Genomic DNA, 43,880 nt, shown 5'->3' on the forward strand with positions numbered 1-43,880 from the left:
GACGCCGTCGACGCCGTCGCCGCACCCTTCGTCATCCATGTCGTGAACGGACCCGACGAGCACCCGGACACCGAAGCCCAACCGGCCGAGCCCGCCGAGTCCGCTGAGACCGCCGCCGAGTCGGCTGAGGCCGAGGCCGACGACGAATCCACCGACGAGCCAGAGCCGGCGGACGACCCTGCCGACGCCGACTCGGTGGCCACGCTCGTCCGCAACGACGGCATCCTGCCGCCCGAACAGATCGCCAACATCGCCGAGCACGCCAGCATCCGGCCGCTGATCCATCCCGGTGACGCCGGCCCCGAACCGCGCTACACCCCCTCGCGCAACCTGGCGGAGTTCGTGCGGTGCCGCGACCTGGGCTGCCGGTTCCCCGGCTGCGACGTGCCGGCGTTCAGCACCGACATCGACCACACCATCCCCTACCGCCAAGGCGGACCGACCCAGGCGTCGAACCTGAAATGCCTGTGCCGCCTGCACCATTTGATCAAGACGTTCTGGGGCTGGCACGACCGACAACACCGCGACGGCACCGTCATCTGGACCAGCCCGGCGGGCCAGACCTACACCACCAGACCGGGATCGGCGCTGCTGTTCCCCAACCTCTGCGCACCGACGGCCGCCGCAGTCATCACACCGCGACCCGACGACCCCAGCGGTGAACGCACCGCGATGATGCCCCAACGGCAACGCACCCGAGCCCAGAACAAAGCCGCCCGCATCGCCGCCGAACGCCAACAGAACCGCGAACACCGCGAAGCCCGCCGCCAAGCCCGCCGACAAGCACTCGACGCACTGTTCGCCCCCAAAACAACCCCACAACCCGGCGACGAACCACCACCCTTCTAGCGACTCCGCGGCCCAACACCGCCGACGCCATCACACGTCGGCGGTATCCGCTTGCGCGAGGCAGGATTCAGTGCACATCTGGGTGCACCGCACGTAACTGCGCGCTGTCCCAGTAGCCGCGCTGGTGTTCGATCAGCCCGTCGCGGACATGGAAGAACCCGCAGCCGCGAAAGCCGTCCGGGTCGACCCATTCCAACGCGGCCCAATCACCCTCGACCACGAGGTTGATCGGTGTGCACGTCAACGGGCCCGCCGCGAACGTCTCGCGGTGGAACTGCTCGATCGCCGCCCGGCCGGCGACGGGGTCCAGCGCGATCTGATGGTTCACCGCATCCTCGGCGTACAACGCCGAAGGGGCCTCCGCATCACTGGCGTTGAACAACTCCACCCAGCGCTCGATGGTCTCCCGCGTTGTCACCGGCCCTCCTACTCCGCGTTGACATCGAGCCCATGTGCCGCGGCGTACGACAGTGCCTGCTCGATGTCGATTTTCGCACCGCGCACCGAGGCGGTGGTCCAGAACGTCGGGTCCATTCGCGCGCCGCGCAGATCGGCCTCGCCGAACTTGGCCCCGTTGCAGCGGGCACCGATGAGATCGGCGCGGCGCAGCACCGTCTTGCGCAGGTCGGCGCCCACGAGGCCGGCCTCCCGCAGCCGGCAGTCCGACAGGTCGACCCCGCGCAGGTCGCAACCGCCCAGCACCGCCAGGGTCATGTCCACCTCGACCAGCACGAGCGGCCGCAACCTGCACTCGGTGAACTCCGAACCGAGCAGGCTGCAGTGCTTGAACGTACTGTGCCACAACGTCGTCCGCCGGAAACGGCAGTTCCGGAACGCCGTCCCGACATGCTCGGACTCACTCATGTCGACTCCGCTGAAGTCACATCCGTCGAACACCACCCGATCGGTGCGCAACCGGCTCAGGTCCTCGTCGCGGAAGTCCCGGCCGATGAACTCCTCTTCGGCCCAGACCGTGTCGCCGCTCACCCGTCAGCCGGGCAGCGCGCTGAGGCTGTCGAGGGCGTACTCGGTGACCGCGATCAAGGCGGCCTTCGCCGAATGCCGGTCGCGGGCATCCACACTGACCACCGGGATACGGTCCGGCAGTGCGAGCGCCTTGCGCACCGCGGCGGCGGGATGCTTCGGCGCGTTGTCGAATTCGTTGACCGCGATGAGGAACGGCAGCCGGCGCGCCTCGAAGAAGTCGACCGCGGCGAAGCTGTCCTGCAGCCGCCGGACGTCGACCAGGATGATCGCGCCGATCGCCCCGCGCACCAGGTCGTCCCACATGAACCAGAAGCGGCGCTGCCCCGGCGTCCCGAACAGATACAGCACCAGGTCGTCACCGAGGGTGATGCGGCCGAAGTCCATCGCCACCGTGGTGGTCCGCTTGTCGGGGGTGGCGTCCAGTCCGTCCAGCCCGGCCGACGCGTTGGTCACCAGGGCCTCGGTCCGCAACGGCATGATCTCCGACACCGCACCGACGAAGGTGGTCTTCCCGGCGCCGAATCCACCGGAGATGACGATCTTGGTCGAGGATGAGCGCTCGCGCGAAGACGCTGTCCCCGCGGCGTCGCGTCGATCAGAGTGCCCTGAGGCCACGCAGCGTCCTTCCTATCAATTCGCGACGTTCGTCGTAGGTCGCCGAGTCGTCGAGGGTGACGAGCACCCGTAGATAACCTTGCGTCACCAGGTCACCGATCAGCACGCGCGCCACGCCGAGCGGCACGGACAACCTGGCCGCGATCTCGGCGACCGAGGGCCTGTCCACACACAACGCCAGGATCTGACCGCGGATGTCGCTCGCCGGCCAGCGCGGCGCCTTGCCCGAGTTCAACGTCTCCACCGGCGCCTCCATCGGCAGGTGGACGCGAGACTCCGTGCGACCCGCGGTCAGAGTGTACGGCCGGACCAGGTTCGGCGTCGGCCCGGACTCCTCGGGGTCAGGTCCCGGATCCGGTTCCCAACCGCTCGATTCGCCTCTGCCGCTCGGATAGTCCATCGCGGATCACGAGTGCTGCGGAGTCCGTCGAGCCGACTGCACCACGGTGCCGACCCGCTCTACCAGTATCGCCATCTCGTAACCGATCTGGCCGATGTCACATGACCGCTTGGCCAGCGTCGCCAGATTCGACCCGTCGCCGACCCGCATCAGCAACAGGTAGCCGTTCTCCATCTCGACCACCGACTGCAGCACGTGCCCGCCGTCGAACAGCTGTGCCGCGCCGGTGGACAGGCTCGCCAGCCCGGACGCGACGGCTGCGAGCTGGTCGGCCCGCTCGCCGGGCATGTGCTCGCTGGCCGCCATCAGCAGTCCGTCGGCCGACACCAGCACCGCGTGCGACACACCGGACACCTCGCGAGCGAACTTCGAGACCAGCCAGTCGAGCGACTCGCGCGCGGACGGGCGTGCGAATGAGTCCCGGGGGTTCGCGGTGCTCCTGCTGTCCGGAAACGTCATTCGTATTCAGATCCTCTGGTCTCACGGGCGTGCATGCGGCCGGCGTGCACACCGCCGAAGTGGTTGCTGATGCTCGCGCGGACAGCGTCCGGATCGCGCAGCGGAAGCGACTCCGACCCATTGCCGGCGTCGACCGCCGATGCTACCTCGTCGTCCTGGTCGACGCTGCGATGCGCTCCGCCGTTGCGATGCCCGCCGTCGACGGCGTCGACCCCGCCCGGCACCAGCCGGGCGCCCGGCTGCCGCACCGGCAGCCCCTCCTCGGTGTGCGCGACGACGGGCGCCTCGTCGGCAGCTTCAGCCGCTGACCAGCCGTGATCCCATACCGACTCCCAGTTGAGGTCGCTGCTGTTGGCGATCTCATGGGGATCGATCAACCATTCCGACAGCATCTTCTGATAGATCGCGTCGTCGGACCCGGCGGTCTCGGACACGTCGCCGGACAGCTCCCCCGGCAGGTCGGCGGGACCGCGGACCGGCTCGACGGCGGACGCGGGCTCGGCCATTTCATGCGGCCGCTCGTCCTGCGGCGGCTCGACCGGCTCCGGCCGGTGCACGCCGTTGCTGGCCACCTGCGCCCGCGAGGCGAAGAACGCCGACGTGTTCGACGGACCCTGCGGTTCGGCCGGCGTCTGCGCCGGCATCGAGTCCTCCGGCCAGTCATCGACGGGCTGCAGGTCGGGCTGCACGTCGGGCTCATCGACGGGCGCCGGCGCGGGGACGCCGGAGATGCCACTGGCACCGGGGTTGCGCTGCGGCAACAGCGAGATCGGGATGTCGGCGTGACCGTTGAGGTGCCCGGCCGGCTCGTCCTGGGCCGCATGGCCGAACTCGTCGCCGTAGACGTCACCGTGCGCGGTCCCGTTCGTGCGCTCCCGGCCGGGCGACGGGATCGCCGCGAAGGCGGTCAGGCCGGCGGGTGCGTCGGCCGACTCGGCGTAGGGCTCGGGCGACGCGGCGTCACTGCGCGCGATCAGCTCGACCGGCACGTACACCCCCGCGGTGGTGCCCGAGTTCGGCTCCTCGGCGACCGTGGCGCGCAGCCGGACCACCAGGCCGTGCTGGGCGGCCAGCCGTCCGACCACGAACAGGCCCATGTGCCTGGCGGTGTACGGGTCGACCTCACCGCCGGACTGCAGGCGGGTGTTGGCCACCCGGAGGTCCGACTCGGTCATGCCCAGCCCGATGTCGCTGACCTCGATCACCAGTCCGCCGTTGCCGCTGTGCACCGCCGACACCCGGACCTGCGAGATCGGCGGTGAGTAGCGCAACGCATTGTCGAGCAGTTCGGCGAGCAGATGCACCAGGTCACCGGCCACCGGACCGGCGATTTCGCTGTCGGGCACCGTCGCGGTGATCACCCTGGCGTAGTCCTCGACCTCCGATGCGGCGGCGTTGATGATCGCCGCCACGGGCACCGGTGCGGCCTGGTCGCGCGGGATCCTCGCCCCGGAGAGCACCAGCAGATTGGCGCCGTTGCGGCGCATCCGGGCCGCGAGGTGGTCGAGCCGGAACAGGCTCTCCAGCCGCTCGGGGTCGTCCTCGTTGGCCTCGAGCCGGTCGATCAGCGACAACTGCTGGTCCACCAGCGACCGGCTGCGCCGCGACAGCGTCTCGAACATGTCGCCGACCTGCATCTGCAACCGCGCCTGCTCGCCGGCCAGGAAGACCGCCTGCTCGTGCAGTTCGTCGACGGCGTGGGCGACCTGCCCGACCTCCTCGGTGGTGTGCACCGGGATGGGGGCCACCGGGCCCGGCTCACCGCCGGCGCGCACCCGCTCGATCTCGCCGGCCAGGTCCTCGTGGGCGACCTTGAGGGCGCTGTCGCGCAGCCGGCGCAGCGGCTGCACCAGCGAGCTCGCCACGAGCAGCACCACCGCCAGCGCGATGACGATCGCGACGGCCACCAGCACGGCGTCCCGGATGGCTGCGCTGCGCTGTGCGGCGGCCTCTTCGTTCACGGCCGCGGGGATGCTGGCGGTCAGGTCGTCGATCATGGTGCCGGCGATGCCGTCGGTCACCTGCTGGGACTGGAGCAGTTCGGGGTTGCCCACCAGCACCACCCCCGGGGTGGCCATCATCGACATCCGCTTGAACATCTCGGTGCGCAGCGTGGCGGCATCCTGCGACGCCGGACCGAGCAGCTCGGCCATGCCGGTGACCGTGGACGGTTCGGTGCCCGCCAGCGTGGTCATCGACACCCGCAGCTCGGGTTCGGGTACGTCACCGCCACGGGTGACGAGCATGTGCTGCAACGCCATCTGGCCGCGGGCGCCGATGGCCCGCGACAGGGCCTGCGCCTGCACCTGCACGTCGGCGGTGTCGGCGCGCGCCGATCCGGTGACGGCCGTCTCAGAGGTGAGCAACAACGCCCCGTATGCGAGCACCCGGCCCCGTAGGTCGATGGTGTTGGCCATCACCTTGTTGATCAGTTCCTGACCGATGGTGAGCAGGTTGTTGACGGCCGACTCGACGTCGTCCACGACGTCGGTGTTCTCCAACCGCTCGCGGAGATCGGCCTTGCGGGAGTCGAAGTCGGCCAGCGGCTGCTGCGTCGGGGTGCCCTCCGTGGCGGCGATCATCGCGCCCTCGAAAGCCGCCATGTACTCGCTGATCGCCGGGATCATGTCCGCACGCTGGGCGGCCAGGCGCAGTTCTGACGCCTCGCTCGCACTGGCATTGATCCGCAACCCGCCGAACCCGCCGGCCAGCAGCAGCGGCACCAGCACGATCGCGAAGACCTTCCAGCGCACCGGCCAATTGGTCGGCGACCACCGCGACGGACGCCTCGTCGGCGCCGCGGGCGCGACGGAACCGCCGGCTGGTCCGCTCAGTATTGGATCGTGATTCATAGGTTTCCTGCTGTTTCGCCGTATGCGGGCGGCGCGGTTCTACGCCTATATGCGCCTGGCAATTGCACGAGTATGACAGCCACTCGCGGGCGATTCCACAATTCTTACTGAACAGACAGAGTTCACAACGGTCCTTCAGTGTCGCCTCGTGGTAGACGAGCAAACAGTTTCGGCCACCGGCGATTCAGCTGCGATCATCATCGGATGTTCCGGGTGATGTTCTACTCGCCGCGGATCGCGCCGAACACCGGCAACGCGATTCGCATGGTGGCGGCGACGGGTTGCGAGCTCCACCTCGTCGAACCGTTGGGGTTCGACCTGACCGAACCGAAGCTGCGCCGCGCCGGGCTCGACTACCACGACCTCGCGTCGGTCACCGTGCACCCGAATCTGCCTGCGGCGTGGGCAGCCCTGGCTCCGAAAGCCGTGTACGCGTTCACCGCGCACGCCCGGACGCCGTTCGGCGAGATCGGCTATCGCCCCGGCGACGTGCTGATGTTCGGTCCCGAACCGACCGGCCTGGACGACGAGACACTGGCCGACCCGCACATCACCGCGACGGTGCGTATCCCGATGCTCGACGGCCGGCGGTCACTCAATCTGTCCAACGCCGCCGCGGTGGCGGTGTACGAGGCATGGCGCCAGCAAGGTTTCACCGGCGCGGTGTGACGACCGGCCTACCAGGTGTCCCAGTGCGTCAGCTGCTCGGCGGGCAGCCGCTTGGCGGGCTTGAAGTCGGTGCCCTTGGTGTAGGCGATGGGGAACAGCCCGCCCTGGGCGTACCTGTCGAACGGAATGCCGAGCAGCTCGGCGGCCTGCTTCTCGCCGTCGCCCATCAGGTGCAGCGAGGTCCACGCCGACCCAAGGCCGCGGGACCGCAGCGCGAGCATGAAGCTCCACACCGCGGGCATCAGCGACCCCCAGAACCCGGCGCTCATCGACGCGGGAGCGCCGTCGGGCCTGCCCTCCAGGCACGGGATCAACATCACCGGCACCTCGTGCAGGTGTTCGTTGAGAAACTTCGCCGAATCCATCACCTTCGGCGTGCGTTCGTCGCGGCTGTCGCCGAAGGACGGCTTAGGGGCGTTCAGGTACGGCGTCGCGTTGGTGCGGTAGATGTCGGCGAGCGCCTTCTTCTTCTCCGCGTCCTCGACGAACACCCACTGCCAGCCCTGCGCATTGGAGCCCGTCGGCGCCTGCAGCGCGATCTCCAGACACTCCATCAGCACGTCCCGCGGCACCGGCTTCTCGAGGTCCAGGCGCTTACGCACCGAACGGGTGGTGGTCAGGACTTCGTCGGCAGACAGGTTCAAGTTCATCTCCGCGAGACTACATTCGCTCCCATGGCAGTCGACTTGACGCAAGAGGTTTCCGACAGGCTCGAAGCAGACCACTTCGGGTGGCTCACCACGGTGGCGAAGTCAGGGCAGCCGGTGCCGCGGCTGGTGTGGTTCTACTTCGACGGCACCGACATCGTCGTCTACACCATGGGGCAGGCGGCCAAGGTGCGGCACGTCGAGAACCACCCGCAGGTCAGCCTCAACCTCGACTCCGACGGCAGCGGCGGGGGCATCATCGTCATCGGCGGCGAGGCCACCGTCGACGCCACCGACGCCGACCCGCGCGAGGATGCGCCGTACTGGGCCAAGTACGCCGCTGACGCTGAGAAGATCGGCATCGCCGACGCGATGGCCTCCTACAGCACCCGGCTGCGGATCCGCATCGACAGGGTGTGGACCACGCCGACGGCGGGGTGACCATGCACAACGCATCTGATTTCGAGCGGCCCGTCAGCACCTGGCAGGACATCCCCGGCTGGTTCACATGGCGCGGCGGCCAGGAGGAGGCGGTGGCCCACTTCGGCGACGGCAGCCGCTTCGTCGAGGTGGGCTGCTACCTGGGCAAGAGCCTGTGCTCGCTGGCCGAGGTGGTGCGTGGGAGCGGTCGCGACATCGCGGTCACCGGTGTGGACACCGGTCGCGGCAGCGGCCCGGAGGGGGTCAGCGAGATCAACGCTCACGGGCCCGCGGTGGAATTCGGCGGCGGCACCTTCGCCGGACTGCTGCACCGCAACCTGATCTCCTGCGGCGCAGCCGATCTGGTACAGCTGCTGATCACCGACTCGCTCGCGGCCGCCGCGCTGTTCGCCGACGAGTCACTGGCCTGGGTGCACCTCGACGCCCGGCACGACTACGACAGCGTGCGGGCCGACATCGCGGCATGGCTGCCCAAGGTGCGTCCCGGCGGCTGGCTGTCCGGCGACGACTACAACCGGGATTGGTTCCCCGGCGTGGTCGACGCGGTCGGCGACACACTGCCCGGGGCCGAGGTCTGGTGGTCGACGCAGTGGCGGTGGCTCAAGCACTGACGGAGTCGGCGACCATGCCGCGGTGCATCACCCGGTCGCCGTCGACGCCGTCGTGGTCCGCGCGGTGCATCACGCACCGGTTGTCCCACATCACCACGTCGCCGGGGCGCCACTGGTGGCGCAGCACGTTGTCCTCGCGGGTGGAGTGTGCGACGAGCATCGAGACCACCCGGGCCGCCCGGTCCGCGGACAGTCCGCTCACCGCCGCACACCGCTTCGGTGTCGACAGGTACAGCGCGGTACGGCCCGACAACGGATGCGTCAGCGCCACCGGGTGAGCGGCCGAGGTCTCCTCGTCGTCACCGAGATCGAGGCCGGTGACGACGTGGGTGATGCTGCGCCCCTGCAGATCCCCGCGAACGTGTGTGGGCAGCGTCTCCCACGCCCGGTACTGGTTGGTGAACAGGGTGTGGCCCCCGTGCCGCGGGACGTCGACGGCGCGCAGCGCGGTGTAGGCGGGCGGGCGGCGCACGTAGCTGGTGTCGACATGGAAGTTCGACCGCGGCGGCGTTGTCCGCCCGACATTGCTGATCACGTTCAGGTCGGCGAATCCGGGCACCGGCGTCTCCCCGGCCGTGAACATCAATTCGCCGAAACCCCGTAGGAACGCCAGGAACCCGGAGTCGTCGACGCACTGGCCGGACATGATCACGACGCCATGGCGGGCGAGCACCTGCTGCAGGCGGCCGACGGTCTCGTCGTCCAGCGCCCCGACCCGCAGGCCCTCCACCAGCGCGCCGACCGGCGCCAATTGCCTCACCTCGAACACGACGCCGATCCGATCTCGGCCTGCCGCAGCATGTGTGCGAACAGATCGGCCACCTCGCAGCCGTCGGCCGCGGCCATCATGGCGATGACGCTCGACGCGGCGAACGAGCAGTACAGGCCGGCCTCGAGGAACCACGGTTCGCCGTCGGGGTCGATGCGGAAGTCGAAGAGGCCATAGTGCCGGCATCCCAACGCCCGATAGCAGGACCGGGCCGCAGCCCAGACCTGTTGCGTCACCGGGTCCTCGGGCGCGACGATCCACGCCCGGTTGACGTCCTTGGCCACCAGGAACAGTTCACCGTCGGCGCCGCGGGCCAGCTTGTCCCCCGCCGTGCGGATCGGCTTGCTCGACGGATCCACCGCGTACTCCTCGAGCGGCAGGCACCACAGTTCGCCGTCACGCTCCACCACACCGCAGCGCACCTCGCGACCCAGCTCGACGTAGGACTCGACGAGCACGCCGGAGCCATGCGCCGTCGCCGCGTCGACCGCGGGTCCGAACTCCGCATCGTCACGCACCAGGCTGACCCCCGCCGAATTGTCGGCGGCGGCAGGCTTCACCACCACCGGCAGCGGTATGCGCAGCGCGTCGCCGGGTTCCAGGGTCTGCGCGTCCGGCACCGGAACCCCGGCGGCCGCGACGACCGCCCTGGCCTTGGTCTTGTCGGCGGTCATCGCCATCACCTCGGGCCGGTTCCCCAGATACTGCAGCCCGAGCAGGTCGAGCAGCGCCCGGAAGGTGGTCATGCCTGGACGGCAGAACATCTGCGGCACCACCACGTCGATGGGCATGTCGCTCAGCCGGTCGACGGCCGCCGCGATGCTGTACGACTCTGCGGCGGCGATACTCTCGGTCTCCAGAGTGGCGGGAAAGCACCACTTGCCGCCCGGTGCGACGTAGGCGATCTGATGGCGGTATCGGTGCGGCGCGTCGAGTGCGGCGAGGCAGTCGCGGGCATACAGCCGGGAGAGGTCGGCGTGGAACTCGTCGACGGGCGAGCCGACGAGGTGCAGCACCGAGATCATCAGTCGCCTCCTGCCTCGACGAGCTTGCCGATGTTGAAGTCGATGCGGCTCCACCCTCGGCCGCTGCGCAGGTTGGCCAGCAGGAGCGAGGGGATCTGCAGGTGGTGAACCACTAGGTAGGGCAACGGATCCCAACGGGAGAAGATCGCGTCGCGGCCCCGCAGCATTGTCGTCAGTCCACCGCGGCCGGTCAGCAGGCGCCACAGCTCGTGATAGGTCCAGTAGGTCGCCCGCGCCTCGGCGGCCGGAGTGATCTCGACGTGCTGGGCGTCGAGGTACGCGCCGGCGACACGGGGATCGTCGCCGAACACGGTGATTGCAGAATGCGTCCGCGGATTGCACTCGATGGCGTACGGCGTGCCGTCCGCGGCCTCGATGAAGTCGAACGACACCTGGCCGGTCAACTCGAGGCTCTTGACGAGATGTTCGACCCAGTGCCGGATCCGCGGCTTGTCGACGTGCGCGTAGTTGACCTGGAACGCCGACGACTCGCAGCAGCAGTAGACGCGCATGGCGCCGTCGCGCACGGTGGCGTGGGTGCAGTACTCGCGGCCGGGGATGAATTCCTGCAGGATCCACGGGTCGTCCGCGGAGATGGCCAGTGAGCGCGCGTATGCCGCATTGCGCTCGGGTGTCTCGCGGGTCAGCGGGGTGAGGTCGGTCCGTCCGACCGGGTGATAGGCGATCCGCTTGAGGATGTACGTCCTGCCCTCGGGGAAGTCGAACTCCTCGACCTGCCGCGCATCGGTGATGCGGTGGGTGTCGGGCACGCTCAGACCGAGAGACGCCGCGAGCCGGGAGAATTCAGACTTGTCGTCGAGCGCGGCGACGGTGTCGGCGTGACCGTGCACCACGTCGCACACGTCGTCGAGCAGTGATCGTGCCCGCGCGTCGGGCACGCTGGCCGCGGGGCTCGACACCGGCACGACGACGTCGACCCGCTCCCGGCCGACGATGTCGAGCAGCGCCTGGGCGTAGCCGGGATCCGACGGCTCCGGAACGCAGTGGAACGCGTCGACGGCCTTGGAGAAGCGGTGACCGGTCCAGCGGTACTTCGCCGACTCCACCAGCACCACCCGGTGTCCGGCGAGGTGGAACGACCTCGCCAGCTGCAGTGCCTTGGTCATCTTGCCGCCCGTGAGCAGAACGGTCCGCACCACGACGGGTCCCGGCAGGCGGGCCGGCGGCGGACGGCGTCGCGCCAGCGCCAGTCCCACGACGGCGAGGTCGACCGGCAGGGTGGCGCACAGCGCGGCCAAGGCCGCCACCGTGCGTCCGGTGTGTGCCCGTGCCGTCGCCGTCACCAGTCGTCGGCCCGGCGGATGAGGGTGATGCCGTCGCGGACCGGGAGCAGCACCTGCTCGACGCGTGGATCGGCGGCCACGGCGGCGTTGAAGGACGCGATCGCCGCGCCGTTGGCCGTCGGCTCACCGCTGACCGCGTACGGCTGACCCTGCATCAGCGTGTTGTCGACGGCGATCACCGCGCCGGGCGCCAGCAGGTCCGAGTCGAGCAGGACCTCGAGGTAGCCCAGGTATCCGGCCTTGTCGGCGTCGATGAACACCAGGTCGAACGCCTGCAGTTCATCGTGGCGGGCGCGTTCGGCGAGCATGCCCAGCGTCTCCATCGCCGGCGCCACGGCGACGGTGATCTTCTTGCCCGACGGGGACGCGGCGAAACATCGCCGCGCGAACTGCGCTGCATGCCGGTCGATCTCGCAGGCGACGAGCACGCCGTCGGCGGGCAGCGCCTCGGCCATGGCGAGCGCCGAGTAACCGGTGAACATCCCGATCTCGAGCACCCGGGTGGCGCGGGTCATGTGCACCAGGAACTTCAGCGCCTGACCCTCGACGTGGCCGGAGAGCATCTCGGCCTCGAGCCCGTCGGTCCAGTACGCCCCTTGTGTGCGGCGGGCGAGCTCGGCCAGGGCGGGCGACTCGGGGGTGGTGCACCGGTCGAGGTAGTGATCCAGCCCGGCGGCCAGATCTCGCGCCCTGGCCAGCCTCGTCAGCGTCTCGGCGTCGACGTCGGGTGTGGTCTGCAGCCGTCGCCAGACCTCCTCGAGTTCCGCGGCCAGGATGGTCGACGGGGTCACCGCCCAGGGCAGACGCCGCTGCTCGGACTGCACGCTCATGACGCCACCACCGGCTCTGCGGCGGTGAACATCTCGATCCCTTCACCGCCACGGTCGAGCTCGATGCACAGCTTCTTGTGCAGTGTCAGCGTGTCGGACAGCTCCTCGACGGAGACGTCGTTGAGGAAGCGGCAGCGCCCGATCGGGTCGGGGATCGCCGCCCGCAGGGTGCCGTCGCGGGTCTTGAGGATCGAGCTGGTCGCCTGCTCCAGCAGTTCCGGGGTCAGGTGATCGCTGTCCAGCGCGAGCCCGAGTCCGCTCATCACCGCCAGCACGCGGTCCCGGTCGGCGGTCGTCAGGTGGCCGCGTCGCTCGGCGAGGGTGACCGACAGCGCCATGTCGATGTTGATGGCGTGCCCGTGGAAGAACGGCACCGGTGGAGCGAGTTCGAGCGTCGGGCTCCACGTGTGACCGAAGGCGATGACCCGGTCCAGATCGATCTCGTGCAGGTTGGGTGCTTCGAGCTCCAGCATGGTCGCGATGGCCTGGTAGGTCAGCCGGTCGCCGACCCGGCGGAGTTCCGGTGTGCCGTCGAGGTGGCCGAATCTGGTGGAAAGCAGTGCCGGGCCGTGCTCTTCGAGCATCTGGAAGATCTCGGCGTTGCCCACCACGGCGATCTTGATGAGTTCGGCCATGCCGTTGCGCACCTGGTCGGCCGGCAGCGTCTTCAGGAAGGAGAAGTCGAGGAACACCCGCTGGGAAGCGTGATAGGCGCCCAACCGGTTCTTGTGCTTGCCGTAGTTGACGGCGACCTTGATCGACACGCTGGCGTCGATCAGACCGATCAGCGTGGTGGGGATGCGGATGTAGGGGGTGTTGCGCCGGTAGCTGGCGCAGGCGAAGCCGGCGACGTCGGTGGTCAGCCCGCCGCCGACGACCAGCACCGGTTCCGTGCGGACCAGTCCGAAGGCGTCGAACTCGCCGACGATGCGCTCGAAGGTCTCCAGCGACTTGGCCGTCTCGCGGATCTGCACGGGAACCACCGTCAGCGCGATGCCGTGATGATCGAAGTAGTGGTGGATCGCCTCGCGGTAGAGCGCGTAGACGGTCTCGTCGATCACCATCAGGGCGCGGCCGTAGGACCGGTAGCACTCGGCGAGGTCGGGGCGGTCGACGTCGAAGACACCGTCGACGTAGAGCAGGTCGTATTCGATCTTCTCGTAACCCTCGACGTGAAAGGCCTTGTCGGTGGCCGAGACCCGGGCGGTCATGTCGCTCATTCCGTGAACCCCTCGCTCACGGCCAGAGAGACGACCCGGCGCTGGTCGAGATTGTTCACCGTCTCGGCCGCAGCGCCGAAGTCGGCGCCCTCGGTGTTCTCGTTCGGGAAGGCGATGCACGTCACCCCGGCGGCCGTCGCGGCCTTCACCCCGCCGGCGTTGTCCTCGATCGCGACCGACTTCGCGGCGTCCACACCGAGTTGCTCGAGCGCCCTGAGATAGCACGCTGCATCGGGTTTCGGTGTGTCGACGGCATCGCTGTCGACGATCAGGTCGAAGGGATCCCCGCCGAGGTGCGGTTCGAGCGCCGACAGCAGCGCGGTGATGTTGGCCCGCGACGTGGTGGTGACGAAGCCGAGCTTCACGCCCTTGGCCTTGGCGGCGTCGATGACGTCGGCCACTCCGGGTCGCGGGGCCAGACCGGAGTCGGCCACCAGCCGCTGGAAGATCTCCGACTTGGTGGCGTGGACGGCGGCGGCGTCGACCTCGTCGCCGACGGCCTTGGCGTACTCGTCGATCCGGTCGGCGCCGCCGTTGGCGCCGAGCATCTCGCGGTAATCGTCCTGCGACCAGTTCCAGTCGAGTCCGTGGTCCTTGAACGCGTCGTTGAAGGCCCGGCGTTGCAGCTCCGAGGTGTCAGCAACCGTACTGATGGAGCCGAAGAGGATGGCGGCCATGAGAGATCCTTCCTGGTCGGCGGCGAAAACGCTCAACACGAGCACGCCGCGCACATTGGGGAGACAGCTATCGGCGTCGCGGACGCCCGCTTCTCGACACCCCGCGATGACAACCAATCTGACCGTTCACTACTGAACAGTTCGTCCATTACTTCACACTTGATGCACTATTGGAAGAGTTGTCCATCAGATAATTTCTGTCGGATCCATGACGCGGACGAGGGAGGTGATCGCACGGGGATCGAGGACGCACGCATCGGCCGCACCCGCGCCGATGTCTCCCGCGCGGCACTCGACGTGCTGATCGGCGAAGGCTGGGAGCAGGTGACCCATGCCCGGGTGGCAGAGGCGGCCGGTTACTCCAAGTCGACGCTGTACACCCACTGGCCGTCGCGGTACGACCTCATCGCCATGGCGATCGACTCGCTCGGGGACATGCCCCACCACGAGCCCACCGGAGAACTGCGGGCCGACATCGTCGGCGAGCTGACGGTGTTCCGGCAGGCCATCCGCGAACTGCGGCTGGACCACATCCTGGCCGGGATGGCGCAGTCGGCATCGGTCGACGACGTCGCGGCGCTGCGCGACCGGGTCAACTCGGCGGGCCAGCGCAACCTGCGCGACATGCTGGCTCAGCGATTCTCCGGCGACGTCCTGGAGGCGGCCGTGTCCATGCTGACCGGCGTCGTGGCCTGCCCGTCACTGATGTTCGGCCACCTGCCCGAGGACCGGGTGATCGCCGCAGCGGTGGACATCGTGCTGGGACACAAGAGCTAGCCTCGTTTTTGCGTCCAGGGCTGCACCCGCGCCGAATTCACGACCCTGGCTGCAAAATCCGCGCGCTCACCGGCTCAGGCTGTCTGTTCCGTTTCGCTGCGCTCACCGGAAGTCCCTCGACTTCGACACCACCCGCAGGTCGAGCTTCTCCAGCCGGTCGGCCACCACGGTCACCGCGCCGGTGGCGTTCTGCACGATGCCACGGATCACCATCGCCGGTGCGGTCTGCGCGAGCCGGCGGTGCCGCGCCCACACCCCGGGTGCGCACAGCACATTGACCATCCCGGTCTCGTCCTCGAGGTTGACGAACGTCACGCCCTGCGCCGTCGCAGGCCGCTGCCGGTGGGTCACCGCGCCCGCGACCAGCACCCGGCTGCCGTCCCGCACGCCGAGCAGCTTGTCGGCCGGGACGACCCCCATCGCGTCGAGGTGCTCACGCAGGTACTGGGTGGGATAGCTGTCCGGGGAGACGCCCGTCGCCCACACGTCCGCCGCGGTCAACTCCAGCTCACTCATCCCCGGCAACGACGGCACATGCGACGACGAGCCGACACCCGGCAGCCGGTCGGGCCGTTCGGCGGCGGCCGCCCCCGCCGCCCACAGCCCCTCGCGGCGGGTGATGCCGAAGCAGCCCAGCGCCCCCGCCGTCGCCAGCGCCTCGGTCTGCGGCACCGACAGCTGCACCCGCCCGGTCAGATCGAGCAGATCGGTGAAGGGGCCGTTGGTTTTCCGCTCGTCGACGATGCGCTCGGCGAGCTCGTCGCCGATGTGGCGGACACTGCCCAGACCCAGCCTGACGTCGAGCCCGCTGTTCTCACACGTGGCGTGCGCCAGGCCGGCGTTGGCATCGGGGCCGTGCACGGTGACCCCGTGCCGCCGGGCGTCGGCCACCAGCGACTGCGGCGAATAGAACCCCATCGGCTGGGCACGCAGCAGCGCGGCACAGAACGCCGCCGGATGGTGCAGCTTGAACCACGAGGAGTAGAACACCAGCGACGCGAACGACAGCGAATGGCTCTCCGGGAAACCGAAATTGGCGAACGCCTCGAGCTTCTCGTAGATCCGGTCGGCCACGTCACCGGTGATGCCGTGCCGGTTGCGCATCCCGTCGTAGAAGCGGCCACGCAGCCTGCGCATCTTCTCGGTGGAGCGCTTCGAGCCCATCGCCCGGCGCAGCTGGTCGGCCTCCGCGGCGGTGAAGCCCGCACAGTCGACGGCCAGTTGCATCAGCTGCTCCTGGAACAGCGGCACGCCCAGCGTCTTCCGCAGGGCCGACTCCATCGACGGGTGGTCGTAGGTGACCGGCTCCTCGCCGTTTCGCCGCTTGATGTACGGGTGCACCGACCCACCCTGGATCGGCCCTGGCCGGATCAGCGCCACCTCGACCACCAGGTCGTAGAACAGCCGCGGCTTCAGCCGGGGCAGGGTGGCCATCTGGGCGCGCGACTCCACCTGGAACACGCCGACCGAGTCGGCCCGCTGCAGCATCTCGTACACAGCGGGCTCGGAGAGATCGAGCTGGGCCAGGTCGACGTCGATGCCCTTGTGCTCGGCGACCAGGTCGATGCAGTAGTGCAGGGCCGAGAGCATCCCCAGTCCGAGCATGTCGAACTTCACCAGACCGATTGCGGCACAGTCGTCCTTGTCCCACTGCAACACGCTGCGGTTCTCCATGCGCGCCCACTCCACCGGGCACACGTCGGCGATCGGCCGGTCGCATATCACCATGCCCCCGGAGTGGATGCCCATGTGCCGCGGCAGGTTGGAGATCTGCTGGGCCAGGTCGATCACCTGCTCGGGGATGCCCTCGACGTGTTTGGTGTCCGCGAGCTTGCCCCACTGCCCGAACTGCTTGCTCCAGGCGTCCTGCTGCCCCTGGGAGAAGCCGAGCGCACGGGCCATGTCGCGCACGGCGCTGCGCCCGCGGTAGGTGATGACGTTGGCGACCTGGGCGGCGTAGTCGCGACCGTAGCGTTGGTAGACGTACTGGATGGCCTGCTCGCGCAGGTCGGACTCGATGTCGATGTCGATGTCGGGCGGCCCGTCGCGCGCCGGGGACAGGAACCGCTCGAATAGCAATTCGTTGGCGACCGGGTCGACGTTGGTGACGCCGAGGGCGTAACAGACCGCGGAGTTGGCCGCCGACCCGCGGCCCTGGGCCAGGATGCCGTTCTCCCGGCAGAACCGGGTGATGTCGTGCACCACCAGGAAATAGCCGGGGAAGGAAAGCTCTTCGATGACCCTCAGTTCGTGTTCGATCTGGTGGTAGGCCAGCGGCGCGCGCTCCGGCGGCCCGTACCGGTCGCGAGCGCCGGTCATCACCAGATGCCGCAGCCAGCTGTCCTCGGTGTGCCCCGGTGGGACGTCGAACGGCGGCAGCTGCGGGGCGATCAGCGTCAGCCCGAACGCGCACTGCTCGCCGAGGTCGGCGGCGGCGCGGACCGCCTCCGGGCTGTGCGCGAACAGCCGCGCCATCTCCTCACCCGACCGCAGGTGCGATCCGCCGAGCGGCGCAAGCCATCCCGCGGCGTCATCGATCGAGTTGCGGGCCCGGATCGCCCCCATCGCCATGGCCAGCCGCCCCCGCGACGGCTCGGCGAAGTGCGCCGCGGTGGTGGCCACCACGCCGAGACCGTAGCGCGGCGCCAGCTCGAGCAGCGCGGCGTTGCGTTCGTCGTCGCGGGGATGGCCGTGGTGGGTGAGCTCGACGCTGACCCGGTCGCGGCCGAACCGGTCGACCAGGTCGGCGAGCGCCGCGCCGGCCGCTTCCGGACCACCCTGCGACAGTGCCTGCCGCACATGGCCTTTACGGCATCCGGTGAGGATGTGCCAGTGACCGCCCGCGGCCTCGGTGAGCGTGTCGTAGTCGTATCGCGGCTTGCCCTTCTCCCCGCCCGCGAGGTGGGCCCTGGCGATCTCGCGCGACAACCGGCGATAGCCCTCGGGCCCGCGGGCCAGCACCAGCAGATGGGGGCCGGGCGGGTCGGGCACCTCGGTGCGGGCGGTGTTGCCCAGCGACAGTTCGGCGCCGAACACGGTCTGCACGCCGAGTTCGTGGGCGGCCTCGGCGAAGCGCACCACCCCGTAGAGCCCGTCGTGGTCGGTCAGCGCGATGGCGCGCAGATCCAGCCGGGCGGCCTCCTCGACGAGCTCCTCGGGTGTGCTGGCGCCGTCGAGGAAGCTGTACGCCGAGTGCGCGTGCAGTTCGGCGTACGGCACCGACGAGGCGATCCGGTTCTCCCCCACCGGCTCGTAGGCGCCGCGCCTGCTCGACCATGCCGGACTGTCGCCCCCGTCGCCGGTGGGCTCGGCCAGGGGCGCACCGGCGCGGCGGGGCTTGCTGTTGAGCACCCGCTCCATCTCCGGCCAGTTCGACGGCCCGTCGTTCCACGCCACCCGGCCAGTATATCGAACGCCAGTTCGAACGGCTCGGTTGCGCTGCCCGCCGGACGCCGCCCCTCTACGATGCCTTTGGCCCACGGCGGGCCCCACGGAAGGACGGCGATGGCGTCAGGGAAGTACATCGGATACGTCGGTGGCATGGCCGTCGCCGTGGGGGTCGGGGCAGCCATCGCGGCCGCGGGCCACGGCACCGCCAACGCCGACACCGATTCGGGATCGGCGACCTCGAGCAAGGGGTCGGACTCCTCGGCGGGCGCCACCGACGCGGGCCCGAAGAAGGCCGACGTCAAGAAGGCCGACCCGAAGGAGGCCGAGCGCCCCAAGCCGCTCAGGGATCTCGAGGATCGCGCCGAGAAGGTCACCGCGTCGCTGACCAAGGCGGCGGCGGCCAGGAAGTCCGCAGCCGACAAGCGTGCCGAGAAAGCCGACTCTGAGGACGGCGAGCCCGCCCGCACCGCGACGACCGGGAAGCCGAAGCCGACCGCCGAGGAATTCGAGGCCGGACAGGTCCGCAAGCTCAAGGATCTGTTCCAGCCGAAGGAGGCCGCGACGCCCGAGCCCGAAGCCGCGGCCGAGACGCGCCCCGCGATCGGGTCGAACACCAAGGCCGACAGCGGGATCGAGGCCGACGCGGACGCGCCGGTCACCACCGCCGCCGAACCGTGGAGCCCGAACCCGTTCCGGCCGGACGACCCCACGCCGACGGACATGCCCGCCGACGTCATCGCGCTGCGCGATGCCCTGGTGGGTGCGGCGATCGCCCCGGAGTTCCAGCCGTTCATCCGCGAGGGTGTCGAGGCCGGCTACCGGGTCAGCCAGATGGTGCCGTGGGTCAATGTGCTGGTGCCGCTGACGAAGATCGCCCCCGCCCTGCCCGACGCGATCGGTGGTGACCCGGCGGCCAAGGACGCCACGCAGATCATCGTCAACGAGCTGCTGAAGACCACACAGCCGGTGTCGCTGCTGTACTACGGCTACGACCAGCTCGCCGACCTGGCGAACCTCGAGGCCGAAGGCGACGCGCTCAAGCAGCAGTTCTACGTCGACGCATGGAACATCCTCGACCCGTTCGCGCTCCTGCACAACCCGGGGACCTCGGGCATCGGGAACGGCGCGGGCACCGGCCTGACCGTCTGACACGTCGCCGCTGCGGTGTGTTTGCCGTCGCTCGGCCGACGTCCGTGGTCATAATCGGGTGTGATCTGGCTGCTGCAGATTCCTGCGCCGATTCTCGGTCTGCTGTGGGTCGGCGCCGTCGTCGGGTTCTCCGTCGGCGGACTCCTCGTGTTCCGCAAGGCCGTTTCCCACACCAGACTCGAGAACGCGAATGCGGTGTCCAGCACGGTGTTTCAGCTCGCCGGCGTGCTCTATGCCGTGCTCGTGGCGTTCGTCGTTGTGGTGGTGTGGGAGCAGTTCGGTGACGCCGAGGACGCCAGTGGCCTCGAGGCCAGTGCGATCGCCGACCTACTCCGCGACTCGGCTGCCCTGCCTGCGGAGTCCCGCGTCGCGGTGCAGCAGAGCCTCATCGCCTACACCCGGGACGTGATCGACGACGAGTTCCCGCGCATGCGTCGCGGCGAGTCCATCGAGGAGCAGTCCGACGAACTGGCCGACGTCTGGGAGACCTATCTGACGGTGCAGCCGGAGAGCCGCAACGAGATCGCCTTCTTCGATCACGCGATCGTCCGGTTGAACGACCTCAGCGCCAACCGGAAGATGCGGGTGTCCACCGGCGAGGCGTCGGTCCCCGGCGAACTCTGGGTCCTGCTGCTGGGCGGCGGCGGCGTGGTGATGGCGTTCACCTTCCTGTTCGGCACCCGCGATCTGCTGGTTCATGCGCTGGCAGTGGGGCTGACGGCGGCTCTGCTGGGATTCGTCATGTACCTCATCTTCGCGCTGGAGCACCCGTACGTCGGTGCGCTCTCGGTCGAGCCCGCCCCGTACGTGACGGTGCTGCAGGTGTGGTCGGAGTAGCCCCGACCCGGCGCTCGCCGCCCTAGCCGACGGGAGTGTCCACCGGCGCGGGGGTGTCGCGCCGCAGCGTCCGCCCCTGGAAGAACCCCGGGCTGCGCACCCGCCAGATCAGCATCAGTACGGCGCCGAACAGCAGGATGCCGAATCCCATGTAGAAGACCAGCCCGATGCCGCCGACCGAGGTGCCGCTGCCGTTCTCGGGATTCATGCTCTCGCGCACCGAGATCACGAACACCGCGGCGAGCACCAGCCCGCCGAGCAACGGGAACAGGAACTTGAAGACCGCGTTGTGCAGGTTGGCGAACAACTCACGGCGGAAGTACCACACGCACGCGAACGCGGTGATGCCGTAGTACCAGCAGATCATGATGCCCAGCGCCGCAATGGTATCCAGGAGCACACTCTCCGAGAGCAGGCTCACCACGGTGTAGAACACCCCGGTGACCACCCCGGCCACGACGGTGCTGAACACCGGCACCAGGAACCGCGGGTGCACCGAGGCGAACCGGTCCGGAAACGCGCGGTAGGCGCCCATCGCGAGCATCGCACGCGCCGCCGGCAGGAACGTCGTCTGCAGGCTGGCCACCGACGAGGCGAAGATCGCCAGGAACAGCAGCGGTCCGGCCCAGGTGCCGAGCACCGGGTCCGCGAGCGCGCCGAACACGTTGTCGGCGTTCTCCTCGTTGCCCAACCCGAGGCCCTCGGCGCCGACGCCGGCGTACATCATCACCGCGACCGCGACGAGCAGGTAGGTCAGCAGGATCGACAGCACGCAGACGAGCCCCGCCCGTCCGGGCACCTTCGTCGGGTCCTTGGACTCCTCACCCAGCGTCAGGCAGGTGTCCCAGCCCCAGAACGCGAAGATCGAACCGGTCACCCCGATCACGAACGCGCTCAACGCCAAACCGGTGAAGGGGTTGAACCAGTCCAGGTCGAAGGCCAGCCCCGCGGGCGCGTCGCCTGTGCCCACATGCCAGAGCGCCGCGACCGCGAAGGCCAGCAGCACGATCATCTGGAAGCCGACCAGGATGTACTGGACCCGCTCGCTGGTGGTGATGCCGCGACTGGCGATGTAGGTGGCGATCGCGATGAATGCCAGTGTCGTGGCGATGTTGACCGCGGTGTTGCCTGCCAGGTCGGCGATCTCCGGACGGTTGAGGATCCGGGCGATGAACAGGTAGAAGAACTCGACCGCGATCGCCGCGAGGTTCGACAGCACGATGATCGATGCCACGACCATCCCCCACCCGCACATCCACCCGACATAGGGGCCGAACGCCTTGGTGGACCACGTGAAGGACGCACCGCAGTCCGGCGCGCGGGAGTTCAGCTCCCGGTATGCGTAGGCCGTCAGGAACATCGGGATGAAGCCGGCGATGAAGATGGCGGGCATCTTCAGCCCGACCGCGGCCACGATCAGCCCGATGCTGGCCGTCAGTGTGTATCCGGGTGCGACGCAGGAGATGCCGAGAACCGCGCCCGATAGCGTCCCGATCTTGCCGCTGGCCAGCCCCTTCGACACCAGACCTGAGTCGTCGTGCGCCACCGCCTCCGTCACGGCAGGTCCTCTTCACCGAGCTGGTCGCGGGGCACGACGACCATCGGCACGTCGAGCACGCGCAACATCTTGGCCGCCGTGGAACCGAGGAAGAGCCGCTTCGGTGCGCTGAGCCGGCTCGACCCCACCATGATGAGGTCGCCGTCGCGCCATTCCAGCTTGCTGACGGCGGTTTCCACCGACGGTCCGTCCACCACGGTCGACGTCACCGGGAAACCCTCGGGCAGCTCGCTTTTCGCCGTGTCCAGGGTCCGCGCCGCATGGTCGAGCGCTCGCCTGTGCACGGCGTCGGCGTCACCGCGCAGAGTGCCGAAGGTGGGGTCGAGTGCGACCAGCGACACCAGCCGCAGCGGCGTGCCTGCCGCCATGCTGAATCGAACGGCGTTGTCCAGCAACAGATCCGCGCCTTCCCGCTCACCGATGGCGCATGTCACCTCGCGGACCCGCTCGATCCCGGAAAGGCGCGCTCCCCGCGGCGCCACGGCCACCGGCACCGGCGACGAGTGCAGCAGTTCGTTGACCACCGAGCCCAGCGAGAAGCTGCCGGCCAGGCCGCCGCCGGATCCGCCCACCACGAGCGCGTCCGCCTCGAGCCTGCCCGCCTCCCGGATCAGCCCGTCGGCGTACGAGGCGGAGAAGCTGACGTGCCCCTGGGTCACAACGTCATCGGGCACCGCCCCGAGCGCGCGGTCGAGCCACTCCGTGGCCTGCTCGGCGAGCAGGTCCTCGTAGCCACCGGTGGTCACCATCGCGGGCACACCCCGGTCGGGTGGCATCACGATGCAGGCGTGCACCTCGGCGCCGAGCGTCCGGCCCAGGCGCACACCGAGCGCCAGGGCGTCACCACCTCCGGGCGTAGCGAGAAAACCGACCACCAGTCTCACGACCACCACCGCCCGTTCGCGTCTCGTCCGACCGTCGTGATGATCCTGTCAACCGCGGCAGCGATTGGCGACGGCTTCGGCGAAATCCGCGGGAGGGGGCGGTGGCTCAGTCGGTGTACTCGGCGGTGCCGTCCTCGAGCACCAGCCTGCTGTCCGCGCCGTCCGGTGCCGCGGCCTCGGTGCGGAACACCGCCCGGCCGGGGTCGGTGCGCCAGATCGAGGTGGTCAGCGTCTCGCCGGGGAACACCGGCGAGGTGAAGCGGGCGCCGACGGCGGTGATCTTCGTGGCGTCGCCGCCGCCGAGTGCGGCCACCAGCGCCCGGCCCGCCACGCCGTAGGTGCACAGGCCGTGCAGGATCGGCCGCGGGAAACCGGCGAGCTCCTTGGCGAACCACGGGTCGCTGTGCAGCGGATTGCGGTCACCGGTGAGCCGGTAGAGCAGCGCCTGGTCCTCACGGGTGGGCAGGGCGATCTGCGCGTCGGGTGCGCGGTCGGGGATCTGCGGCGCCACCGGGCGCTCACCGGGTTGGCCGCCGAAGCCGCCCTCGCCGCGGATGACGGCGGTGGACAGTGTCTCTGCGACGACCTGGCCGGTGTCCGGGTCGGTGCCGGTGCCCTTGAACACCAGGATCGCGTTCTTGCCCTCACCCTTGTCCTGGATGTCGGCCACCTCGGACACCACGCTGAGCTTGCCGGCCGGCGGGAGCGGCGCGAACAGCCGGATCTGCTGGGACCCGTGCAACAGCATGCCGAAGTTGAAGGTCCCGACTTCGCCGACCGCGCCCCACGCGGGGCTCGCGATGACGGCGTAGGTGGGCAGCACCTGCTGCTCGATGTCGTGGCTGTTCTCGGTGGTGAACGCCAGATCCGCGGTGCCCGCGCCCACTCCGAGCGCATACAGCAGGGTCTCGCGGTCGGTCCACTCGAGCAGTTGAGGTGCGGACTTCTTCCCCACGGCGGTCGGGTCGATCGGCATGGACACTCCCTTCTCGGCTGAGACGGACCATACCGGTAACGCAAAGACGGTTAGCAGGGCGAATAGTGGCTATGGAAGGCAGATGGTCGAGCCGAGCGGGCACTTGGCGATGAGTACGGTGCTCAGGTTGCACCGGTCGATGACGGCGGTGGTGGACCAGCAGCTCAAGTCCGGCTTCGCACTGCGCCTCATCGACTACGAGATCCTCAAGGAGTTGCAGCAGGCCGACGACGTGCGACTGCTGGGCGAGGTGGCCCGCCGGCTCTCGGTGCATGCCACGACGGTGAGCATCGCCTGCGACCGCCTCGCCGAGCGCGGCCTGCTGACGCGCCAGCGCCACCCCACCGACCGCAGGGCCACGCTGGTCACCATCACCGGTGAAGGCCGGGCGGTCGCGGAGGGGGCGACGGCGGCGCTGTGCAGCGTCGGCTTCGGTGTCACCGCCGACGACGCGCGCACCCTGACCGACGCGTTGACGAGTCTGTACGGCAGCGTCACACCTTATTGACCTTTGCCGGGCCAGGGGTGACCATGGCTCGCATGCGCTATGTCGTTACCGGCGGTACCGGGTTCATTGGACGCCGGGTCGTGTCCGAGCTCATTGCCCGCGGCACCGCCGCGCAGGTGTGGGTGCTGGTCCGCCGCGAGTCGCTGTCCCGCTTCGAACGCCTCGCCGGAGAGTGGGGTGAGCAGGTCAGACCGCTGGTGGGCGACCTGACCGCGGCCGGGCTGGACCTGACCGAGGAAGCCGTCGCGGAGCTGGGCGCCGTCGACCACGTGGTGCACTGCGCCGCGGTGTACGACATCACCGCCGACGACCACGCCCAGCGGGCGGCCAACGTCGAGGGCACCCGCGCGGTGATCGAACTGGCCCGCCGCCTCGACGCCACGCTGCACCACGTGTCCTCGATCGCGGTGGCGGGCACCTATCGGGGCCAGTTCACCGAGGACGACTTCGACGTCGCGCAGGACCTCCCGACGCCGTACCACCAGACGAAGTTCGAAGCCGAACTGCTGGTGCGGTCGGCCCCCGGCCTGCGCTACCGGGTGTACCGGCCCGCCGTGGTGGTCGGCGACTCGCAGACCGGCGAGATGGACAAGATCGACGGCCCCTACTACTTCTTCGGTCTGCTGGCGAAGCTGTCGCGGCTGCCGAGCCTCACCCCGATCGCGCTGCCCGACACCGGCAGGACCAACATCGTCCCGGTCGACTACGTGGCACGCGCCCTGACGGAGTTGCTGCATGCCGAGGGCCGCGACGGCCAGACGTTCCACCTGACCGCACCCGGCACCATCGGGCTGCGCGGCATCTACCGGGGTGTCGCGAAGGCCGCCGGCCTGCCGCCGCTGCGCGGCACGCTGCCTAGGGTGACGGCCGCCCCGGTGCTCGGCGCGACCGGGCGGATGAAGGTGTGGCGCAACATGGCGGCCACCCAACTCGGTGTGCCCGCCGAGATCCTCGACGTCGTCGACCTGGCCCCCACGTTCACCGCGGACAACACCGCGGAGGCGTTGCGCGGCACCGGCATCGAAGTGCCCGCCTTCTCCTCGTACGCCCCGCAGCTGTGGCGGTACTGGGCGAAGCACCTCAATCCCGACCGGGCCCGCCGCGACGATCCGGCCGGTCCGCTGGTGGGCAGGCATGTCGTCATCACCGGCGCCTCCAGCGGCATTGGCCGCGCCGCCGCCCTCGCGGTCGCCGCACGCGGCGCGACGGTGTTCGCGCTCGCCCGCAACGCCGAGGCGCTCGACGACCTGGTCGCCGAGATCCGGGCTGCAGGCGGTCAGGCGCACGCGTTCACCTGTGATGTCGCCGATTCGGCGTCGGTGGACGCGACCGTGAAGGACATCCTTGGCCGGTTCGACCACGTCGACTATCTGGTGAACAACGCCGGCCGCTCCATCCGCCGTTCGGTGACCAACTCCACCGACCGTCTGCACGACTACGAGCGGGTGATGGCGGTCAACTACTTCGGGGCGGTGCGGATGGTGCTCGCGCTGCTTCCGCACTGGCAGGAGCGCCGGTTCGGTCACGTGGTCAACGTGTCCAGCGCGGGCGTGCAGGCCGCGAGCCCGAAGTACAGCGCCTACGTGCCCAGCAAGGCCGCGCTCGACGCGTTCGCCGACGTGGTGTCCACCGAGACGCTGTCCGATCACGTCACGTTCACCACGATCCACATGCCGCTGGTGAAGACCCCGATGATCGCGCCCTCGCGCAAGCTCAACCCCATGCCGCCGATCACGGCCGACCACGCTGCCGCGATGATCGTGCGGGCACTGATCGACAAGCCGGCGCGCATCGACACCCCCGTCGGCACCCTCGCCGACATCGGGATGTACTTCGCGCCCAAGCTGTCCCGCCGGGTGCTGCATCAGGTCTATCTGGGTTATCCGGACTCGGCCGCAGCCAGGGGCGTCAGCGCTGACACGCCCACGGCGCGCCGGCCTGCGCGCCCGTCGCGCCCGGCCGCGTCGCCGATCAGGATGCCGCGGCCGGTCAAGCGCATGGTGCGACTCGTCCCCGGCGTGCACTGGTAACGCCGCGTATCCTCTCCGAAATGCCGACCCACAGTGGTGATTCCGCCACGCCACAACCGGTGTTCGTCGACGTCGACACCGGCGTCGACGACGCGATGGCGCTGGCTTACCTGTTCGCCAGCGCCGACGCGGAGGTGGTCGGAATCGCCTCCACGGCCGGAAATGTCGGTGTGGACCAGGTCTGCCAGAACAATCTCGGGCTTCTCGGGCTGTGCGGGGTGAACGGCATTCCGGTGTCGCGGGGCGCCGACGGCCCCGTCGCATCGATGCTGCGGACCGCCGAGGACACTCACGGGCCGCAGGGGCTCGGCTACGCCCGGCTGCCACCCGCCGACTGTCGACTGACCGCCCACGATGCGGCCGAGGCGTGGATCCGCGCCGCACACGCCCATCCCGGTGAGTTGATCGGCATCGTCGTCGGGCCGCTGACCAATCTCGCCCTCGCGCTGCGCGCCGAACCGGCCCTGCCCACGCTGCTGCGCCGGCTGGTGATCATGGGCGGTGCGTTCGACTACCGGGGCAACACCACCGCGGTGGCCGAGTGGAACGTCAGCGTCGACCCCGAAGCCGCGGCCGAGGTGTTCGCCGGCTGGGGTGCGGCGTGGGGCTCCGGAGACGAGCAGAGGGCGCCCGGCCATCTGCCGATCGTGCTGGGGCTCAACCTCACCGAGAACATCGCGATGACCCCGGCGCTGCTGAGCCGGCTGGCGGCCGCGGCCGATTCGCCGACCGCGCCGATGAGTGTGCTCGACGACCGCGGCACCCGGTCGGTGGCCGCCAACCCGTTGATCCGGGTGCTCGAGGACGCGATGCGGTTCTACTTCGAGTTCCACTTCGACCAGGGCGAAGGCTATCTCGCGCACCTCCACGACCCGCTGGCGGCAGCGGTCGCCCTCGACCCGGATTTTGTGCGCTACCGGCAGACCACGGTCGACGTCGAGTTGACCGGCTCGCTGACCCGCGGGATGACCGTGGCGGACTGGCACGGCCGGTGGGGACGCGACCCGAACGCGCTCGTCGGCGTCGAGGTGGATCCGGATGTGTTCTTCGACCGGTTCATCGCCCGGGTCGGCGAGTTCGCCCGTCGCCTGGGCTGATCGGTGATCAGGACTGTCTATTCATAGACCCCCTCGACGTACCACCGCCGCTGGCGGTAGCACAGCAGCAGCGCCTTCTCGGGTTCGCCGCCGATCAGCACCTGGGCCCGCGCGGTGCGCCCCTTGGCGCGGTCCTGATCCCACCACCGTTCGTCGACCGGCCACGGCCCCGCCCACCAGCTCAGGTCACCGCGGAACCCCCCGCCGTCCAGCCGGGCGGGGTCGCCGGAGAACAGTCCCCGGTGGGTCACCCGCACGGGATCGCCCTGGCCGTCCAGCAATTCGACCGGGTCGTCGAGCAGCACCGTGGGCGACGGCTCGGGCAGCCGGCCGGGCCAGGGCTGGTTCGGATCGGCAGCCGGGACGGGTTCGTCGCCGAACGGAGTGAGCGTGATCCGCTCGGCGGGTCCCCGGCCGCCGCTGAGCACCGGCACCTGCACCGCCTCCGGACCGAGCAGGCCCTGCACCCGGACCAGGGCGCGGCGGGCCCGCAACCGGTCCTCCTCACCGACGCCGCCCCAGAGCGGCAGTTGCAACGCCTCGGCCGAGATCACCTCCACCGGGCGCAGCCGCAGCACCGTGACCGCTGCGGTCGGCCGGTCGTGTTGATTCCGCCGGTTCAGCCACCCGTCGAGCTGCCAGCGCACCCGGTCGGCGGTGGCATCTTCGGTCAGCGGCTCGGCGCACCGCCACACCCGTTCCAGCTCTTCGCCGTTGGCGGTGACGGCATGGATGGCCAGCCGGGTGCAGCCGACCCCGGCCGCCTCCAGGCTGCGGTGCAGGTCGCCGGCCAGCGACCGGCCCGCGAAGGCCGCAGCGTCCACCCGGTCGATCGGCGGGTCGCAGTCCATCACGGCGTCAAGTTCCGGCGGGGGTTCGCGCCCCGACGGGCCCCGGGCCGATTCGCCGCGGGCGAACCGGTGCGCGGCCACGGCGTCGGCACCGAACCGGGACGCCACATCGCTGCGGGACAGTTCCGCGAACTTGCCGACGGTACGAATGCCCATGCGCCACAACAGGTCAGCCAGCTCGTCGCGTCCTGGGGCGGCCAGGCTCGGTTCGGTGGCCAGCTGCCGGATGGACAGCGCCGACAGGAAGCCGGCATCGCCGCCGGGTTCGACGATCCGGCCGGCACGGGCGGCGAAGACCGCGGTGGCCAGTTGGTCGGCGATACCCACCTGGCACTCGGCGCCTGCCGCGGCCACCGCGTCGACAAGTCGTTCGGCGGCGGCCTGTTCGGAGCCGAAGTAGCGGGCCGCCCCACGGACAGAGAGCACCAGCAGGCCCGGCCGCAGCACCTCCGACCGGGGCACCAGGTCGTCCACGGCGACCGTCACGTTCTCGAAATGCCGGGCGTCGCGTGCCGGATCGGCGGGCGCCACGTGGAGTTGCGGACAGCGGGCCTGCGACTCACGGCGGCGCAGTCCGCGTCGCACCCCGCTCGCCCTGGCCGACGCCGAACACGCGATCACCCGGTTGGCCAGCGTGACCGCCACCGGTGCCGTCGGGGCCAGCCCGGCTGCGGCCGTGGCGGCGACCGCGGGCCAGTCCATGCACCAGACGGCCAGCACCCGGGAGGCCACGGCGCCTCACTCCCCCACGGCGCGCAGGGCGCCGACGGACCGTCCGCACGCCCGCATGGCCAATCGCACCCGGCTGATGCGCCCACAGCCGGGCACCGGCCTGCCGGACCGGCCCGCCCCGCTCACCTCGTAGCCGCACACCCGGGCCTCCAGCCGCGCGGACGCCCCCTGCCACTCGCCGTCGGTGACCAGCAGGGTGCAGCCCTTCTGCCGCGCGCGGGCCACCACCGCCCTGGCCCGGCCCGCGGTCACCGAACGGCCGCCCAGCCCGAGCACCACCAGATCCATGCCGTCCATCAGCACCGCCGCCACCTCGACCGGGTCGGCCCCCGGATCCGGGATGACGGCCAGCCGGCTCAGGTCCGCCCCCATCTCCACGGCGGCCAGCAGGCCCACGTCGGGCTGGCCCACGATGGCCGCGTGTCCGCCCGCGGCCGTCACCGCCGCCACCATGCTCAGCGACAGCGACCGGGCGCCCGTCGCCACCGCCACCGTGCCGCGCGGCAACGAGGTGGGCAGCAGTCCCGCCAGCGATTCGGGCAGCGGTAGCAAAGATTCCGACTCGGGCAGCAGGTCGGCCGACGGGGCCGCGCCGCGACGCCCGGAACCGACCTTCCCGCCGACCGTCGCCATCTGCTTGCGCAGGTGTTCTACCTGTTCAGTATGGTTGAGGCGGCGCAGATCAAGACTCGTCGCGGCTGTCACAGCAGCACCTCCCGCACCATCCGATTCACCCGTTGTTCGAATGTATGTTCGATGCTCTGAGTAAACACCTCGCCTCTGACACCGTCAAGCGGCCGACCCCCTCGTCAACCGTTTCCGCCGGCGGGCGATCCGCCGCGCCGACAGCACCGAATCACCCCCATGACGTCCTTGAACACGCTGGTGAAGCTCCCCGTCCAGATCGCCGAATCGGCCGGATCGATCGTGGGCCTGCGGTTCGGCACCGAGGAACCCCACCACCGGGTCACCGACCGGATCGGCGATGTGGAGATCCGGGTCTACGGTCCCCGGGTCGCGGCCGAGACGCTCGTCGCGGCCGACGACGACGCCGCGCGCAGCATCGGGTTCCGCCGGCTGGCCCGCTACATCTTCGGCGGCAATCACAGCGAGACCTCGATCGCGATGACCGCGCCGGTCGCCCAGTCGGGTGCCGGCGGTGAGCAGATCTCGATGACCGCCCCGGTCGCCCAGTCGGGCACCGGGGGCGGCTCGACGATCCGGTTCTTCATGCCGTCGAAGTACAGCCTCGAGACGCTGCCCGAACCCGACAGTGCCGCGGTGCGCCTGGTGACGGTGCCCGCGGAGACCGTCGCGGTGCTGCGGTACAGCGGAGACCGCAGCCCCGCTGTCGTCGCGCGCAAGGGCGCGGAACTGCTCGAGGCACTCTCGGGGAGCGGCTACCGGGCCGAGGGCGAGCCCGTGGCCTGGTTCTACGACCCCCCGTTCACGCTGCCCTTCCGCCGCCGCAACGAGGCCGTCGTGCCGGTGACGCCGCGCTGAGCGCTACTCCCACTCGATGGTGCCCGGCGGCTTGCTCGTGACGTCGAGCACGACGCGGTTGACGGCGGGCACCTCGTTGGTGATGCGCGTGGAGATGCGCTCGAGCACCTCGTAGGGCACCCGGGTCCAGTCGGCGGTCATCGCGTCCTCGCTGGAGACCGGGCGCAGCACGATGGGGTGGCCGTAGGTGCGGCCGTCGCCCTGCACGCCCACCGACCGGACGTCGGCGAGCAGCACCACCGGGCACTGCCAGATCTGGTTGTCCAGACCGGCGGCGGTGAGCTCCTCCCTGGCGATCGCGTCGGCACTGCGCAACGTGTCGAGCCGGGCGGCGGTCACCTCGCCGACGATGCGGATGCCAAGCCCCGGTCCGGGGAACGGCTGGCGGGCGACGATGTCCTCGGGCAGCCCGAGCTCTCGCCCGACCGCGCGCACCTCGTCCTTGAACAGCAGCCGTAGCGGCTCGACCAGCCGGAACTTCAGGTCGTCGGGCAGGCCGCCGACGTTGTGGTGACTCTTGATGTTCGCGGTGCCCGATCCGCCGCCGGACTCGACGACGTCGGGATACAGCGTGCCCTGCACCAGGAAGTCGACGTCCCCGGCCTTATCCTCCACCAACCCACGCACCGCGCCCTCGAATGCGCGGATGAACTCGCGACCGATGATCTTGCGCTTGCCCTCGGGATTGGTCACCCCGGACAGCGCCTGCAGGAACCGGTCGGCCACATCGACGGTGACCAGGTTGGCACCGGTGGCGGCGACGAAGTCGCGCTGGACCTGGGCCCGCTCACCGGACCGCAGCAGCCCGTGGTCGACGAACACACAGGTGAGCCGGTCGCCGATGGCGCGCTGCACGAGTGCGGCCGCCACGGCGGAGTCCACCCCGCCGGACAGGCCGCAGATCGCCCGGCCGTCGCCGATCTGCGCGCGCACCTGCTCGACCAACGCGTCGGCGATGTTGGCAGGCGTCCACTTGGCGCCGATCCCGGCGAAGTCGTGCAGGAAGCGGCTGAGCACCTGCTGGCCGTGCGGCGAGTGCAACACCTCGGGGTGGTACTGAACACCGGCCAGCCGGCGGGCGCGGTTCTCGAATGCGGCGACCGGGGCGCCGGTGCTGGTGGCGACGACGTCGAAACCCTCGGGCGCGGCAGTGACGGCGTCGCCGTGACTCATCCACACCGGCTGGATGGCGGGCAGATCCGAATGAAGTTCGCCGCCAGCGACTTTCAGTTCGGTGCGGCCGTACTCGCTGGTCCCGGTGCGCGCAACGGTGCCGCCGAGCGCCTGCGCCATGGCCTGGAACCCGTAGCAGATCCCGAACACCGGGACGTCCAGGTCGAACAGCGCCGGATCCAGTTGCGGCGCCCCCTCGGCGTACACGCTGGCCGGACCGCCGGACAGCACGATCGCCTGCGGATCGCGCGCCTTGATGTCCTCGACGCTGGCGGTGTGGGGCACGACCTCGGAGTACACCCGTGCCTCACGCACGCGACGGGCGATGAGCTGGGCGTACTGCGCGCCGAAGTCGACCACCAGAACGGGCCGCGGGCCCGAGGGATCGGCGGGAGAATTCACCGGCCCAGTCTAGTGGGGGGTGGGGAATCAGCTGCCCGGGTCGTCACGGGCGGTGGCGACCCGACCGGTGACACCGATTCAGCGGCGCCACAACACGGCGACGCCGTCCTTGCCGGCGCCCATGGAGCTGATGAACGCGTCGTTGTCGAAGCCGGGCAGCGCCTGCATCCGGGCCAGCACGCCGCCGACCTCGTCGAGGCCGAGCACCGTGTCCGGGCCGTCGCTGTGATGGCACACCAGGAACACGTCTTCGGCGTCCGGCCCGTCGGTAGTCGTCACCAGCGACACATCGGTCAGCGCATCCCAGCGCACCTCGTCCACGCCCGAAGTATGCCGGTCAGCCGACGGCCGGGCTAGGCGAACGCCACACCGGATGCCGACCCCGAACCCGAACCCGGCAGCGCGTGCCACGGGCAGTACGCCAGGTAGGCGCTGACCGTCAGCACCACCGCCCGGTCCCGGTCGAGTTGCGGTTGGTCGACCATGACGTTGTCGACGACGTCGACGTGCGACACCCCCCGGTCGAGCGCCGCGCAGATGCCGTGGGCGTACTCGAGCATCGCCCTGAAGTCGGTGAAGATGACGCCGTCCCGGCTCAGTTGTTCGAGGAACTCCCCGTCACTGGGTGTCGCGCTCGCCGGGGCCGACAGCAGCAGCGCGGGCAGCACAGCCGCAACGGGCACCGCCATGCCCATCCGCCTCAGCAGCCTCATCGACATGCCCTTCTCGCCCGACGCTCCTTGACGAAGCTACCCCGAGGCCGGCAGGGCAAACGTAGAAACCGGACACACGCAGGGCTTTCATCCCACCGACAGCGTCACCGCCCACGTCCGACGTATGCCGCTCGACGAAAGTGGGCATTGAAGAGGTACTGCGCGTTCGACGACCCGACGGAAGCGAGGTGGCCAGTGCTTGGTCTGCCCGACGAAGTACGCACCTGCCTGTTCGACCTCGACGGTGTCCTCACCGACACGGCGAGCGTGCACAAGAAGGCCTGGCAGACGATGTTCGACGACTTCCTGCGGCAGCGGGCCGACAAGGCGGGTGAGCAGTTCGTGCCGTTCGACGTCGACGACGACTACCTGGAGTACGTCGACGGCAAGCGCCGCGACGACGGCGTCCGCTCGTTCCTGTCCAGCCGCGGCATCGAGCTGCCCGACGGCGACGCCGACGACCCGCCGGACGCCGAGACCGTCGCGGGGCTGGGCAACCGCAAGAACGACCTGTTCCAGCACACCCTGCGCACCGACGGCATCGAGGTGTTCGACGGCTCCCGCCGCTATCTCGAGGCGGTCGCCGCCGCCGGCCTCGGTGTCGGGGTGGTGTCGTCGAGCGCCAACACCCGCGACGTGCTGGAGGTGACCGGCCTGGCGCGGTTCGTCGAGCACCGCGTCGACGGGGTCACGTTGCGCGAGGAGAACATTCCGGGCAAGCCGGCACCCGACTCCTTCCTGCGCGCGGCGCAGTTGTTCGGCGTGGCGCCACCCGCGGCGGCCGTGTTCGAGGACGCGCTGTCCGGGGTCGCCGCGGGCCGGGCCGGCTATTTCGGCTACGTGGTGGGCGTCGACCGGGTGGGGCAGGCCGAGGAGTTGCGCCGCAACGGCGCCGACATCGTCGTCACCGACCTCGCCGAACTGCTGGACGAGTCGTGATCTCCCACGACGCCTTCCCCGTCGAGCCGTGGCAGGTCCGGGAGACCGAACTGGACTTCGACCTGCTCGACGAGTCGGAGTCGTTGTTCGCATTGTCCAACGGCCACATTGGATTACGCGGCAACCTCGACGAGGGCGAACCGCACGGAATGCCCGGCACCTACCTCAACTCGTTCTACGAGATCCGGCCACTGCCCTACGCCGAAGCCGGCTACGGCTATCCGGAGGCCGGGCAGACCGTCGTCGACGTCACCAACGGCAAGATCATGCGGCTGCTGGTCGACGACGAGCCGTTCGACGTCCGCTACGGCGAGCTGATCGACCACGAGCGCGTCCTCGACCTGCGCGCAGGCACGCTGACGCGGTGCGCCCACTGGCGCTCGCCGGCAGGCAGGCAGGTCAAGGTGCGGTCCACGCGGCTGGTGTCGCTGGTGCAGCGCGGTGTCGCGGCCATCGAGTACGTTGTCGAGGCCATGGACGAATTCGTCCGCGTCACAGTGCAATCCGAGCTGGTGGCCAACGAGGACCAGCCGGAGACATCGGACGATCCGCGGGTGGCGGCGGCGCTGAAGACGCCGCTCGAGGCAATCACACACGAGAACACCGACACGTCGGCGGTGCTGGTGCACCGCACCCGCGGCAGCGCGCTGATGATGGCGGCGGCCATGGACCACGAGGTCGAGGTGCCCGGCCGGGTCGAGGTGCACACCGATTCCCGCGACGACCTGGCGCGCACCACAGTGATCTGCGGGCTGCGACCCGGCCAGCAGCTGCGGATCGTCAAATACCTGGCTTACGGCTGGTCCAGCCTGCGCTCCCGTCCCGCGCTGCGCGACCAGGTCGCCGCGGCGCTGACCGGCGCACGCTACGTCGGGTGGCAGGGGCTGCTCGACGCCCAGCGCGAATACCTCGACGAGTACTGGGACTGCGCGGACGTCGAGGTGGACGGCGACCCGGACATCCAGCAGGCGGTGCGGTTCGGGCTGTTCCACGTGCTGCAGGCCAGTGCCCGCGCCGAACGACGCGCCATCCCCGGAAAGGGCTTGACCGGCACCGGATATGACGGCCACGCCTTCTGGGACACCGAGGGCTTCGTGCTGCCGGTGCTGACGTACACGAAACCGAACGCAGCGGCCGACGCGCTGCGCTGGCGGGCGTCGACCCTCGACCTGGCCAGGGAGCGCGCCGCCCAACTCGACCTCGAGGGCGCCGCGTTCCCGTGGCGCACCATCCGCGGCGAGGAGTGTTCGGCCTACTGGCCGGCGGGCACCGCGGCGTGGCATGTCAACGCCGACATCGCGATGGCGTTCGACCGGTACCGCACGGTCACCGGTGACGACTCCCTCGAGGAGGAGTGCGGACTGGCCGTACTGGTCGACACCGCCCGGCTGTGGATATCGATTGGCCACCACGACCGGCACGGCGTGTGGCATCTTGACGGCGTCACCGGCCCGGACGAGTACACGGCCGTGGTGCGCGACAACGTGTTCACCAATCTGATGGCCGCACACAATCTCCGGGTGGCCGCCGACGCGTGCACCCGGCGACCCGAGGCGGCCCGCGAGATGGGGGTGACCACCGAGGAGACCGCGGCCTGGCGCGAAGCGGCCGCTTCGGCGCACATCCCGTATGACGAGGAACTCGGCGTGCACCAGCAGTGCGAGGGCTTCACCACGCTGGCCGAGTGGGAGTTCACCGACAACACCTCCTACCCGCTGCTGCTCAACGAGCCCTACGTGAGGCTCTATCCGGCGCAGGTGATCAAGCAGGCCGACCTGGTGCTGGCAATGCAGTGGCAGAGCCACGCGTTCACCGACGAGCAGAAGGCCCGCAACGTCGACTACTACGAGCGGCGCACCACTCGCGACTCCTCGCTGTCGGCGTGCACCCAGGCGGTGATGTGCGCGGAGGTGGGGCACCTGGAACTGGCGCACGACTACACCTTCGAGGCGGCGCTGATCGACCTGCGCGACCTGCACCACAACACCCGCGACGGGCTGCACATGGCGTCGCTGGCCGGGGCGTGGACCGCGCTGGTCGCCGGGTTCGGCGGGTTGCGCGACGACGAGGGTGTGCTGTCGCTGGACCCGCACCTGCCCGACGCCTTCTCCCGGTTACGATTTCGCCTGTGCTGGAGAGGTTTCCGGCTGACGGTGAACGCCGAGCACGACGAGGTGACCTACACGCTGCGCGACGGGCCCGACGGCGAGTTGACGATCCGGCATGCCGGTGAGGAACTCCAGGTCTTCACCGCGGAGCCGACCACCGTCGCGGTGCGGCGGCGCAAGCCGCTGTTGCCGGCGCCTCCGCAGCCGCCGGGCCGAGAACCGCTGCGGCGCCGGCTCACCGGCGAGGTGTGACCGCGCTGCGGGTCAGGCGCCGCGTGCCTCCGCGGTGGTGGGGTCACGCCGGTTGACGTCCTCGGCGCTGGCGTTCCAGTCCAGCGCGGCGGGCGCTCCGGCAGGCACCACCGGATGCTCGGGCTCGATGGGGTCGAGCCGGCGGTAGCCCTCACCCTGCGCGGGCCGCAGATCCTCGGCGCCCTTGTTCGGCCACAGCGACGCCGCGCGCTCCGCCTGGGCGGTGATGCTCAGCGACGGGTTCACGCCGAGGTTGGCGGAGATGGCCGCACCGTCGACCACGTACAGCGTCGGGTAGTTGTACACGCGGTGGTACGGGTCGATGACCCCGTGCTCGGGGCTGTCACCGATCACCGCGCCGCCGAGGAAGTGCGCCGTCAGCGGGATGTTGAACAACTCACCCCAGGTGCCGCCGGCCACGCCGTCGATCTTCTTGGCGATGCGCCGGGTCACCTCGTTGCCCACCGGGATCCAGCTGGGGTTCGGCTCGCCGTGGCCCTGCTTGCTGTCGAGCATGCGGAAGCCGAGCTTGGTCTTCCTGGTGAAGGTGGTGATCGAGTTGTCGAGGTTCTGCATGACCAGCGCGATCATGGTGCGCTCGCTCCAGCGCCGCGGGTTGAGCAGCCGCAGCGTGCCCTTCGGGTCGGCGCCGGCATTCTGGAACAGCTGCTTCCAGCGCGGCACGTCGGTGCCCTGCGGGCCGGCGCCGTCGGTCATCAGGGTCTGCAGCAGGCCCATCGCGTTGGACCCCTTGCCGTAGCGGCAGGGTTCGACGTGGGTGTCGTCCGTCGGGTGGATGGACGACGTGATGGCCACACCGTGGGTGAGGTCGAGATCGTCGCGGACCTCGAGCCGGCCCGCACCGACGATCGACTCGGAGTTGGTGCGGGTGAGCAGGCCGAGCCGGTTCGACAGCTTCGGCAGCTTGCCGGTGTCGCGCATCTTGAACAGCAGCTTCTGGGTGCCATAGGTGCCCGCGGCGACGATGACGTGGGTGGCGGTGAACGTGCGGCGCTTCCGGCGCAGCAGCCGGCCGGTGTGCGCGGTCTTGACCTCCCAAAGCCCGTCGGGCCGCTGCTGGAGGCTGGTCACGGTGGTCATCGGATGGATCTGCGTCCCCGCCGACTCCGCCAGGCCCAGGTAGTTCTTCAGCAGGGTGTTCTTGGCGCCGAAGCGGCAGCCGGTCATGCACTGGCCGCACTCGATGCACCCGGTCCGCGCCGGGCCGGCGCCACCGAAGTAAGGATCGGGGACGGTCTTGCCGGGCGTCTTCTCGCCGTCGGGGCCGAAGAACACCCCGACCGGGGTGGGCACGAAGGTGTCCCCGACGCCCATGTCCTCGGCGACCTCTTTCATGATGCGGTCGGCGTCGGTGAACGTGGGGTTGGTGACGACGCCGAGCATGCGCTGCGCCTGCTCGTAGTGCGGCAGCAACTCGTCGCGCCAGTCGGTGATGTGCTTCCACTGCGGGTCCTTGAAGAACGGCTCGCGCGGCACGTACAGCGTGTTCGCGTAGTTGAGCGAGCCGCCGCCGACGCCCGCACCGGCCAGGATCAGCACGTTGCGCAGTAGATGGATGCGCTGGATGCCGAAGCACCCGAACTTCGGCGCCCACAGGAACTTGCGCAGATTCCAGGAGGTCTTGGCGAACTCCTTGTCGGCGAAGCGGCGGCCGGCCTCCAGGACGCCGACACGGTAGCCCTTCTCGGTGAGTCGCAGCGCGCTCACGCTGCCGCCGAATCCCGAGCCGATGATCAGGACGTCATAGTCAGGCTGCATCACACCAGTATGAGTTACCGCTGGGTAACTTTTCTAGACAGGTGGACCTAAGTTGTAAAGGCGTCACAACTGCGCCGGCGCGGGTCAGGAGCCGACGGCCAGACCGACCTTCTGGAATTCCTTGAGGTCGCAGTATCCGGCCTTGGCCATCGCCCGGCGCAGCCCGCCCACCAGGTTCAACGAACCGAACGGATCGTCGGACGGGCCGTCGAGCACCTGCCGCAGCGACGGCCGCTCCCCCACCGCGACCTGCAGCAGCGCGCCGCGGGGCAGCGACGGGTGGGCGGCCGCGGCCGGCCAGAACCAGCCGCCGCCCAGCGCCTCGGCCGCCGTGGCCAGCGGGGTGCCCAGCACCACCGCGTCGGCACCGCAAGCGATGGCCTTGGCCAGGTCGCCGGAGGTGTGGATGTCGCCGTCGGCCAGCACGTGCACGTAGCGGCCGCCGGTCTCGTCGAGGTACTCGCGGCGGGCGGCGGCCGCGTCGGCGATCGCGGTGGCCATCGGCACGCTGATGCCGAGCACCTCGTCGCTGGTGGTGACGCCGCTGGTGGAGCCGTACCCCACGATGACGCCGGCAGCGCCGGTGCGCATCAGGTGCAGCGCCGTGCGGTGGTCGAGCACCCCGCCCGCCACGACCGGGACGTCGAGTTCGGAGATGAAGGTCTTGAGGTTCAGCGGCTCGCCGTCGGACGCCACGCGTTCGGCCGACACGATGGTGCCCTGGATCACCAGCAGGTCCAGCCCGGCCGCGATCAGCGACGGTGCCAGCGCCCTGGCGTTCTGCGGGCTGACCCTTACGGCCGTCGTCAGGCCCGCTTCGCGGATCCGCGCCACCGCGGCGCCCAGCAACTCGGGGTCCAGTGGCGCGGCGTGCAGCTGCTGCAGCAGCCGGATGGCGGCCGACGGCTCGGGCTCCTTCTCGGCGGCCTCGAGCACCTGGGCGATCTTCTCCTCGACGTCGGCGTGCCTGCCGATCAGCCCCTCGCCGTTGAGTACGCCCAGGCCGCCGAGCCGGCCCAGCTCGATGGCGAAGTCGGTGGACGCGAGCGCATCGGTGGGGTGCGACAGCACCGGCATGTCGAACCGGTAGGCGTCCAGCTGCCATGCGGTCGACACGTCCTTGGACGACCGGGTGCGCCTGGACGGCACGATGTTGATGTCGCCGAGCTCATAGGTACGGCGGGCGGTGCGGCCCATGCCGATCTCGACCATGTCGCGCATGCGCGTCAGACCCCGCGGGCGTAGTAGTTCGGCGCCTCGACCGTCATCTGGATGTCGTGCGGATGGCTCTCCTTGAGCCCCGCGGCGGTGATCTGGACGAACTGCGCCTGCTGCAGGTGCTCGATGGTGGCCGACCCGGTGTACCCCATGGCCGCCCGCAGGCCGCCGGTGAGCTGATGGATCACCGTCGACAGCGGTCCGCGGAACGGCACGCGACCCTCGATGCCCTCGGGCACCAGCTTGTCCTCGCTCAGGGCGTCGTCCTGGAAATAGCGGTCCTTGGAGTAGCTCTTGCGGGTGCCGCGGGTCTGCATCGCGCCGAGCGACCCCATGCCGCGGTAGCTCTTGTACTGCTTGCCGTTGACGAAGATCAAGTCGCCGGGCGCCTCGGCGGTACCGGCCAGCAGCGAACCGAGCATCGCCGTCGACGCGCCCGCGGCCAGCGCCTTGGCGATGTCGCCGGAGTACTGCAGCCCGCCGTCGGCGATCACCGGCACGCCGGACGGCGCGCAGGCGGCGACGGCCTCGAGGATCGCGGTGATCTGCGGCGCGCCGACACCGGCGACCACCCGGGTGGTGCAGATAGAGCCCGGCCCGACGCCCACCTTCACCGCGTCGGCCCCGGCCTGCACCAGCGCCGCTGCCGCCGCCCGGGTGGCGACATTGCCGCCGATCACGTCGACGCGGTCGCCGACGGCCATCTTCACCCGGTTCACCATGTCCAGCACGCCGCGGTTGTGCGCGTGTGCGGTGTCGACGATCAGGACGTCGACGCCCGCGTCGGCCAGCGTCATCGCCCTGGTCCAGGCGTCGTCCCCGACCCCTACCGCCGCCCCGACCAGCAGCCGGCCGTCGGAGTCCTTGGTGGCAAGCGGGAACTGCTCGGTCTTGACGAAGTCCTTCACGGTGATCAGGCCGGTGAGCTTGCCGTGGTTGTCGACGATCGGCAGCTTCTCGATCTTGTGCCGGCGCAGCAGCCCGAGGGCGGCCTCGGCCGACACCCCCTCCTGCGCGGTGATCAGCGGCGCCTTGGTCATCACCTCCGACACCGGCTTGCTCTGGTCGACCTCGAAGCGCATGTCGCGGTTGGTGATGATGCCGACGAGCTGCCCGTTGTCGTCCACCACCGGCAGCCCCGAGATGCGGAACCGCGCGCACATGGCGTCGACCTCGGCCAGCGTGTTGCCCGGCGAGCATGTCACCGGGTCGGTCACCATGCCCGCCTCGGAGCGTTTCACCGTCTCGACCTGGCCGGCCTGTTCGGCTGCGGGCAGGTTGCGGTGCAGCACGCCCATCCCGCCGGCGCGTGCCATCGCGATGGCCATCCTGGACTCGGTCACGGTGTCCATCGCCGAGCTGACGAGCGGCACCCGCAGCCGGATGCGCTTGGTCAGTCTGCTCGAGGTGTCGGCCATCGCCGGCACCACGTCGGAGGCGGCGGGCAGCAGCAGGACGTCGTCGAACGTGAGCCCGAGCATCGCGACCTTGGTCGGATCGTCACCGCCGGTGGGGACCGGTACGGCGAGGGGAACGCTGCTTTCAGCGATCGACATGGGCGGAGCCTCCATCGGGGCGAAGCGTGATACTCAATCCTATCGGCTCAGCAGTCGCAACTCGCGATTCCATCCCCGGGTCGCCGCGCCGGGGCAACCGCTGGCGCGATCCCAGTGGGGCTGCGTACTCTGGACGCGTGCGAGACCACTTGCCGCCGGGTTTGCCGCCTGACCCGTTCGCCGACGATCCGTGCGATCCGTCGGCTGCGCTCGATGCGCTCGAACCGGGTCAGCCGCTGGACCCGCAGGAACGCACCGCGGTGGAAGCCGATCTCGCCGATCTGGCGGTCTATGAAGCACTCCTGGCCCACAAGGGCATCCGCGGCCTCGTGGTGTGCTGCGACGAATGCCAGCAGGACCACTATCACGACTGGGACATGTTGCGCGCCAACCTGTTACAGCTGCTGGTCGACGGAACGGTGCGGCCGCACGAGCCGGCCTACGACCCGGAACCCGATGCCTACGTGACGTGGGATTACTGCCGCGGCTACGCCGACGCCTCGCTCAACGAGGCCACGTCGGAGTCCGACGGATACCGCTGACCCGACCGGTCACTCTCCCGCGCCCTCTGGCGTGGCCACCTCGGGCAGCACCAACTCGGGCATCTGGACCACCGGCGGAATCCTCGCGGGCCCCTGATCCTGCGCCCCACCACCACTGAGTCGCGGCTGCGGCAACTCGACCGGCTCCTGCACCGGCGGCTGCTCGGCCTGCGGCGCCTCGCCGGGCGGCAACTGCACAGGCGGCGGCGCCGGGATCGGCGGCGCCGGGACGAAGGTGGTCGTGGGCACCTGCGGCGGCGCCGGGATCGGCCGGGGCGTGGGGATCGGCCGCGGCGTCGGGGTCGGCTGAGGCGACGGCTGCGGGGTGGGCAGCGGCGTGGGGCTCGGTTGCGGCGACGGCGTCGGCAGCGGCAACTGGGGCGACGGCGTCGGGCTCGGCAGCGGTGTCGACGGCGACGGCGTCGGTGACGGGGTGCCGTCCGACGGTGACGGGGTGGTCGGCGACGTGGTGGTCGGTGACGTCGAACCCGGGGTCTCCCCGGCGCTCGTGGTCGGCGGCGAGGTCGCGGCGTCCGGATCGAGGATCACCGGAAGCGGCAGGTCGGTCGGGACCTCGGGCAGCACGACCGGCGGCGCGTCGGGGGGCACGGTCGCGTTGACGTCCCGGGTGTCCACCTTCACCGACAGCTGCTGCCACTGCTCGACGAGCTCGTCCTGGCGGGTGGAGTCGTCCACCGCGGCGACGGTCGTGGTCATCGTCTGCAACTTGGTCTGGGCAGCCGTCCAGTCGCCCTGGTCGATGAGCTGCTGCACCTCGGCGAGCTGCGACTGCGCCGCCAGCACCACCTGGTCGTCACGGGTCTGCTGCTGTTCGCCGAACAGGGCGGTGCGCAGTCCGTAGAGCGGGTCCTCGGGCCCGGCTCCTGCGATCACGGCGCCGAATCCACCGACGGCGAGGACGGCGGCGGCCACCGAGCCCAGCACGGCCATCGAGGCGCGCCTGCGTTGCCGCGACGACGCCGACCGGTCCAGCGCCATGACCGCGTCCCGGGTGGTCACCACCGAGGTCACCGGCGCCTGCCGGACCTCGTCGCGCCAGCCGGCCAACACGTAAGCCAGTTCGGCTTCGCCCGCATCGGTGGAGTAGACGGGCTGCTCGCCGGCGAGCGCGTCGAGGAAGCGGTCGGTGCGGTTCACCTCGTTGAGCGAGGCGTCACCACCGTTGTTGGTCCACCGTCCGAAGTCAGGCATGGTCGTGCCCCGTCGCCATGATCTCCTGCTTGAGCCGGGCCAGGGCGCGGTGCTGCGCAACCCGCACGGCGCCCGCGGTGCTGCCGACCGTTTCGGCGGTCTCCTCGGCGCTCATCCCCACGACGACGCGCAGGATCAGGATCTCGCGCTGCTTCTCCGGCAGCGTGGCCAGCAGGCGGTTCATCCGAGCGGACGCCTCGGCGTCCATCGCCATCTGCTCCGGTCCGGCGTCGGTCGAGAACCGCTCGGGCACGACGTCGGTGGGTTCGGAGCGGTTGCGGGCGGCGGCACGATGCGCGTCAGCAACCTTGTGAGCAGCGATACCGTACACAAAGGCCAGGAACGGGCGTCCCTGATCCTTGTAGCGCGGCAGCGCCGTGATGGCGGCCAAGCACACCTCCTGAGCGATGTCATCTGCTGAGAGACCACTTCGTTCGCCCGCCCCGATCCTTGCCCGGCAGTACCGGACGATGATGGGCCGGATGGTCTCCAGCACCTCCCGTAGCGCGTCCCGATCGCCGGCCACTGCCTCAGCAACGACAGCATCGAGACGTTCTCTCGAATTTGTCATCGTGGGCGGCTTCTCCAGCGTTACGAACGCCGACACTCTCGGTGGTGTGGCTGAGGTAAACAATAACGACCGTGCCGAAGCGGCCCGGGGTCAGCGATCAGACCACACGCCGCCCCTGTGCTGCACGATATCGGCGCTACGGTCCCGAACGGCGGCGACGCGCTCCGCGGTGAGGGTCGCACTTCCGATATCGGCGAGCAGACAGGCCAGCGCCCACTGCAGCGGAACCAGCCCCGCGGCGTCGGCGGCGGCCAGCGCGGCGTCGGCCACCGGGCGGGCGGCGTCCGCGGCGCCGGCACTGCACAGCGCGGCCGCCAGGATCACCTCCGACTTCACCGAGTGCCGGGTGGAGCCGAACGGCGCCGCTGCCGCGGCCGCTGCTCTCGCATGACCGACGGCGGTGTCGCCGTCGCCGCGCGCCATGGCCAGCTCGGCCGACACCCAGTCGAGCCGGATCCGCGGTCGCTCCGACGCGACGGCGCCGGCCTCGGCGCGCACCTGATCCAGCAGCCGCTCCGACAGGGCGAACCGGCCGGTGCCCAGCGCGTCGGCCGCCAGTCCGGTCAGGGCGTCGGCGCGGGCCTCGGGATGATCGCCCGCCAGGGCGAGCGCGGTGCCGTCCCAGTGCCGGGCGTGGCGGTGCCCGCCGAGCTGACGGAGAAACGATGCCCTGGTGCTGTGCGCGAGGGAGACCACCGGCCCGCCCGGCAACCGGCACACGACCGCGAGGTCGGCCAGCGCCGCACCGTAGCGGCCCTGCCCGCCCGC

The 43,880-nt window shown here is 70.1% G+C and carries 42 protein-coding genes; 14 read left to right on the top strand and 28 right to left on the bottom strand.

Annotated elements, in window-relative coordinates; genetic code table 11:
- Nucleotides 1-849: HNH endonuclease signature motif containing protein (locus H7I41_RS22830; RefSeq protein ID WP_264014909.1), on the top strand; the 849-nt coding region annotated here is incomplete at its 5' end.
- A 67-nt stretch (nucleotides 850-916) separates the two neighbouring features.
- Here H7I41_RS22830 and H7I41_RS22835 read toward each other — a convergent pair.
- The 6 genes from H7I41_RS22835 to H7I41_RS22860 are packed head-to-tail and all read right to left on the bottom strand — an operon-like array spanning nucleotide 917 to nucleotide 6,162.
- Complete coding sequence (locus tag H7I41_RS22835) at nucleotides 917-1,267, bottom strand: nuclear transport factor 2 family protein (RefSeq protein WP_264014910.1); 351 nt, start codon at nucleotides 1,265-1,267, stop codon at nucleotides 917-919.
- A gap of 8 nt (nucleotides 1,268-1,275) precedes the next feature.
- The gene (locus tag H7I41_RS22840) at nucleotides 1,276-1,836 is read right to left on the bottom strand and encodes a pentapeptide repeat-containing protein (protein ID WP_264014911.1); all 561 of its coding nucleotides are present in this window, start codon (nucleotides 1,834-1,836) and stop codon (nucleotides 1,276-1,278) included.
- Between the two features lie 3 nt (nucleotides 1,837-1,839).
- The gene (locus H7I41_RS22845; RefSeq protein WP_308214654.1) at nucleotides 1,840-2,451 is read right to left on the bottom strand and encodes a GTP-binding protein; all 612 of its coding nucleotides are present in this window, start codon (nucleotides 2,449-2,451) and stop codon (nucleotides 1,840-1,842) included.
- Entirely contained in the window at nucleotides 2,432-2,851 is a 420-nt protein-coding gene (locus H7I41_RS22850) for a DUF742 domain-containing protein (RefSeq protein ID WP_264014912.1), read from the bottom strand. The genes H7I41_RS22845 and H7I41_RS22850 overlap by 20 nt, the downstream gene beginning before the upstream one ends.
- A gap of 6 nt (nucleotides 2,852-2,857) precedes the next feature.
- Entirely contained in the window at nucleotides 2,858-3,310 is a 453-nt protein-coding gene (locus H7I41_RS22855) for a roadblock/LC7 domain-containing protein (protein ID WP_264014913.1), read from the bottom strand.
- A complete protein-coding gene (locus H7I41_RS22860; protein ID WP_264014914.1) occupies nucleotides 3,307-6,162 on the bottom strand; it encodes an ATP-binding protein in 2,856 nt (951 codons plus the stop codon). Before H7I41_RS22860 ends, H7I41_RS22855 begins: the two co-directional genes overlap by 4 nt.
- A gap of 204 nt (nucleotides 6,163-6,366) precedes the next feature.
- Between H7I41_RS22860 and H7I41_RS22865 the strand changes: the two genes are divergently transcribed.
- Nucleotides 6,367-6,831: a tRNA (cytidine(34)-2'-O)-methyltransferase gene (locus H7I41_RS22865; protein ID WP_264014915.1), complete on the top strand. Its 465-nt coding sequence runs from the start codon at nucleotides 6,367-6,369 to the stop codon at nucleotides 6,829-6,831.
- A gap of 8 nt (nucleotides 6,832-6,839) precedes the next feature.
- Here the strand turns inward: H7I41_RS22865 and H7I41_RS22870 are convergent, their stop codons facing one another.
- On the bottom strand, nucleotides 6,840-7,481 hold the full coding sequence (locus H7I41_RS22870; RefSeq protein ID WP_264014916.1) for a nitroreductase family protein: 642 nt from the start codon (nucleotides 7,479-7,481) through the stop codon (nucleotides 6,840-6,842).
- Nucleotides 7,482-7,505: 24 nt separating this feature from the next.
- On the opposite strand from H7I41_RS22870, the gene H7I41_RS22875 reads away from it, so the two are divergent.
- Both H7I41_RS22875 and H7I41_RS22880 read left to right on the top strand, forming a co-directional pair.
- Nucleotides 7,506-7,919 carry a TIGR03667 family PPOX class F420-dependent oxidoreductase gene (locus tag H7I41_RS22875; RefSeq protein WP_264014917.1) on the top strand — a complete coding sequence of 138 codons (414 nt, stop codon included), beginning with the start codon at nucleotides 7,506-7,508 and terminating at the stop codon, nucleotides 7,917-7,919.
- Nucleotides 7,895-8,530, top strand: a complete 636-nt coding sequence (locus H7I41_RS22880) for a class I SAM-dependent methyltransferase (protein WP_264014918.1) — start codon at nucleotides 7,895-7,897, stop codon at nucleotides 8,528-8,530. The genes H7I41_RS22875 and H7I41_RS22880 overlap by 25 nt, the downstream gene beginning before the upstream one ends.
- Here H7I41_RS22880 and H7I41_RS22885 read toward each other — a convergent pair.
- The 6 genes from H7I41_RS22885 to H7I41_RS22910 are packed head-to-tail and all read right to left on the bottom strand — an operon-like array spanning nucleotide 8,520 to nucleotide 14,355.
- Nucleotides 8,520-9,299 (bottom strand): TauD/TfdA dioxygenase family protein, encoded by a 780-nt coding sequence (locus H7I41_RS22885; protein ID WP_264014919.1) that lies wholly within the window; start codon nucleotides 9,297-9,299, stop codon nucleotides 8,520-8,522. The two genes, H7I41_RS22880 and H7I41_RS22885, sit on opposite strands and share 11 nt — an antisense overlap.
- The gene (locus H7I41_RS22890; protein WP_264014920.1) at nucleotides 9,287-10,324 is read right to left on the bottom strand and encodes a D-alanine--D-alanine ligase family protein; all 1,038 of its coding nucleotides are present in this window, start codon (nucleotides 10,322-10,324) and stop codon (nucleotides 9,287-9,289) included. The genes H7I41_RS22885 and H7I41_RS22890 overlap by 13 nt, the downstream gene beginning before the upstream one ends.
- Complete coding sequence (locus tag H7I41_RS22895; RefSeq protein WP_264014921.1) at nucleotides 10,324-11,628, bottom strand: ATP-grasp domain-containing protein; 1,305 nt, start codon at nucleotides 11,626-11,628, stop codon at nucleotides 10,324-10,326. The genes H7I41_RS22890 and H7I41_RS22895 overlap by 1 nt, the downstream gene beginning before the upstream one ends.
- Complete coding sequence (locus H7I41_RS22900; RefSeq protein WP_264014922.1) at nucleotides 11,625-12,458, bottom strand: O-methyltransferase; 834 nt, start codon at nucleotides 12,456-12,458, stop codon at nucleotides 11,625-11,627. The genes H7I41_RS22895 and H7I41_RS22900 overlap by 4 nt, the downstream gene beginning before the upstream one ends.
- Nucleotides 12,455-13,678, bottom strand: a complete 1,224-nt coding sequence (locus H7I41_RS22905) for a sedoheptulose 7-phosphate cyclase (RefSeq protein ID WP_264014923.1) — start codon at nucleotides 13,676-13,678, stop codon at nucleotides 12,455-12,457. Before H7I41_RS22905 ends, H7I41_RS22900 begins: the two co-directional genes overlap by 4 nt.
- On the bottom strand, nucleotides 13,675-14,355 hold the full coding sequence (locus tag H7I41_RS22910; RefSeq protein ID WP_264014924.1) for an HAD family hydrolase: 681 nt from the start codon (nucleotides 14,353-14,355) through the stop codon (nucleotides 13,675-13,677). Before H7I41_RS22910 ends, H7I41_RS22905 begins: the two co-directional genes overlap by 4 nt.
- A 297-nt stretch (nucleotides 14,356-14,652) precedes the next feature.
- On the opposite strand from H7I41_RS22910, the gene H7I41_RS22915 reads away from it, so the two are divergent.
- Nucleotides 14,653-15,132 (top strand): TetR/AcrR family transcriptional regulator, encoded by a 480-nt coding sequence (locus H7I41_RS22915; RefSeq protein ID WP_264014925.1) that lies wholly within the window; start codon nucleotides 14,653-14,655, stop codon nucleotides 15,130-15,132.
- A 102-nt stretch (nucleotides 15,133-15,234) separates the two neighbouring features.
- On the opposite strand, the gene H7I41_RS22920 is transcribed toward H7I41_RS22915, so the two are convergent.
- A complete protein-coding gene (locus tag H7I41_RS22920; RefSeq protein WP_264014926.1) occupies nucleotides 15,235-18,528 on the bottom strand; it encodes an error-prone DNA polymerase in 3,294 nt (1,097 codons plus the stop codon).
- A gap of 108 nt (nucleotides 18,529-18,636) precedes the next feature.
- Between H7I41_RS22920 and H7I41_RS22925 the strand changes: the two genes are divergently transcribed.
- Together H7I41_RS22925 and H7I41_RS22930 are read left to right on the top strand one after the other, a co-directional pair.
- Nucleotides 18,637-19,671, top strand: a complete 1,035-nt coding sequence (locus H7I41_RS22925; protein ID WP_264014927.1) for a hypothetical protein — start codon at nucleotides 18,637-18,639, stop codon at nucleotides 19,669-19,671.
- A gap of 60 nt (nucleotides 19,672-19,731) precedes the next feature.
- Complete coding sequence (locus H7I41_RS22930; protein ID WP_264014928.1) at nucleotides 19,732-20,508, top strand: bestrophin-like domain; 777 nt, start codon at nucleotides 19,732-19,734, stop codon at nucleotides 20,506-20,508.
- A 22-nt stretch (nucleotides 20,509-20,530) separates the two neighbouring features.
- On the opposite strand, the gene H7I41_RS22935 is transcribed toward H7I41_RS22930, so the two are convergent.
- The 3 genes from H7I41_RS22935 to H7I41_RS22945 all read right to left on the bottom strand — a co-directional run bounded on the left by H7I41_RS22935 (nucleotide 20,531) and on the right by H7I41_RS22945 (nucleotide 23,926).
- The gene (locus H7I41_RS22935) at nucleotides 20,531-22,066 is read right to left on the bottom strand and encodes an APC family permease (protein WP_264014929.1); all 1,536 of its coding nucleotides are present in this window, start codon (nucleotides 22,064-22,066) and stop codon (nucleotides 20,531-20,533) included.
- Nucleotides 22,063-22,950, bottom strand: a complete 888-nt coding sequence (locus H7I41_RS22940; protein ID WP_264014930.1) for a universal stress protein — start codon at nucleotides 22,948-22,950, stop codon at nucleotides 22,063-22,065. The genes H7I41_RS22935 and H7I41_RS22940 overlap by 4 nt, the downstream gene beginning before the upstream one ends.
- Nucleotides 22,951-23,056: 106 nt before the next feature.
- Nucleotides 23,057-23,926 carry a MaoC family dehydratase gene (locus H7I41_RS22945; RefSeq protein WP_264014931.1) on the bottom strand — a complete coding sequence of 290 codons (870 nt, stop codon included), beginning with the start codon at nucleotides 23,924-23,926 and terminating at the stop codon, nucleotides 23,057-23,059.
- An 82-nt stretch (nucleotides 23,927-24,008) separates the two neighbouring features.
- Between H7I41_RS22945 and H7I41_RS22950 the strand changes: the two genes are divergently transcribed.
- Genes H7I41_RS22950 through H7I41_RS22960 form a run of 3 tightly spaced genes read left to right on the top strand, consistent with a single transcriptional unit; the run spans nucleotide 24,009 to nucleotide 27,561 of the window.
- Nucleotides 24,009-24,434: a MarR family winged helix-turn-helix transcriptional regulator gene (locus H7I41_RS22950; RefSeq protein WP_264014932.1), complete on the top strand. Its 426-nt coding sequence runs from the start codon at nucleotides 24,009-24,011 to the stop codon at nucleotides 24,432-24,434.
- Between the two features lie 32 nt (nucleotides 24,435-24,466).
- Complete coding sequence (locus tag H7I41_RS22955) at nucleotides 24,467-26,464, top strand: SDR family oxidoreductase (protein ID WP_264014933.1); 1,998 nt, start codon at nucleotides 24,467-24,469, stop codon at nucleotides 26,462-26,464.
- A gap of 20 nt (nucleotides 26,465-26,484) precedes the next feature.
- The gene (locus H7I41_RS22960; RefSeq protein WP_264014934.1) at nucleotides 26,485-27,561 is read left to right on the top strand and encodes a nucleoside hydrolase; all 1,077 of its coding nucleotides are present in this window, start codon (nucleotides 26,485-26,487) and stop codon (nucleotides 27,559-27,561) included.
- Nucleotides 27,562-27,578: 17 nt separating this feature from the next.
- Here the strand turns inward: H7I41_RS22960 and H7I41_RS22965 are convergent, their stop codons facing one another.
- Both H7I41_RS22965 and imuA' read right to left on the bottom strand, forming a co-directional pair.
- Nucleotides 27,579-29,114 carry a DNA polymerase Y family protein gene (locus H7I41_RS22965; protein WP_264014947.1) on the bottom strand — a complete coding sequence of 512 codons (1,536 nt, stop codon included), beginning with the start codon at nucleotides 29,112-29,114 and terminating at the stop codon, nucleotides 27,579-27,581.
- A 36-nt stretch (nucleotides 29,115-29,150) separates the two neighbouring features.
- On the bottom strand, nucleotides 29,151-29,849 hold the full coding sequence (gene imuA', locus H7I41_RS22970; RefSeq protein WP_264014935.1) for a DnaE2-dependent mutagenesis accessory factor ImuA': 699 nt from the start codon (nucleotides 29,847-29,849) through the stop codon (nucleotides 29,151-29,153).
- Nucleotides 29,850-30,008: 159 nt separating this feature from the next.
- Here imuA' and H7I41_RS22975 point away from each other — a divergent pair, with 159 nt between their 5' ends.
- On the top strand, nucleotides 30,009-30,647 hold the full coding sequence (locus H7I41_RS22975; protein WP_264014936.1) for an SOUL family heme-binding protein: 639 nt from the start codon (nucleotides 30,009-30,011) through the stop codon (nucleotides 30,645-30,647).
- Nucleotides 30,648-30,650: 3 nt separating this feature from the next.
- Here H7I41_RS22975 and guaA read toward each other — a convergent pair whose 3' ends face one another.
- The 3 genes from guaA to H7I41_RS22990 form a co-directional block, all read right to left on the bottom strand.
- Complete coding sequence (gene guaA / locus H7I41_RS22980; RefSeq protein ID WP_264014937.1) at nucleotides 30,651-32,222, bottom strand: glutamine-hydrolyzing GMP synthase; 1,572 nt, start codon at nucleotides 32,220-32,222, stop codon at nucleotides 30,651-30,653.
- Nucleotides 32,223-32,300: 78 nt separating this feature from the next.
- Nucleotides 32,301-32,543, bottom strand: coding sequence for a hypothetical protein (locus H7I41_RS22985; RefSeq protein WP_264014938.1), 243 nt, complete (start codon nucleotides 32,541-32,543; stop codon nucleotides 32,301-32,303).
- Nucleotides 32,544-32,575: 32 nt separating this feature from the next.
- The gene (locus H7I41_RS22990; protein ID WP_264014939.1) at nucleotides 32,576-32,935 is read right to left on the bottom strand and encodes a DUF732 domain-containing protein; all 360 of its coding nucleotides are present in this window, start codon (nucleotides 32,933-32,935) and stop codon (nucleotides 32,576-32,578) included.
- A 195-nt stretch (nucleotides 32,936-33,130) separates the two neighbouring features.
- Between H7I41_RS22990 and H7I41_RS22995 the strand changes: the two genes are divergently transcribed.
- Nucleotides 33,131-33,874 (top strand): beta-phosphoglucomutase family hydrolase, encoded by a 744-nt coding sequence (locus H7I41_RS22995; protein ID WP_264014940.1) that lies wholly within the window; start codon nucleotides 33,131-33,133, stop codon nucleotides 33,872-33,874.
- Complete coding sequence (locus H7I41_RS23000; protein ID WP_264014941.1) at nucleotides 33,871-36,234, top strand: glycoside hydrolase family 65 protein; 2,364 nt, start codon at nucleotides 33,871-33,873, stop codon at nucleotides 36,232-36,234. The genes H7I41_RS22995 and H7I41_RS23000 overlap by 4 nt, the downstream gene beginning before the upstream one ends.
- A 12-nt stretch (nucleotides 36,235-36,246) precedes the next feature.
- Here H7I41_RS23000 and H7I41_RS23005 read toward each other — a convergent pair whose 3' ends face one another.
- From H7I41_RS23005 to guaB, 3 genes are all read right to left on the bottom strand, one after another.
- Complete coding sequence (locus H7I41_RS23005; RefSeq protein ID WP_264014942.1) at nucleotides 36,247-38,013, bottom strand: GMC oxidoreductase; 1,767 nt, start codon at nucleotides 38,011-38,013, stop codon at nucleotides 36,247-36,249.
- Between the two features lie 84 nt (nucleotides 38,014-38,097).
- Nucleotides 38,098-39,234: a GuaB3 family IMP dehydrogenase-related protein gene (locus H7I41_RS23010; protein WP_302471825.1), complete on the bottom strand. Its 1,137-nt coding sequence runs from the start codon at nucleotides 39,232-39,234 to the stop codon at nucleotides 38,098-38,100.
- A 5-nt stretch (nucleotides 39,235-39,239) separates the two neighbouring features.
- Complete coding sequence (gene guaB / locus H7I41_RS23015) at nucleotides 39,240-40,787, bottom strand: IMP dehydrogenase (protein ID WP_264014943.1); 1,548 nt, start codon at nucleotides 40,785-40,787, stop codon at nucleotides 39,240-39,242.
- A gap of 137 nt (nucleotides 40,788-40,924) precedes the next feature.
- On the opposite strand from guaB, the gene H7I41_RS23020 reads away from it, so the two are divergent.
- The gene (locus H7I41_RS23020) at nucleotides 40,925-41,329 is read left to right on the top strand and encodes a DUF5319 domain-containing protein (protein ID WP_085192450.1); all 405 of its coding nucleotides are present in this window, start codon (nucleotides 40,925-40,927) and stop codon (nucleotides 41,327-41,329) included.
- 9 nt (nucleotides 41,330-41,338) lie between these two features.
- Here the strand turns inward: H7I41_RS23020 and H7I41_RS23025 are convergent, their stop codons facing one another.
- From H7I41_RS23025 to H7I41_RS23035, 3 genes are all read right to left on the bottom strand, one after another.
- A complete protein-coding gene (locus H7I41_RS23025; RefSeq protein ID WP_264014944.1) occupies nucleotides 41,339-42,541 on the bottom strand; it encodes an anti-sigma-D factor RsdA in 1,203 nt (400 codons plus the stop codon).
- Nucleotides 42,534-43,112 (bottom strand): sigma-70 family RNA polymerase sigma factor, encoded by a 579-nt coding sequence (locus tag H7I41_RS23030; RefSeq protein WP_264014949.1) that lies wholly within the window; start codon nucleotides 43,110-43,112, stop codon nucleotides 42,534-42,536. Before H7I41_RS23030 ends, H7I41_RS23025 begins: the two co-directional genes overlap by 8 nt.
- Before the next feature lie 90 nt (nucleotides 43,113-43,202).
- On the bottom strand, nucleotides 43,203-43,880 hold a 678-nt coding region (locus H7I41_RS23035), incomplete at its 5' end, for a hypothetical protein (protein WP_264014945.1).

It is taken from the genome of [Mycobacterium] manitobense (assembly GCF_025821665.1).
GTDB lineage: Bacteria > Actinomycetota > Actinomycetes > Mycobacteriales > Mycobacteriaceae > Mycobacterium > Mycobacterium arseniciresistens.

Bases quoted from the DNA above. Each gene is read 5' to 3' on its own strand.
- H7I41_RS22860 (WP_264014914.1), bottom strand. From the start codon at position 6,162: ATGAATCACGATCCAATACTGAGCGGACCAGCCGGCGGTTCCGTCGCG.
- H7I41_RS22960 (WP_264014934.1), top strand. From the start codon at position 26,485: ATGCCGACCCACAGTGGTGATTCCGCCACGCCACAACCGGTGTTCGTC.
- H7I41_RS22870 (WP_264014916.1), bottom strand. From the start codon at position 7,481: ATGAACTTGAACCTGTCTGCCGACGAAGTCCTGACCACCACCCGTTCG.
- guaB (WP_264014943.1), bottom strand. From the start codon at position 40,787: ATGTCGATCGCTGAAAGCAGCGTTCCCCTCGCCGTACCGGTCCCCACC.
- H7I41_RS22855 (WP_264014913.1), bottom strand. From the start codon at position 3,310: ATGACGTTTCCGGACAGCAGGAGCACCGCGAACCCCCGGGACTCATTC.
- H7I41_RS22865 (WP_264014915.1), top strand. From the start codon at position 6,367: ATGTTCCGGGTGATGTTCTACTCGCCGCGGATCGCGCCGAACACCGGC.
- H7I41_RS22850 (WP_264014912.1), bottom strand. From the start codon at position 2,851: ATGGACTATCCGAGCGGCAGAGGCGAATCGAGCGGTTGGGAACCGGAT.
- H7I41_RS22900 (WP_264014922.1), bottom strand. From the start codon at position 12,458: ATGAGCGTGCAGTCCGAGCAGCGGCGTCTGCCCTGGGCGGTGACCCCG.
- H7I41_RS22955 (WP_264014933.1), top strand. From the start codon at position 24,467: ATGCGCTATGTCGTTACCGGCGGTACCGGGTTCATTGGACGCCGGGTC.
- H7I41_RS23005 (WP_264014942.1), bottom strand. From the start codon at position 38,013: ATGCAGCCTGACTATGACGTCCTGATCATCGGCTCGGGATTCGGCGGC.
- H7I41_RS22965 (WP_264014947.1), bottom strand. From the start codon at position 29,114: ATGGACTGGCCCGCGGTCGCCGCCACGGCCGCAGCCGGGCTGGCCCCG.
- H7I41_RS22875 (WP_264014917.1), top strand. From the start codon at position 7,506: ATGGCAGTCGACTTGACGCAAGAGGTTTCCGACAGGCTCGAAGCAGAC.
- H7I41_RS22910 (WP_264014924.1), bottom strand. From the start codon at position 14,355: ATGGCCGCCATCCTCTTCGGCTCCATCAGTACGGTTGCTGACACCTCG.
- H7I41_RS22890 (WP_264014920.1), bottom strand. From the start codon at position 10,324: ATGATCTCGGTGCTGCACCTCGTCGGCTCGCCCGTCGACGAGTTCCAC.
- H7I41_RS22905 (WP_264014923.1), bottom strand. From the start codon at position 13,678: ATGAGCGACATGACCGCCCGGGTCTCGGCCACCGACAAGGCCTTTCAC.
- H7I41_RS22950 (WP_264014932.1), top strand. From the start codon at position 24,009: ATGGTCGAGCCGAGCGGGCACTTGGCGATGAGTACGGTGCTCAGGTTG.
- H7I41_RS23030 (WP_264014949.1), bottom strand. From the start codon at position 43,112: ATGACAAATTCGAGAGAACGTCTCGATGCTGTCGTTGCTGAGGCAGTG.
- H7I41_RS22925 (WP_264014927.1), top strand. From the start codon at position 18,637: ATGGCGTCAGGGAAGTACATCGGATACGTCGGTGGCATGGCCGTCGCC.
- H7I41_RS22945 (WP_264014931.1), bottom strand. From the start codon at position 23,926: ATGCCGATCGACCCGACCGCCGTGGGGAAGAAGTCCGCACCTCAACTG.
- H7I41_RS22975 (WP_264014936.1), top strand. From the start codon at position 30,009: ATGACGTCCTTGAACACGCTGGTGAAGCTCCCCGTCCAGATCGCCGAA.
- H7I41_RS23025 (WP_264014944.1), bottom strand. From the start codon at position 42,541: ATGCCTGACTTCGGACGGTGGACCAACAACGGTGGTGACGCCTCGCTC.
- H7I41_RS23010 (WP_302471825.1), bottom strand. From the start codon at position 39,234: ATGCGCGACATGGTCGAGATCGGCATGGGCCGCACCGCCCGCCGTACC.
- H7I41_RS22990 (WP_264014939.1), bottom strand. From the start codon at position 32,935: ATGAGGCTGCTGAGGCGGATGGGCATGGCGGTGCCCGTTGCGGCTGTG.